The 42,458-nt window shown below is 72.1% G+C and carries 43 protein-coding genes; 28 read left to right on the top strand and 15 right to left on the bottom strand.

What is annotated here, in order from left to right; translation table 11 throughout:
• From ACFVWU_RS30605 to ACFVWU_RS30595, 3 genes are all read left to right on the top strand, one after another.
• On the top strand, positions 1–829 hold an 829-nt coding region (locus ACFVWU_RS30605; RefSeq protein WP_387626988.1), incomplete at its 5' end, for a hypothetical protein.
• Between the two features lie 63 nt (positions 830–892).
• A complete protein-coding gene (locus tag ACFVWU_RS30600) occupies positions 893–1,384 on the top strand; it encodes a MarR family winged helix-turn-helix transcriptional regulator (protein WP_387626987.1) in 492 nt (163 codons plus the stop codon).
• 101 nt (positions 1,385–1,485) lie between these two features.
• Positions 1,486–2,925: an MFS transporter gene (locus ACFVWU_RS30595; protein ID WP_387626985.1), complete on the top strand. Its 1,440-nt coding sequence runs from the start codon at positions 1,486–1,488 to the stop codon at positions 2,923–2,925.
• A 78-nt stretch (positions 2,926–3,003) separates the two neighbouring features.
• On the opposite strand, the gene ACFVWU_RS30590 is transcribed toward ACFVWU_RS30595, so the two are convergent.
• A complete protein-coding gene (locus tag ACFVWU_RS30590) occupies positions 3,004–3,486 on the bottom strand; it encodes a hypothetical protein (RefSeq protein ID WP_374223074.1) in 483 nt (160 codons plus the stop codon).
• A gap of 484 nt (positions 3,487–3,970) precedes the next feature.
• Between ACFVWU_RS30590 and hemL the strand changes: the two genes are divergently transcribed.
• From hemL to ACFVWU_RS30555, 7 genes are all read left to right on the top strand, one after another.
• A complete protein-coding gene (gene hemL / locus ACFVWU_RS30585; RefSeq protein ID WP_387626983.1) occupies positions 3,971–5,299 on the top strand; it encodes a glutamate-1-semialdehyde 2,1-aminomutase in 1,329 nt (442 codons plus the stop codon).
• Positions 5,300–5,390: 91 nt separating this feature from the next.
• A complete protein-coding gene (locus tag ACFVWU_RS30580; RefSeq protein WP_387626994.1) occupies positions 5,391–6,038 on the top strand; it encodes a histidine phosphatase family protein in 648 nt (215 codons plus the stop codon).
• Between the two features lie 184 nt (positions 6,039–6,222).
• Positions 6,223–6,828: a TlpA family protein disulfide reductase gene (locus tag ACFVWU_RS30575; RefSeq protein ID WP_387626982.1), complete on the top strand. Its 606-nt coding sequence runs from the start codon at positions 6,223–6,225 to the stop codon at positions 6,826–6,828.
• A gap of 35 nt (positions 6,829–6,863) precedes the next feature.
• Positions 6,864–7,598, top strand: a complete 735-nt coding sequence (locus ACFVWU_RS30570; RefSeq protein WP_387626993.1) for a cytochrome c biogenesis CcdA family protein — start codon at positions 6,864–6,866, stop codon at positions 7,596–7,598.
• Entirely contained in the window at positions 7,595–9,382 is a 1,788-nt protein-coding gene (locus ACFVWU_RS30565) for a cytochrome c biogenesis protein ResB (protein ID WP_387626991.1), read from the top strand. The genes ACFVWU_RS30570 and ACFVWU_RS30565 overlap by 4 nt, the downstream gene beginning before the upstream one ends.
• Before the next feature lie 3 nt (positions 9,383–9,385).
• Complete coding sequence (gene ccsB / locus ACFVWU_RS30560; RefSeq protein ID WP_387626980.1) at positions 9,386–10,516, top strand: c-type cytochrome biogenesis protein CcsB; 1,131 nt, start codon at positions 9,386–9,388, stop codon at positions 10,514–10,516.
• A 121-nt stretch (positions 10,517–10,637) separates the two neighbouring features.
• Complete coding sequence (locus ACFVWU_RS30555; RefSeq protein WP_387626978.1) at positions 10,638–11,045, top strand: hypothetical protein; 408 nt, start codon at positions 10,638–10,640, stop codon at positions 11,043–11,045.
• A 63-nt stretch (positions 11,046–11,108) separates the two neighbouring features.
• Here ACFVWU_RS30555 and ACFVWU_RS30550 read toward each other — a convergent pair whose 3' ends face one another.
• A complete protein-coding gene (locus tag ACFVWU_RS30550; RefSeq protein ID WP_387626977.1) occupies positions 11,109–12,173 on the bottom strand; it encodes a ScbA/BarX family gamma-butyrolactone biosynthesis protein in 1,065 nt (354 codons plus the stop codon).
• Between the two features lie 351 nt (positions 12,174–12,524).
• Between ACFVWU_RS30550 and ACFVWU_RS30545 the strand changes: the two genes are divergently transcribed.
• The gene (locus ACFVWU_RS30545; protein WP_387626975.1) at positions 12,525–13,136 is read left to right on the top strand and encodes a ScbR family autoregulator-binding transcription factor; all 612 of its coding nucleotides are present in this window, start codon (positions 12,525–12,527) and stop codon (positions 13,134–13,136) included.
• A gap of 88 nt (positions 13,137–13,224) precedes the next feature.
• Here ACFVWU_RS30545 and ACFVWU_RS30540 read toward each other — a convergent pair whose 3' ends face one another.
• The 4 genes from ACFVWU_RS30540 to ACFVWU_RS30525 form a co-directional block, all read right to left on the bottom strand.
• A complete protein-coding gene (locus ACFVWU_RS30540) occupies positions 13,225–13,836 on the bottom strand; it encodes a ScbR family autoregulator-binding transcription factor (RefSeq protein ID WP_387626974.1) in 612 nt (203 codons plus the stop codon).
• A 220-nt stretch (positions 13,837–14,056) separates the two neighbouring features.
• Positions 14,057–14,266 carry an acyl-CoA carboxylase subunit epsilon gene (locus ACFVWU_RS30535; RefSeq protein WP_387626972.1) on the bottom strand — a complete coding sequence of 70 codons (210 nt, stop codon included), beginning with the start codon at positions 14,264–14,266 and terminating at the stop codon, positions 14,057–14,059.
• Between the two features lie 90 nt (positions 14,267–14,356).
• Entirely contained in the window at positions 14,357–15,958 is a 1,602-nt protein-coding gene (locus tag ACFVWU_RS30530) for an acyl-CoA carboxylase subunit beta (protein WP_387626970.1), read from the bottom strand.
• Positions 15,959–16,409: 451 nt separating this feature from the next.
• Complete coding sequence (locus ACFVWU_RS30525) at positions 16,410–16,868, bottom strand: PLD nuclease N-terminal domain-containing protein (RefSeq protein ID WP_387626968.1); 459 nt, start codon at positions 16,866–16,868, stop codon at positions 16,410–16,412.
• A 95-nt stretch (positions 16,869–16,963) separates the two neighbouring features.
• On the opposite strand from ACFVWU_RS30525, the gene ACFVWU_RS30520 reads away from it, so the two are divergent.
• Genes ACFVWU_RS30520 through ACFVWU_RS30505 form a run of 4 tightly spaced genes read left to right on the top strand, consistent with a single transcriptional unit; the run spans position 16,964 to position 19,972 of the window.
• The gene (locus tag ACFVWU_RS30520; protein ID WP_387626967.1) at positions 16,964–18,421 is read left to right on the top strand and encodes a menaquinone biosynthesis decarboxylase; all 1,458 of its coding nucleotides are present in this window, start codon (positions 16,964–16,966) and stop codon (positions 18,419–18,421) included.
• Positions 18,418–19,314: a menaquinone biosynthesis prenyltransferase MqnP gene (mqnP, locus tag ACFVWU_RS30515; protein WP_387626965.1), complete on the top strand. Its 897-nt coding sequence runs from the start codon at positions 18,418–18,420 to the stop codon at positions 19,312–19,314. The genes ACFVWU_RS30520 and mqnP overlap by 4 nt, the downstream gene beginning before the upstream one ends.
• A gap of 29 nt (positions 19,315–19,343) precedes the next feature.
• On the top strand, positions 19,344–19,493 hold the full coding sequence (locus ACFVWU_RS30510) for a DUF397 domain-containing protein (protein WP_387626964.1): 150 nt from the start codon (positions 19,344–19,346) through the stop codon (positions 19,491–19,493).
• Entirely contained in the window at positions 19,490–19,972 is a 483-nt protein-coding gene (locus tag ACFVWU_RS30505) for an HIT family protein (protein WP_387626962.1), read from the top strand. The genes ACFVWU_RS30510 and ACFVWU_RS30505 overlap by 4 nt, the downstream gene beginning before the upstream one ends.
• Before the next feature lie 96 nt (positions 19,973–20,068).
• On the opposite strand, the gene ACFVWU_RS30500 is transcribed toward ACFVWU_RS30505, so the two are convergent.
• From ACFVWU_RS30500 to ACFVWU_RS30485, 4 genes are all read right to left on the bottom strand, one after another.
• On the bottom strand, positions 20,069–20,839 hold the full coding sequence (locus tag ACFVWU_RS30500; protein ID WP_387626960.1) for a MerR family transcriptional regulator: 771 nt from the start codon (positions 20,837–20,839) through the stop codon (positions 20,069–20,071).
• A gap of 4 nt (positions 20,840–20,843) precedes the next feature.
• Entirely contained in the window at positions 20,844–21,680 is an 837-nt protein-coding gene (locus ACFVWU_RS30495) for an alpha/beta fold hydrolase (protein ID WP_387626958.1), read from the bottom strand.
• A 328-nt stretch (positions 21,681–22,008) separates the two neighbouring features.
• Positions 22,009–22,764 carry an alpha/beta fold hydrolase gene (locus tag ACFVWU_RS30490; protein WP_387626957.1) on the bottom strand — a complete coding sequence of 252 codons (756 nt, stop codon included), beginning with the start codon at positions 22,762–22,764 and terminating at the stop codon, positions 22,009–22,011.
• Between the two features lie 96 nt (positions 22,765–22,860).
• Positions 22,861–24,087, bottom strand: a complete 1,227-nt coding sequence (locus ACFVWU_RS30485) for an FAD-dependent oxidoreductase (protein WP_387626955.1) — start codon at positions 24,085–24,087, stop codon at positions 22,861–22,863.
• Positions 24,088–24,199: 112 nt separating this feature from the next.
• Between ACFVWU_RS30485 and ACFVWU_RS30480 the strand changes: the two genes are divergently transcribed.
• On the top strand, positions 24,200–24,994 hold the full coding sequence (locus ACFVWU_RS30480; protein ID WP_387626953.1) for a TetR/AcrR family transcriptional regulator: 795 nt from the start codon (positions 24,200–24,202) through the stop codon (positions 24,992–24,994).
• 8 nt (positions 24,995–25,002) lie between these two features.
• The gene (locus tag ACFVWU_RS30475) at positions 25,003–25,371 is read left to right on the top strand and encodes a VOC family protein (RefSeq protein WP_387626952.1); all 369 of its coding nucleotides are present in this window, start codon (positions 25,003–25,005) and stop codon (positions 25,369–25,371) included.
• A 25-nt stretch (positions 25,372–25,396) separates the two neighbouring features.
• Here ACFVWU_RS30475 and ACFVWU_RS30470 read toward each other — a convergent pair whose 3' ends face one another.
• Positions 25,397–26,113: an MOSC domain-containing protein gene (locus tag ACFVWU_RS30470; protein WP_387626951.1), complete on the bottom strand. Its 717-nt coding sequence runs from the start codon at positions 26,111–26,113 to the stop codon at positions 25,397–25,399.
• A 70-nt stretch (positions 26,114–26,183) separates the two neighbouring features.
• Positions 26,184–26,924, bottom strand: a complete 741-nt coding sequence (locus ACFVWU_RS30465; protein WP_380608374.1) for a cyclase family protein — start codon at positions 26,922–26,924, stop codon at positions 26,184–26,186.
• Positions 26,925–27,041: 117 nt separating this feature from the next.
• Here ACFVWU_RS30465 and ACFVWU_RS30460 point away from each other — a divergent pair, with 117 nt between their 5' ends.
• The 6 genes from ACFVWU_RS30460 (at position 27,042) to ACFVWU_RS30435 (ending at position 32,872) form a co-directional block, all read left to right on the top strand.
• Positions 27,042–27,716 carry a UbiX family flavin prenyltransferase gene (locus ACFVWU_RS30460; protein ID WP_387626949.1) on the top strand — a complete coding sequence of 225 codons (675 nt, stop codon included), beginning with the start codon at positions 27,042–27,044 and terminating at the stop codon, positions 27,714–27,716.
• Between the two features lie 119 nt (positions 27,717–27,835).
• A complete protein-coding gene (locus ACFVWU_RS30455) occupies positions 27,836–28,294 on the top strand; it encodes an Lrp/AsnC family transcriptional regulator (RefSeq protein ID WP_030055719.1) in 459 nt (152 codons plus the stop codon).
• 3 nt (positions 28,295–28,297) lie between these two features.
• The gene (locus tag ACFVWU_RS30450) at positions 28,298–29,260 is read left to right on the top strand and encodes a threonine/serine dehydratase (protein WP_387626947.1); all 963 of its coding nucleotides are present in this window, start codon (positions 28,298–28,300) and stop codon (positions 29,258–29,260) included.
• A 52-nt stretch (positions 29,261–29,312) separates the two neighbouring features.
• Complete coding sequence (gene mqnE / locus ACFVWU_RS30445) at positions 29,313–30,476, top strand: aminofutalosine synthase MqnE (protein ID WP_387626946.1); 1,164 nt, start codon at positions 29,313–29,315, stop codon at positions 30,474–30,476.
• Positions 30,477–30,590: 114 nt separating this feature from the next.
• A complete protein-coding gene (locus ACFVWU_RS30440; protein WP_387626945.1) occupies positions 30,591–31,805 on the top strand; it encodes a L,D-transpeptidase family protein in 1,215 nt (404 codons plus the stop codon).
• Positions 31,806–31,927: 122 nt separating this feature from the next.
• Complete coding sequence (locus tag ACFVWU_RS30435; protein WP_380608368.1) at positions 31,928–32,872, top strand: beta-ketoacyl-ACP synthase III; 945 nt, start codon at positions 31,928–31,930, stop codon at positions 32,870–32,872.
• A gap of 343 nt (positions 32,873–33,215) precedes the next feature.
• Here the strand turns inward: ACFVWU_RS30435 and ACFVWU_RS30430 are convergent, their stop codons facing one another.
• Entirely contained in the window at positions 33,216–33,863 is a 648-nt protein-coding gene (locus ACFVWU_RS30430) for a TetR family transcriptional regulator (protein ID WP_387626943.1), read from the bottom strand.
• A gap of 414 nt (positions 33,864–34,277) precedes the next feature.
• Here ACFVWU_RS30430 and ACFVWU_RS30425 point away from each other — a divergent pair, with 414 nt between their 5' ends.
• On the top strand, positions 34,278–36,704 hold the full coding sequence (locus tag ACFVWU_RS30425) for a PQQ-binding-like beta-propeller repeat protein (protein WP_387626941.1): 2,427 nt from the start codon (positions 34,278–34,280) through the stop codon (positions 36,702–36,704).
• A gap of 80 nt (positions 36,705–36,784) precedes the next feature.
• Here ACFVWU_RS30425 and galE read toward each other — a convergent pair whose 3' ends face one another.
• A complete protein-coding gene (gene galE / locus ACFVWU_RS30420) occupies positions 36,785–37,771 on the bottom strand; it encodes a UDP-glucose 4-epimerase GalE (protein WP_387626940.1) in 987 nt (328 codons plus the stop codon).
• Between the two features lie 223 nt (positions 37,772–37,994).
• Between galE and ACFVWU_RS30415 the strand changes: the two genes are divergently transcribed.
• Positions 37,995–39,092 carry a S1C family serine protease gene (locus ACFVWU_RS30415; protein WP_387626989.1) on the top strand — a complete coding sequence of 366 codons (1,098 nt, stop codon included), beginning with the start codon at positions 37,995–37,997 and terminating at the stop codon, positions 39,090–39,092.
• 138 nt (positions 39,093–39,230) lie between these two features.
• Here the strand turns inward: ACFVWU_RS30415 and ACFVWU_RS30410 are convergent, their stop codons facing one another.
• On the bottom strand, positions 39,231–40,454 hold the full coding sequence (locus ACFVWU_RS30410; protein ID WP_387626938.1) for a sensor histidine kinase: 1,224 nt from the start codon (positions 40,452–40,454) through the stop codon (positions 39,231–39,233).
• A gap of 321 nt (positions 40,455–40,775) precedes the next feature.
• Between ACFVWU_RS30410 and ACFVWU_RS30405 the strand changes: the two genes are divergently transcribed.
• From ACFVWU_RS30405 to ACFVWU_RS30395, 3 genes are all read left to right on the top strand, one after another.
• Positions 40,776–41,192, top strand: a complete 417-nt coding sequence (locus tag ACFVWU_RS30405; RefSeq protein WP_387626936.1) for an NADH-quinone oxidoreductase subunit A — start codon at positions 40,776–40,778, stop codon at positions 41,190–41,192.
• Complete coding sequence (locus ACFVWU_RS30400; protein ID WP_387626935.1) at positions 41,183–41,827, top strand: NADH-quinone oxidoreductase subunit B; 645 nt, start codon at positions 41,183–41,185, stop codon at positions 41,825–41,827. The genes ACFVWU_RS30405 and ACFVWU_RS30400 overlap by 10 nt, the downstream gene beginning before the upstream one ends.
• The coding region (locus ACFVWU_RS30395) for an NADH-quinone oxidoreductase subunit C (protein WP_387626933.1) at positions 41,824–42,458 on the top strand (635 nt) is incomplete at its 3' end. The genes ACFVWU_RS30400 and ACFVWU_RS30395, both read left to right, overlap by 4 nt.

Here is a 42,458-nt window from a genome sequence, read left to right as displayed (position 1 = left end):
GGTCTCGGTGGTCGCCTCGCTGGTCGCCGCGGCCGGGATCTTCGCGATCGCCGAGCGGCTCGGCGGTTTCCGGGCGGGTGTGATCGCCGCGGTGATCTGGGGCCTGTTCCCGGGCTCGGGCGTGGAGTGGGCGATCTACTCGGACTCGTTGTTCGTGGCGCTGTCCGCCTGGGCCTGCTACTGCGTGATGACCCGCCGTTGGCTGGCCGCCGGCCTGCTCGCACTGGTGGCGGGCCTGAACCGGCCGACCGCCGCGGCGCTGATCGCGGCCGTGTCGATCGCCGCGCTGGTCGCGCTGATCCGCCGTACCGACGGGGTGGCCCGCCCGCTGACCGCGATGCTGATCACCCCGTGGGGCCTGATCGGCTACGTGGCCTGGGTCGGCTGGCGGATGGGCGACTGGGGCGGCTACTTCAAGCTCCAGCGCGGCGCCTGGAACCGCTACTTCGACTTCGGCGCCTCCACCCTCCGCACGATCATGGACGTGATCACCGGTCACTGGGACTTCTGGCAGTCCAACCCCGTCCCGGACCTGATCGCGATCGCCCTGCTGATCGCCCTGCCCGGTCTGCTGGTGCTGCTCTGGCGGGTCCGCCCGCCGCTGGTCCTGTGGGTGTACACCGCGATGACCGTCTTCACCGCGCTGAGCAGCAACCAGATCTTCGGCAACATCTCCCGCTACCTGCTGCCCGCCTTCCCGCTGTTCATCGGCCTGGCGGTGGCGCTGCGCCGGGTGCGGACCCCCTCGCTGATCGGCCTGTTCGCGATGCCGGCCATCGCGGCGGGCTGGTACGCGGGGTATGCGCTGTTCGAGTTGGGTATCCCGTAAACCCGGTGTTGGTTGGCAACGGGATCATCCGGCAGTGGACGGGCCGTTGCTAACCTCGGACGTATGACGACGACCCCGCCCGTGCGCCAGATTCGCGACATCTCCGGCTTGATGGACCACGCGAGCCACGTGCTGGCGACCCGGATGGCGGCCGCCTTCACCGAGCTCGGCATCACGCCCCGCGCGTACTGCGTGCTGTTCCACGCGCAGGAGGCCGAGCGCACCCAGATCCAGCTGGCCGAGCTGGCGGACCTGGACAAGACCACCATGGTGGTCACCGTCGACGAGCTGGAGAAGGCGGGCCTGGCCGAGCGCCGCCCGTCCGCCACCGACCGCCGGGCCCGGATCATCTCGGTCACCGAGGAGGGTGCCCGCGCCGTGGTGAAGGGCACCGCGATCGCCGACCGGGTGCACCGCGAACTCCTGGAGTCGCTGCCGCAGCCCGAGCAGGACGCCTTCGTCTCCGCCCTCACCCGACTGGTGGACGGGCACCTCGCGGAGCCGGTCGAGAGCGACCGCACCGTCCGCCGCGCCCGCCGCCCCCGGGGGCAGTGATCCGGTACCGCGCTCCCGGGATCTGCTCCCAAGATAGATAGTCTCGAACAAAACAATCTGATAGCGTCCTTCCCGGTACTCGACGAACCGGGAGACCCGCCATGACCACCCACGCCCCGGCCGCGCCCGACGCGGCGGCCGCGACCCCCGTCCGCTCCCGCGCACTGGCCCTCGCGGTGCTCTGCGCGGGGATGCTGATGATCGTCCTGGACGGCTCGATCGTCACCGTGGCGCTGCCCGCCATCCAGAACGACCTGCACTTCTCGCCCGCCGACCTCACCTGGACGGTCAACGCCTACCTGATCGCCTTCGGCGGACTGCTCCTGCTGGCCGGCCGGCTCGGCGACCTGATCGGCCGCAAGCGGGTCTTCGTCGCCGGACTCGCCCTCTTCACCGCGGCCTCGCTGCTCTGCGCCCTCGCCACCGGGCAGGGGATGCTGATCGCCGCCCGCTTCCTGCAGGGCGTCGGCGGCGCGATGGCCTCCTCGGTCAGCCTCGGGATGATCGTCACGCTCTTCCCCGAGCCGGGCGAACGCGGCCGCGCGATCGGCGCCTTCAGCTTCGTCGGCGCGGCCGGCGCCTCGATCGGCCAGGTCCTCGGGGATGTGCTCACCCAGGCCCTCAGCTGGCACTGGATCTTCCTGATCAACCTGCCGCTCGGCCTCGCCGCCGCCCTGCTCGCCGTCCGGGTGCTGGAGTCCGAGCGCGGCCCGGGCCTGCGGGCCGGCGCCGACGCGCTGGGCGCCGCGCTGATCACCGCCGCCCTGATGCTCGGCATCTACACCATCGTCGGCACCGGCGCGCACGGCTGGGCCTCCGCCCGCACCCTGGGGCTCGGCGCGCTCTCGCTCGCCCTGCTGGCCGCCTTCCTGTTCCGCCAGGCCCGGGCCGCCCAGCCCCTGCTCCCGCTGCGGATGTTCCGCTCCCGCAGCGTCTCCGGGGCCAACGCCGTGCAGATCCTGACCATCTCCGGGATGTTCGCCTTCCAGATCCTGGTCGCCCTCTACATGCAGCAGGTCCTCGGCTACGGCGCGGCCGCCACCGGCCTGGCCATGCTGCCGGCCGCGGTCGCCATCGGCGCGGTGTCGCTGTTGCTCTCGGCCCGGCTGAGTGCCCGGTTCGGTGAGCGAGCGGTGCTGCTGGCGGGCCTGGCCGCGCTGGTGGTCGCGCTCGGCCTGCTGACCCGGCTGCCGTCCGACGCCGACTACGCCGCCCACCTGCTGCCGACCATGCTGCTGATCGGCGGCGGCGGGCTGGTGCTCTCGGCGCTCGCCGTGCTCGGCATGTCGGGCGCCGGCCCGGAGGACGCGGGGACCGCCTCCGGCCTGTTCAACACCAGCCAGCAGGTCGGCGGCGCGCTCGGGGTGGCGGTGCTGACCACCCTCGCCGACGGCCGCACCGGCGCCCTGCTCGCCGCCGGGCACTCCGCGCCGGACGCGCTCACCGGCGGCTTCCGGCTCGCCTTCGCGGTGGCCGCCGGGCTGCTCGCGGTGGCGCTGGTGCTCGCGGCGGTGGTGCTCCGACCGACCGCCAGGAACTGACGGCAGGCAAGTGCGATTCCTGACGGATCGTCAGTCGACGGAGCCCCGGCCCCGCGTTCAGCGGGTCGGGGCTCGGCGCTACGGCCAGACCAGGCAGTACAGCTGGTGCCCGGCCTCGTGCAGCCGGTTGGCGAAGTCCTGCCACTCGTGCAGCATGCTGTAGATCACGAAGGCGTCGCGCGGCCCGCGCCGGTCCGGGACGGTGGACCAGATGAAGGCGGCCGCGCCGAGCTCGGTGACGTCGGCCTTGCGGAGCGGTTCGACCACGTTGTGCGGGAGCTGGACGACGGCGTAGTCGGGGTGGAGCACGACGAGTTCCAGCGGCGGGACCTGGTGCAGCGGGACGCCCTGGATGCCGGTGAGGACCATGGCGCTCATGGTCTCCGGCTTGATCTTGGTGGAGAGGTGGCCGGTGGGGGAGCCGCTGGTCTCCATCAGGTCGCCGAGCCGCCCCAGCGCGCCGAGCTCGCCGGCGTCCAGGCCGAGGCCGCCCGGACCGAGGGCGGTGGGGACTCTGGCGGCGGTGGCGCGGTCCGGTGCGCCGAAGTACTTGTACGTCACCCCCACGCGTCCCTCACCCCGCCTCTCGCCGCCGCGGCGACCACGACCCGTACCCGCTCCCGTACCCCCGCGTGCGGCTTCGGCGGGCCTGCGGGAGCCCCCCGCGGCCTCGTCGTAGCCGTCCTGCGCCTCGGACACTCGGACCATCCTCACCGGAATTCGCCGGAATCGACAGACCCCCGCACGCCCGGCGTCCCTCCGGACGTGCTCCTTACCCGTCATGCGCCGCCGTACCCACTCGCGGGCCCTACCCACTCGCGGCCGACAGCAGTCCTCTCCACACCCCTGCACACAACCGGAGCGCTCGCGCACTCTGTGCACACAGTCTGACTGGTCCGTGCTTCGGGGCAGCCAGCGGCCCCGTCCGTACGGACAATCCGTCACGGACAACCCGTCACGGACAACCGTACAGACAACGGTGCCCGGATCATCGTTCCAGATGATCGGGCCGGACATGCAGAGCTCAAGGACACGATTTGAGACCATGTCTCCCGTGAGCTACCCCTACGAAGCCCCCCAGTCCCAGTCGCTCTTCGATCGCGCCTCCGTGGTCACGCCCGGCGGCGTCAACTCCCCGGTGCGCGCCTTCCGCGCGGTCGGCGGCACGCCTCGCTTCATGGTGTCCGGCACCGGCCCCTACCTCACCGACGCCGACGGCCGTGAGTACGTCGACCTGGTGTGCTCGTGGGGTCCGATGATCCTCGGCCACGCGAACCCCGCCGTGATCGACGCCGTCCAGCGGGCGGTCGCCAACGGCACCTCCTTCGGCACGCCCGGCCAGGGCGAGGTGGAGCTGGCCGAGGAGATCGTCTCCCGGGTCGCCCCGGTCGAGCAGGTCCGGCTGGTCTCCTCCGGCACCGAGGCCACCATGTCCGCGATCCGGCTCGCCCGCGGCTTCACCGGCCGGGCGAAGGTGGTCAAGTTCGCCGGCTGCTACCACGGTCACGTGGACGCGCTGCTGGCCGCCGCCGGTTCCGGTGTGGCCACCTTCGGCCTGCCGGACACCCCGGGTGTCACCGGTGCCCAGGCCGGCGACACCATCGTGCTGCCGTACAACGACCTGGCCGCCGTCGAGCAGGCCTTCGCCGCCCACCCGGGCGAGATCGCCTGTGTGATCACCGAGGCCTCGCCCGGCAACATGGGCGTCGTCCCGCCGCTGCCCGGCTTCAACGCGGGCCTGGCCCGGCTCTGCCGGGACAACGGCGCGCTGTTCATCTCCGACGAGGTGATGACCGGCTTCCGTGTCTCCAAGGCCGGCTGGTACGGCCTGGAGGCGGCGAACGAGGGCTGGGCACCGGACCTGCTGACCTTCGGCAAGGTCATGGGCGGCGGCTTCCCGGCCGCGGCCTTCGGCGGTCGCGCCGACGTGATGGCGCACCTGGCCCCGGCCGGCCCGGTCTACCAGGCGGGCACCCTGTCCGGGAACCCGGTCGCCACCGCGGCGGGCCTGGCCCAGCTGCGCGGCTGCACGGACGAGGTGTACGCGACGGTGGACAAGGTCGCCGCCGAGGTCTCCGGCCTGGTCTCCGAGGCGCTCACCAAGGAGGGCGTGGCGCACCGCCTGCAGACCGCCGGGAACATGTTCTCGGTGTTCTTCACCGAGGCCCCGGTCACCAACTACGACGAGGCCCGGACCCAGGAGGCGTACCGTTTCACCGCCTTCTTCCACGCGATGCTGGCCGAGGGCGTCTACCTGCCGCCGTCCGCCTTCGAGTCCTGGTTCGTCTCGGCGACCCACGACGCGCGGGCGATCGAGCGGATCGCCGCCGCCCTGCCGGCCGCCGCGCGCGCCGCTGCCGCCGCCACGGTCTAGCCGCCACGGTCTGGCCGCCACGGCCTAGTCCACCCCGAGCCCCAGGAGCAGTTGAGAAGTGAGCGCCAAAGAGATCACCGTCGTCCACCTGATGCGCCACGGCGAGGTGCACAACCCGGAGGGCGTCCTGTACGGGCGGCTGCCCGGCTACCACCTGTCCGAGCTGGGCCGGGAGATGGCCGAGCGGGTCGCCGAGGACCTGGCCGGCCGGGACATCACCCACGTGGTGGCCTCCCCGCTGGAGCGCGCCCAGGAGACCGCCGCGCCGATCGCCAAGTCGCACGGTCTGGACGTCGCGGTGGACGGGCGGCTGATCGAGGCGGAGAACGTCTTCGAGGGCAAGACCTTCGGCGTCGGCGACGGCTCGCTGCGCAACCCCGGCTACTGGAAGTACCTCACCAACCCGTTCAAGCCCTCCTGGGGCGAGCCGTACCTCGACCAGGTGGTGCGGATGATGGGCGCGCTCGGCGCGGCCCGGGACGCCGCCCGCGGGCACGAGGCGGTCTGCGTCAGCCACCAGCTGCCGGTCTGGATCGTCCGCTCCTTCGTGGAGCGCCGCCGGCTCTGGCACGACCCGCGCCGTCGGCAGTGCTCGCTGGCCTCGCTGACCAGCTTCACCTTCGAGGGCGACCGGATCGTCTCGGTCGGCTACCGCGAGCCGGCCCGCGACCTGCTGCCGGCGCACCTGGTCGGCAAGGGCGGCAAGGGCAAGCCGGTGGGCAAGAGCTTCGGAGCCTGAGCCCGCGGCACCGCGCGGACGAGCCTGCGCCAGTGCGCGTAAGCCCTGGGTAAGTATGGCTTCGGGCCACCCGGCAACCGCCGGGTGGCCCGGTTCCGTTGCAGGTCAGAGGGGGTGCGGCGCGCAAGGCAGGACCCCGGCGAACCTGCCCGGAACTCCATGCGAAACTTTTCACATGTCTGCCATGGCGCGCCCCCGTCCCCGTGTCGCCGCAGCCGCTGCCACCGTGGCCGCCGCTGTGCTCGTCCTCACCGGCTGTTCCTCCTCGGGCTCGTCGAGCAGCGGCGAAGGCCAGGTGGGCTTCGTCACCGTCAAGGGCACCAACCTGTCGAAGGCGGACGCCGGCAAGCGCGGGGACGCGCCGGACATCGCCGGGGAGACCCTGGAGGGCAACCAGGCCAAGCTCTCCGACTACCGCGGCAAGGTCGTGGTGCTGAACGTCTGGGGTTCCTGGTGCGGGCCGTGCCGGGCCGAGGCGAAGAGCCTGCAGACCGTCTCGGAGAAGTACAAGGACCAGGGCGTCCAGTTCCTCGGCATCAACACCCGGGACACCGACACGCGCAACGCCGTCCGCTTCGAGCAGGAGCAGGGCGTCACCTTCCCGAGCATCTTCGACCCGGCCGGGACCCAGCTGCTCAAGTTCCCCAAGGGCAGCCTCAACCCGCAGTCCATCCCGACCACCCTGATCGTCGACCGCGACGGCAAGCTGGCCGCCCGCGCCGTCGGCGGTACGACCGAGGACGCGTTGGAGTCGATCCTCCAGCCGGTGGTCGCGGAGCAGAAGCAGTGAGTGGGGCACTGCGGCTCGCCGACACCACCACGACCATGCAGAGCGGGGCGCTGCTGGTCGCGGCGCCGATCGCGCTCGCGGCCGGGCTGCTGTCGTTCTTCTCGCCCTGCGTGCTGCCGCTGGTGCCCGGCTACCTGTCGTACGTGACCGGCTTCTCCGCCGCCGACCTCGCGGACGCCCGCGGCTCGAAGCGCGGCCGGATGCTGCTCGGCGTGGTGCTGTTCATCCTCGGCTTCACCGCGGTCTTCGTCTCCACCGGCGCGCTGTTCGGCTTCTTCGGCCAGGAGCTGCAGGACTACAAGCGGCCGATCAGCATCGTGCTGGGCTCGCTCACCGTCGTGATGGGCCTGGCCTTCATGGGCCTGATCCCCGGCCTGAACATGCTGGAGGTGCGCTCGCACCGCCGCCCCGCCGTCGGCCTGCTCGGCGCCCCGATGCTGGGCGTGGTCTTCGGCGTCGGCTGGACTCCCTGCATGGGCCCGACCCTGACCGCGGTGCAGAACCTGGCCCTCAACCAGGCCGACGCCCAGCGCGGCGCGCTGCTGACGACCTTCTACTGCCTGGGCCTCGGCGTACCGTTCATCCTGGCCGCGATCGCCTTCCGCCGGGCGCTGGGCGCCTTCGGGTGGGTCAAGCGGCACTACCCGCTCGTCATGCGGATCGGCGGCGGCATGCTCGTCGCGGTCGGCGTGCTGCTCGTCACCGGGATCTGGGACTCGATGATGAGCGAACTGCAGTCCTGGACCTCCGACTTCCGGATCGGAATCTGACCGTGAGCAAGACCACGACCGAGACCGAGCTGCCCCCGGCGCCGGACGACACCGCCGCCGAGCGGCTCAGCACCGCGCCGGTCGAGTCCGAAGGACCCACCGGCATAGGGGTGTTCGGCTGGGCGCGCTGGATGTGGCGCCAGCTGACCTCGATGCGGGTCGCCCTGATCCTGCTGTTCCTGCTGTCGCTGGCCGCCATCCCGGGCTCGCTGATCCCGCAGAACGGCCAGAACCAGTTCAAGGTGCAGACCTGGAAGGCGCAGCACACCACGGTCGCGCCGATCTACGAGAAGCTCCAGCTGTTCGACGTCTACAGCTCGGTCTGGTTCTCCGCGATCTACATCCTGCTGTTCGTCTCGCTGGCCGGCTGCATCATCCCGCGCACCTGGCAGTTCGTCGGCGTGCTGCGGTCCCAGCCGCCGGCCGCGCCGCGCAACCTGACCCGGATGCCGGTCCACGCGGCCTGGCGCACCGAGGCGGACGCCGAGAAGGTGAACGCCGCCGCCCACCGGCTGCTGCGCAAGCGCGGCTTCCGGGCCAACCTGTCCGGCGGCGCGGTGGCGGCCGAGAAGGGCTACCTGCGCGAGGTCGGCAACCTGCTGTTCCACCTGTCGCTGTTCGCGCTGCTCGGCGGCTTCGCCTGGGCCAGCCTGGCCTCCGGCACCGGCGGCAAGCTGATGGTCGAGGGCCAGGGCTACTCCAACACCATCACCCAGCTCGACGACTTCACCGGCACGCGGTTCTACAACAACCAGGACCTCGACCCCTTCTACCTGAAGCTCGACGACTTCACCTCGAAGTTCCAGAACCAGGGCGACCAGATCGGCGCCGCCCGGCAGTTCACCGCGAACGTGGAGTACTACCAGGGCAGCGACGAGTCGAAGCTCAAGAAGGGCACGATCGAGGTCAACCACCCGCTGGAGATCGGCGGCAGCAAGGTCTACCTGATCGGCCACGGCTACGCCCCGGTCATCACCGTCCGCAACGGCAAGGGTGACGTCGTCTACCACGACGTCGTGCCGTTCCTGCCGCAGGACGCCAACCTGACCTCGACCGGCGTCGTGAAGGTCTCCGACTACGGCGTCGGCCCGGACGGCAACAAGACCCAGCTGGGCTTCTCCGGCTTCTTCCTGCCGACGGCGCCGGTGAGTTTCGCGGGGACCGGCCCGGTCTCGCTGTTCCCCGGCGACGCCGAGCCCGAGCTGGTGCTGAACGCCTTCTCCGGCGACCTCGGCACCGACTCCGGCCTGCCGCAGAACATCTACCAGCTGAACACCCGCAAGCTCACCCAGATGAAGGTGGACGACCAGCCGGCCAAGGCCCGGCTCAAGCCCGGCCAGGGCTGGACCCTGCCGGACGGCTACGGCAGCGTCACCTTCGAGGGCTACAAGCAGTGGGCGAGCTTCAACGTCTCGCACCGGCCCGGCAACGCGATCGCGCTGACCGGCGCCGTCCTGGCGATCCTCGGCCTGATCGGCTCGCTGTTCATCCAGCGCCGCCGGATCTGGGTGCGGGCGGTGGCCCTGCCGGGCGGCGGCACCCAGGTGGAACTGGCCGGTCTGGGCCGCAGCGAGTCGGCGAAGATCGCCGAGGAGCTGGCCGAACTGGCGGTCGACCTCCAGGACGACGCCCCGGCCTCCGAGGGCGACGCCCCGGCGGCCGAGGGGGAGACCCCGGCGGCCGAGGACGAGAACGGATCCGCACCCGGGGAAGACGACCGGGCCCCAGAAGATCACGCAGCAGAAGACCCCACAGCCCCTGCCGACCAGAACTCCAAGGAGTAGACGGTGCATCTCGCCTCGGGGGTCGACCCACAGCTGGCCGACCTCTCCAACAAGCTGATCTATTCGGCGATGGCGGTCTACACGATCGCCATGTTCGCCCACATGTTCGAGTGGACGTTCGGTAGCAAGGGCGCGGTCGCCGTCCGCTCCAAGGAGCAGTCGGGCAACCTGGCCGAGACCGTCGCCGCCGCGGAACCCAAGGCCGCCAAGCAGGTCACCGTCACCGTGGCCGGGGCGAAGGGCGGCACCACCACGCTCACCCGCACCGTCCTGGCGGGCGAGGGCGCGACCGTCGTCACCGGCGGTCGCGGCGACGACGAGGTGGACGGTCCGGGCGCGGCCGGCACCAGCGAGAAGGCCGACCTGGCCGGCCGCATCGCGGTCTCGCTGACCGTCCTGGCGCTGCTGCTGCACGGCGGCGGCATCGTCGCCCGCGGCCTGTCGGTGTCCCGCTGGCCGTGGGGCAACATGTACGAGTTCTCCTGCGCCTTCGCCTTCGCGATGACGGCGGCGTACCTGGTCCTGCTGGCCGCGAGGAAGAACGTCCGCTGGCTCGGCCTGCCGGTCACCGTCGCGGTACTGCTGACGCTCGGCATCGCGACGCAGGTGCTGTACACCGACTCCGAGCAGCTCGTCCCGGCGCTGCACTCGTACTGGCTGGCGATCCACGTCTCGACCGCGATCATCTGCGGTGGCGCCTTCTACGCGGCCTTCATCGCCACGCTGCTGTACCTTGGCAAGGACTCCTTCGACAGGCGCATGGCGGCCGGCCTGACCACCGGCCCGCTGGGCACCTCGGCCTCGATCTGGCGCCGGCTGCCCGCCGCCTCCACCTTCGACAAGCTGTCCTACCGGATCAACGCCCTGGTCTTCCCGCTCTGGACGTTCACCATCATCGCGGGCGCGATCTGGGCCGAGGCGGCCTGGGGCAAGTACTGGGAGTGGGACCCGAAGGAGACCTGGTCGTTCATCACCTGGGTCGCCTACGCCTGCTACCTGCACGCCCGTGCGACGGCCGGCTGGAAGGGCCGCAAGGCCGCGTACCTGGCCCTGGCGGCCTTCGCCTGCTGGCTCTTCAACTACTACGGCGTGAACATCTTCGTCACCGGCAAGCACTCCTACGCGGGGATCTGACCGGGGGCACCCACCCACCGGCCCGGCTTTCCGCAGGAGGTAGCCGGGCCGAGGTGCAACAGGGGTAGTTCGTGCCGGCCGTCCGTGCCGGTACGGGGAGGAACGAGGAGGAAATCGCGCAATGGAGTGCGACGAGGTCATGCTGACCGTCCGAATCACCGCCGCCGAGCAACTGCTGCTCCGCCGGCTCGCCCAGGGACACCGAAGCGACGTTTCCGAAGTGGTGGCCGACGCTCTGCTGGACATCATCCCCACGCTCAGCGCGCCGGGGGACGCCTACCGACTGCTGAGCGCCCTCGCCACGCCCGCGCCGTGCGCCCTGACGGTCTGGCTGCCGACGGCCCTGGCCGACCTGCTGGTGCCCGGCGCGGCCCGGATCGCCCAGATCACCGACGTCCGGATCGAGTCGGCCAGCGCGGCACTGGGCGCGGCGCTGCGGCTCTGGCTGGCCCAGGACCCGATCCGGCTGGCGGCCAACCTCAGCGTGATGCACGCCGGGCGGCGACCGGCCGCGCTGGTGGCGGCGTAACGGGAGAGGGTCCGCCCCTCGGGCTTCGGCGGACCCGGCAAGGACCCGAGGGGCAGGCCCTGGTCAACTCGCCAGCGGCAGCCGGGTGCTGCCGAGGCCCGGGGCGGCGGGGCGGCCGTCGAAGGCGTCCCGCCGGACCGGCACCCGCGGGCCGTCGACCGGTTCGGTGAGCAGTCGGCACTCGGCGGCCGTCCGCCCGTCCTGGACCAGCCGGACCAGTACGGGCGTGCGCCGGCCGTCCGGCGACTGCTCGCGCACCGCCCGGACGAAGCAGGGCCGGTCCAGCTCGATGTAGTGGTCGAAGGAGGTCACCAGCTCGACCGGCAGCACCGGCTCGGGGTGGTGCAGCCGCTGGGCGGCCTGCCGGGCGGCCTCCAGCACCAGCATCCCGGGGACGTGGTCCAGCTCGTGGTCGAACAGCACCGGGTGCCCGGCGTCGGCCCGCAGCAGCCAGGTGTCCGGTCGCAGGGTCGGGCTGAGCACCACGTCCGCCGGCTGCGCCCGGCCGACGAGTTCGGGCGCGGCGGGCTCCGGCGGTCGCGGCGGGATGACGGCCTGCCGCCCGGGCCCGCGCAGCCGCTCGTACGAGGCGGGGGTGATCACCCGCAGCTGACCGGAGCCGTGGCCGATCCGCAGGCCGTCCCGGGTGATCTCGGCGTGCACCCGCAGCGAGGCCAGCCGGCCGTGCCGCATCCGGACGTCCTCGCAGCCGACGGTCAGCATCAGCGAGGCCGGGGCGGCGGTGACGGCGAGGCCCGGCAGGCCCGCCTCGTCGAGCGCGTAGCCCAGGTCCTCCATGACGAAGTGGTGTCCGCGCGGCACCCCGAAGCCGGCGTGGCCGATCAGCAGTCCGGCCTGCCGGACGGTCTCGGCCACCAGCACCGGGTCGTGGTAGCGGTCCCCGGGCAGCCGGTAGAAGCCGTGCAGCCGGGGCCACTGGGCGCCGAGGAGGAAGTCGTACGGGCCGGTGGCCTGCCAGCCGGTGAGGAAGACCTCGGACACCGAGGCGCGGTGCACCAGGTGCCGGGAGACGGTCCGGTCGTGGAAGTCGTAACCCGGGTTGGGGAGGGCGGTGGTGCCGGGGTGGGCGTACGGGCCGTCGGCGTCCGGCTCTACGATCAATGGCATGACTGGCCCCGCTCCAGGGTGTCGGTCGAGCGGCCGCTACGGACGCCCCACAGCAAAACATACATACCACCCGGTTTGTGTTCTGTGGTCGGGGTCACCCCGGCCGCAACGCCCGGCCTGACCACGCTACCTGGCCTCTGGGCTGCGGGAATGCCCGAAACGGGGAGGGCAGACCTTGGGCGGGGTGTGGTCCCCGCTGGACGGCGGGGTCGACAGGGGCGCTAGATTAGATACCAACCATGCGGTTTCGGCCGAGGTCGTCCGCATGCGAGGCGCCGCCCCCCGTCGAGGGCGCGCCGACAGCAGCCGGACGGGGCGGGGGAACGCGTCCGGCCGAGTCCGGAGGGGCCAGTGGTCAAGCAGGAACGCGCGGGGCGGACCAGGCAGGCCGTCCTGCTCGCCGCGGCGGACGCCTTCGCCCGAGTCGGCTTCGAGGCCGCCAGCCTCGTCGACATCAGCCGCCGGGCCGGGGTGAGCAAGGGCGCCCTCTACTTCCACTTCGTCTCCAAGCAGGCCCTGGCCGACGGCGTACGGGCCGCCGCCGGGCGGGAGATCGGCTCGGCCGCGCTGCGCGCCCTGCGCGCGGAGGGCCCGGCCGTCCAGGGGCTGATCGACCTCTCGCACGAGCTGGCCCGGCTGCTGCGCGAGGACGTCGTGGTCCGGGCGGGCGTCCGGCTCGACCGTCCGGCCGGCACCCCGGACGCCCAGCCCGCCGACGCCACCTGGCGCAGCCTCACCGCGGTCGTCCACCGACTGCTGGACCGCGCCGCCGAGGCCGGCGAACTGCGCCCGGGGGTGGACCGGCGGGCCTGCGCCGAACTGCTCAGCTCCGTGGTGGCGGGCCAGGTGCTGCTGGCCGCCGAGGAGCTCGGCCGGCCCGCCCCGGAGGCCGTCCGCCGGCTCTGGACGGCCGCGCTGCCCGCCCTGGTGACGGCGGAGCGCTGCCCGGGCTACCGGGTCTGATCCGCCGGACTCGGGCGCGCTCCGCCCTGCCGGGCCGGGCCGGGCGACGCTCAGGCGCGCTCGGCCACTCCGCCGGTCCCGGCCGTGCTCAGGCGCGCTCGGCCACGCTCAGCCGGGCGAGCGCGTGCGGCTGCACCAGCCCCGGCAGCAGCAGCGTCCACAGGTCGGCCATCCGCTGGATCAGGTCCCGCCGGTCGGCCAGCACCTGGGAGCTCAGCTGGATCCCGGTGACCGCCCCGGTGATCACCCCGGAGGCCGCCGTCAGATCGACCCCCGGGTGGAGGTCCCCGGCGTCCCGCGCGCGCTCCAGCAGCTCGCGGACCAGGTCCATCCAGCCCTGGTAGGCGGCGATCTGCGGCTGGGTGAAGCTGCCGTGCTCGATCGTCAGCCGGATGCTCCCGCGCACCAGCGGGTCCTCCTGGAGGGCGTGCGCGAAGGCGTACCCGAGGTCGATCAGGGTCTGCACCGGGCTGTCCGAGGAGGGCTCCCAGGAGGCGATCCAGGCGCCCTGGCCCTCGATCACGGCGAGCGCCAGCTCCTCCTTGGAGTGGAAGTGGAAGTACAGCGCGCCCTTGGTGACACCGGCCCGGTCCAGGATCTCGGACATCGTGGCGGCGGCGTAGCCCCGTTCGTCGAACACCTCGGCGGCCGCGAGGAGTACCGCCTGGCGGGTCGCCAGCGCGCGGGCCTGCCTGGCCATCGCAGCCTCCCTGGATAGTTCTCTACCTCGGCAGCGGCCGATCCTATGGGGGCCGACGGGGCGACGGGCGCATACCGTCCAGTAGGTATCCTACCGAGCAGCTTCGCACCCGACCGGACGGGCGGGTACCGCTTGCGCGCGGCCTCGCGCACGGCTCGGGTACGCCCCGACGGCCGGCCACCCGGGTGGGGTGACCGGCCGTCGGAAGGGCTCCGGACCGTCAGGCGGCCTGCTGCCAGCTGACCGGCGAGTAGTAGGCGGGGCGGCGCTCCAGCCGCTGCCAGCTGGCGATCGGCTCGATCGGCGCGATGGCGGCGACCTGCTGCGCGGCGGCCGCGCGGGCCATCAGCACTGCGGTGAGGGCGGCGAGTTCCTCGTCGGAGAGGCTGCCGCGGACGATGTGGACGAGGGGTTCGACGGAAGCGGTCATGTTCTGGTTTCTCCCCCGGTGAAAGTGGTGTGGTGTCGCTCGGAAGGCCTGCTGCGTGCTGCGTCGTACGGGTGGTACGTCGTGCAGGTGCTACATCGGCGGGTTGCCGTGCTTGCGGCTGGGCAGGTCGGCGTGCTTGGTGCGGAGCATCGCGAGGGCGGCGGCGATCACCTGGCGGGTCTCGGCCGGGTCGATGACGTCGTCCACGAGGCCGCGCTCGGCCGCGTAGTACGGGTGCATCAGCTCGTTCTTGTATTCCTTGATCTTCTGGGCGCGCATGGCGTCCGGGTCCTCGGCGCCGTTGATCTCGCGGCGGAAGATGACGTTGGCGGCGCCCTCGGCACCCATCACCGCGATCTCGTTGGTCGGCCAGGCGTAGGACAGGTCCGCACCGATGGAGCGGGAGTCCATGACGATGTAGGCGCCGCCGTAGGCCTTGCGCAGGATCAGCGAGATGCGCGGCACGGTGGCGTTGCAGTACGCGTACAGCAGCTTGGCGCCGTGCCGGATGATGCCGCCGTGCTCCTGGTCGACACCGGGCAGGAAGCCCGGCACGTCCAGCAGGGTGAGCAGCGGGATGTTGAAGGCGTCGCACATCTGGACGAAGCGCGCGGCCTTCTCACTGGCGTTGATGTCCAGCACGCCGGCCAGCGACTGCGGCTGGTTGGCGATGATGCCGGTCACGTGGCCGTCGACCCGGGCCAGCACGCACAGCACGTTGGTCGCCCAGCGCTCGTGGATCTCCAGGTACTCGCCGTGGTCGACGATCTCCTCGATCACCTTGCGCATGTCGTACGGCCGGTTGCCGTCGGCGGGCACCAGGTCCAGCAGGCTGTCGTTGCGCCGCTCGACCGGGTCTTCGGTCGCGACGGACGGCGGCATCTCGCGGTTGTTCTGCGGCAGCAGCGACAGGAGGTAGCGGACCTCCTCGATGCAGGACTGCTCGTCGTCGTAGACGAAGTGCGACACGCCCGAGACCCCGGCGTGCACGTCCGCGCCGCCCAGGCCGTTCTGGCTGATCTTCTCGCCGGTCACCGCCTGGACCACGTCCGGGCCGGTGATGAACATCTGCGAGGTCTCGCGGACCATGAAGACGAAGTCGGTCAGCGCCGGGGAGTACGCGGCGCCACCGGCGCACGGGCCCAGCATCACCGAGATCTGCGGGATGACGCCCGAGGCCTTGGTGTTGCGCTGGAAGATGCCGCCGTAGCCGGCCAGGGCGGTGACGCCCTCCTGGATGCGCGCGCCGGCGCCGTCGTTCAGCGACACCAGCGGGGCACCGGCCGCGATGGCCATGTCCATGATCTTGTGGATCTTCTGCGCGTGGGCCTCGCCCAGCGCGCCGCCGAAGATCCGGAAGTCGTGTGCGTAGGTGAACACGGTGCGCCCGTGCACGGTGCCCCAGCCGACGATCACACCGTCGGTGTGCGGCTTCTTGGCCTCCAGGCCGAAGCCCTGGGCGCGGTGCCGGCGCAGCGGCTCGACCTCGTGGAAGGAGCCCTCGTCCAGCAGGAGCTCGATGCGCTCGCGGGCGGTCAGCTTGCCCTTCGCGTGCTGGGCCTCGGTGGCCTTCTCGCTGGGGCCGCGCCGGACCTTCTCGCGGAGCTCGTGCAGCTCGGCGACCCGCCCGCGGGCGTCGGCCGGGACCTCGGGGATCTCGTCGCCGACCGGCGCCTCATGCACAACCGTCATCTCGAACCACTCCAAGGGTGAGGGAACTGTCCGACAGCCGACGTCTGCTATGCCCCCAGCTGCGAATCACTTTCTTCACTTATGACTGTACGAGGGGCCGTGCGCTGGTTTCGGCGTCGATTCCGTACAAGGTCGAGTTCGTTTAGCTGTCAGGGCTGCACAGAAGCGGTTGGGCCGACGTCTCAACGCTCGGTGTCTGTTCGAATACTGAGGGTTGTCGGGCGGATGATGGTCCGATGATCTGAGCATGTAGAAAAGTGCAGGTCAGAGCCGTCTCTCAACAATGTAGGGGCGGCATCTCGTGCGCCGGTCAAGCGTCGCTCAAGTCCGGCGTCCCGATGGGGCCGACTCGTGCTAGCGGGCCCGCAGTCGTAGGGAAGCGCCAAAAACGTCGAAGCCCACCCGAGAGGCCCCGGGTGGGCTGTCCGAGCGAATGGTCCAACCGCTCCGATCAGCTCTTTCGGCCGTCCTCCGGCTCGTCCTTGCCGCGCAGCTCCTCCTCGCGGCGGCGCAGATCGGCCTCCCACCGCTTGAGCATGTCCTCGTGCTCCTTGTCGCTCCCCTTCAAGGAGTCGCCCTTCGGGGAGTCGATCCTTGTGGAGTCGCCCGGGTCGCCCTTCAGGGAGGCGAGGAACTCCGGGTCGTCGTCCGGCGCCAGCGGACGCCCGCGGCGCGCGGCACCGCCCGGCTGCCCCGGGTGGCCGCCGGGCGCGTCGGCCCGCAGGAACCCGCGCTGCTTGCCGGCCACCAGCCAGGCGATCGGGCCCAGCGGCGGGAAGAGCAGCACGATGATCAGCCAGATCGGCTTCGGCAGGTGCTTCACCTCGCCCTCGGGCGTGACCAGGCAGTCGATGAACGCCCACACCCACAGCGCGAGCGGAAGGACGATGGTCAGAAGAATCCTCAGCACGGCTGCGATCTCCCCCCGGCGACGGCGGTAGTGGCGGGCGCCTTCCCGGGGCCCTTGACGCAAGCCAGGCTATCGGGTGGCGGATACTGACAGGCATGGCATACGACGATCTCCGCTCGTTCCTCCGGGCCCTCGACCGCGAGGGCGACCTCAAGCGCATCAAGGCGGAGGTGGACCCCCACCTGGAGATCGGCGAGATCGTCGATCGCGTGCAGAAGGCCAAGGGTCCGGCGTTGTTGTTCGAGAACGTCAAGGGCTCGTCGATGCCGCTGGCGATGAACGTCTTCGGCACCGAACGCCGACTGGCCAAGGCGCTCGGCCTCAAGGGCCCGGACGACATCTCCGAGAAGATCGCCGGCCTGCTCAAGCCCGAGCTGCCGCAGGGCTTCACCGGCTTCCGGGACGCCTTCGGCAAGCTCGCCTCGATGGCGCACGTCCCGCCCCGGCACGTGAAGTCCGGTGACGCCCCGGTCCAAGAGGTCGTGCTCACCGGCGACGACGTCAACCTGGACGAGCTGCCCGCCCTCTTCACCTGGCCGCTGGACGGTGGCTCCTTCTTCAACCTGGGCCTCACCCACACCAAGGACCCGGACTCCGGCATCCGCAACCTCGGCCTCTACCGGCTCCAGCGGCACGACCGCCGGACCATCGGGATGCACTGGCAGATCCACAAGGACAGCCGCAACCACGCCGCCGTGGCGGCCAAGCGCGGTGAGCGCCTCCCGGTCGCGATCGCCTTCGGCTGCCCGCCCGCCGTCACCTACGCGGCCACCGCCCCGCTGCCCGGGGACATCGACGAGTACCTCTTCGCCGGCTTCGTCGCGGGCGAGCGGGTGCGGATGGTCGACTGCAAGACCGTCCCGCTCCAGGTCCCGGCCGACGCCGAAGTGGTGCTGGAGGGCTGGCTGGAGCCCGGGGAGATGCTCCCCGAGGGCCCGTTCGGCGACCACACCGGCTTCTACACCCCGCAGGAGCCCTTCCCGGCGCTCACGATCGACTGCGTGACGATGCGCCGCCGTCCGATCCTGCAGTCGATCGTGGTCGGCCGGCCGCCGACGGAGGACGGCCCGCTCGGCAAGTTCACCGAGCGCTTCTTCCTGCCACTGCTGAAGATCATCATCCCGGACATCGTCGACTACGACCTGCCCGAGGCCGGCGGCTTCCACAACTGCGTGATCGTCTCGATCGACAAGAAGTACCCCAAGCACGCCCAGAAGACGATGCACGCCATCTGGGGCGCCCACATGATGTCGCTGACCAAGCTGATCATCGTGGTGGACGCCGACTGCGACGTGCACGACTACCAGGAAGTCGCCTGGCGGGCCTTCGGCAACGTCGACTACAGCCGGGACCTCACCGTCGTCGAGGGCCCGGTCGACCACCTCGACCACGCCTCCTACCAGCAGTTCTGGGGCGGCAAGGCGGGCATCGACGCAACCCGCAAGCTGCCCGAGGAGGGCTACACCCGGGACGGCGGCTGGCCGGAGATGGTCTCCTCGGACCCGGCGACGGCCGCGCTGGTTTCGCGCCGCTGGAAGGAGTACGGGCTGTGAGCACGGCCGCAGTCGAGACCCCGGGGCGCACGAAGGCGTTCCTCCGCCTGGTGATGATCGAGCACTCGGTCTTCGCCCTGCCCTTCGCCTACATCGCCGCGCTGACGGCCATGTTCCTCGCCGACAAGCGGGTGCACTGGGGCGAGCTGTTCGTCGTCACGGTGTGCATGGTCGGCCTGCGCACCTTCGCCATGGCGGCCAACCGGATCATCGACCGGGAGCTCGACGCCCGGAACCCGCGTACGGCGGGGCGCGAACTCGTCACCGGGGCCGTCTCGTTGAAGACGGCGTACGTCGGCTCGGCCGTGGCGCTGGTGGTGTTCCTCGGCGCGGCGGCGATGCTCAACCCGCTGTGCCTGGCGTTGGCGCCGGTCGCCGTGGTGCCGATGGTGGTCTACCCGTACGGCAAGCGGTTCACCAACTTCCCGCAGGCGATCCTGGGTGTCGCCCAGGCGATGGGCCCGGTGGGCGCCTGGCTCGCGGTGACGGGCAGCTGGTCCTGGGAGGCCGTGGTCCTGGGCGTGGCGGTCGGCATCTGGATCGGCGGCTTCGACCTCATCTACGCCTGCCAGGACGTCGAGTCCGACCGGGAGAACGGCGTCGGCTCGCCGCCGGCCCGCTTCGGCGTGCCGGCTGCGATCTGGGGCGCGCGGGTGTGCCACGTCCTGACAACGCTTCTGCTGGGCTGGTTCGCGGTGCTCACCGACGCCGGTGTGGCGTTCTGGATCGGCCTCGTGGTCGTTGCGGGCGCGTTCGTGTACGAGCACACCATCGTGAAGCCGAAGGACCTGTCGAAGCTCAACCGCGCGTTCTTCCAGACGAACAGCTTCGTCGGCATCTCGCTGTTCTTCTTCGCGCTGGTGGACCTGCTCCTTCGTGGGCTCGGAGTCTGAGGCGGTCCCGTCGAAGGGAAGTGGCACCCATGGCGAAGGCTTTCGGCCCGACGGACGCGCCGCGCCGGTTCCACGGCGAGGAACCGCAGAAGGACCCCGAGGGCCCGCGCCTCCGCTTCACCCCGGCCGTCGGGCAGTCCTTCGTCACCGCCGTCCGCGACGGCGGGTCCGGTTCGTGACGGCCGACTGGCGAGCCGACCGCATCGGCACGGCACTGCGCGGAGAGAACCCCACCGTGCTACGGCGGTTGGACGCCGGGTTCGCCGTCATCGGAGACGTCCAGTTCCTGCCCGGCTACTCGGTCCTGCTGACCGACACGCCGGGCGTGGAACGGCTCACCGACCTGCCCCGCCCGCGCCGCCTCGCGTACCTCTCCGACCTCGACCGCCTCGGCGAGGCCGTCGAACGGGCCTGCCGTGCCGCCGACCCGGCCTTCCGCCGGGTGAACATCGAGATCCTCGGCAACAAGGACCCGTTCCTGCACACCCACGTCTGGCCCCGCTACGACTGGGAACCCGAGCACTTGGTGGAGAAGCCCGTCTGGCTCTACCCGCCCACCCGATGGGGGGATCCGCAGCACGCCCTCGGCCCCGCCCACGACGCCCTCCGCGCCGCCATCACCGCCGAACTCGACGAGGACGCCTGGCTGAGCAGGTGACCGCGATCCTGCGTGACCGCAAGGGCTGATTCTCATGGCTCGGGCCGGCCTTGATCATGCGGGCGGCGGAGTCGGCCGGCAGGCGAGACGGCCGGCCTAAGGGATGGTGACGCCCGCCGCCCGGACCTTCTGCTCTATGAGCGTGGTCAGGCGGGTCCAGCCGGGCCGCTGGTCCTCGCCGTGGTGGGTGAGCAGTTCCTTGCGGGCGTCGCCGTCCTCGCGGTTCTGGAGGCCGGAGAGGGTGGGCATCAGGGAGGGGTCGGCGATGAAGTGCTCGGCGACCTCGGTGGCGAGCTCCTCGATCCGGGGGTCGTCCGGGTCCCAATCCCCGGCGGCCCAGGTCATCGTGACGATGGCGACGTGCTTGGGGTCGTCGAGGCCGTGCTCGATCTGGGCGAGGTACTCCTCGAAGCCCTCGGGCATCAGGGCCCGTACCAGGATCAGGGCCTCGCGGGCGGTCGTCATGTCGTCGGCGGAGAATCCGAGCCCGGGCATCCGGTCCAGCAGTGCGAGGGCGCGCTTCGGCAACAGGACCCGGTCCCCGTGGGCGAGTTGGCGCAGGGTCTCGCGTCGGGCGATCAGCTCGTCGATCTTGCCGCTGAGGGTCTCCTCGACCTCGACGAGGGAGGTCGCGAACTCGTCCGGGTCGGCGTCCAGGATCGGGCCGATCTCGGCCAGCGGGACGCCCGCCCCGGCCAGGGTCCGCACCTGCACCAGCCGCAGCAGTTCGGCCGTTCCGTAGCGGCGGTAGCCGGACAGGTCGCGCTCGGGCTCCTCGACCAGGCCGTTCTTGTGGTAGTGCCGGATGGTCTTCACCGTGACGCCGGCGAAGGCCGCGGCCTGGCTGATGGTCACTCCGTCTGTCATGCCGTCAGTTGACCGCACCCTCTGTCAGGGCGGCAACCTCGCGGACGGCGGTGGCGATGGCGCGGAAGTCCTTGCGGACGACGGTGGTGTGCTTGCTCGGGACGGTGGCGCTGACCTGGACGTTGGGGTTGCGGGCGAGGACCGGGTCGAGCGTCGCGCGCATCGCGGCCAGGCCCTCGGCGGTGCCGCCGAGGCTGGCGCCGGTGGCGACGACGTAGCGCATCGGGAAGGAGACGAGGTCGAAGACCGGGTCGCCGGCGGCGACGATCTCGTTCAGCTCGATGTTGATCTCGGCGTGTTCGGCGGCGGACATCCGGGCGGCCATGCCCAGGGGACGCACCAGCGGCATCAGCGGGCCGAAGCGCTTGAACAGGGTGCGGATCTGCTCCTTGCCGGCCTCCCGGCCGCCCTCGACGGTGGCCAGGTAGTCCCACGGGTAGCCGCCGTCGACCATCACCGCGCCGGCGACGCGGTCGGGGTAGCGGGTGGAGTGGTGCAGCGCGAGCGCCGCGCCGTAGGACCAGCCGACGATGATCGGCTTCTGTGCTCCGGTCGCACCGAGGACGGCGTCGATGTCGCGCAGGCAGGCCTCGAAGGAGTAGTCCGAGGAGCGCTTCGACTTGCCGCGGGCGCGCTCGTCGAAAGTGATGTGCCGGTAGCCGTCGCCGAGTTGGGCGATCACGTGCCGCCAGTCCTTCTGGGTGCAGTAGGAACCGTTGAGGTAGATGATCGGACGGCCGGCGCCCCGGGTGTCGGTGACGGCCAGCGCCGTGTCCTCGACGCGGATCATGCCGGTCCAGGCGGTGTTGGGCTTGGCGTTCGCGTTGGTGTTCGTCGTCATGGGTATGAGCGTGAGGCTTGACCTCGGGTCAAGGTCAACCCCGGTTCGCCGTTTCCTGAGCGCGGTCAGTGGGTGAGCCGAGGGGCCTCCGGGTGGTAGGCCCGTTGGCGTTCGACGCGCACCGATGCGAAGTCCCCGTTGCCGTTGAGGACTTCGCCGGTGCCGACCCGGGCGACTGCCGCTCAGCTCCGCGCCGTTGGTGATCTGACTTCGTTCCCGATCTCGACGAGACCGTCGGCTGCCGCCTTGATCCAGGTGCCGCCCTCGCCGAGCGGACAGCCGCGACCGATCACGATTCGACCGCCGCCCGAACGGGTGAGCGCCCGCGTCAGTTGTGCAGGAAGCCCTCCAGCGCGGACGCCAGGGCCACCGGCGTCTCGTACATCGGGTAGTGCCCGCTGCCGCCGAGCTCCTCCAGTTCGGCGTTGGGGTAGTGGCTGAGCCAGGTGCCCCGCATGACGTCGGCGGTCAGGGCGAGGTCGTGCTCGCCGACGATCACCTTGACCGGGACGGGGTTCCCGCTGATCCGCTCCGACAGGTCGGTCGTCGTCCAGTCCCGGACGTAGCCGTCGAAGGCCTCGGTGGTCGACAGCCACAGGGACTGGTCGACCATCCGGTCGAGCCAGACCCGCCCGGCCCGCTGGCCGGTGACCAGGTCGAGGATCGCGTAGCGCTTCTCCCGGTCCTCGGCGGCGCCGTAGAACAGCGACTCGCCGGCCTCGTCCAGCGGGTACGGCCCAGCCGGCACCGGCGCGAGGCCGACCAGCTTGCGCACCCGCAGCGGCGCCTCGGCGAGCAGCTGCTGGGCTGCCTTGCCGCCCATCGAGTGGCCGATCAAGGAGAAGCGCTCCCAGTCGAGTTGGTCGGCGAGGGCGAGCGCGTCGGAGGCGATCTCGGCGAGCGTGTACGCGCCGGGGACGTCCTTGCGCTCGCCGTAGCCGCGGTAGTCCAGGAAGGCGTAGCTGAACGTCCTGCCGTCGAGGTAGTCGAGGAAGGGGCCCCAGCCCGCGCTGGTGCCGAACCAGTCGTGCAGGACCAGGACGTGGTGGTCGCCGGTGCCGGTCAGGCGGTGAGGAATCGTCATGCCATCGGTCGTTCCCCGGAAGCCGCCCGTCCGAACGGCCGGTTCGTGGTCGGTTGGCCGTTCCTCAGGTGGCCCGTTCCTCCGGTGGTCCGCCCCTCAGGCGGCCGGCCGTCGGGCGAAGTCCGGCGCGTGCTCCGGCCGCGGTCCGAGCGCGATCAGCCGTGAGACGCCCAGCCGCACGGCCGGGACGTAGCGGGCGAGCAGGGCGAACCGGACGGGCGGGCCGACCCGGCGCCCGCTGAGCACCGGGGTGAACATCAGGCCGTGCAGCATCCGCTGCATCCGCTGCATGATCACGGTCGGGCGTTGGCGCCGCCGCTGCACCCGGGCCAGCGCCGCGACGGTCGGTCGGCCGCGCCGCAGCGGCTCGGCGAGCAGGGTGGCGGCGGCGACGGCGTCCTGGATGGCGAGGTTGATACCCACCCCGCCGGCCGGGGACATCGCGTGGGCGGCGTCGCCGATCAGCAGCAGTCCGTCGGTGTACCAGCGGTCCAGCCGGTTGAGCTTGACGTCGAGCAGGTGGACGTCGCCCAGGCTCGCCAACTGGTCGACCCGGTCGGCGTACTGGGGCATCAGCCGGGCGATCCGGTCGCGGAAGCGCTCGATGCCCTCGGCGCGGCGCTGCGCGTCCGCCCCCTTGGGCAGGAAGTAGGCGATCTGGAAGTAGTCGTCGCGGGTCAGGCTGAGCGCCATCTCGCCGTGTCCGAAGCCGGGGACGAGGTTGGGCGGCGCGGCCTGCTCGTGGGCGTGCCGGGGCAGCCGGAACCACCAGACGTCGAAGGGCACCGGGCATTCCTCGGGCACCAGCCCGGCCTCCCGGCGCAGGGTGGAGTGCCGGCCGTCGGCGGCGACGGTGAGCTCGGCCCGGATCTCGCCCTCCTCGCCGTCCCGGGTGCGGTAGCGCACGCCGGCCACCCGGCCGCCCTCCCGGATCAGCCCGGTCGCCTCGGTGTTCATCCGGAGGGTGAAGGTGGGTTCCCGCTCGGCCTGCGCCACCAGGAAGTTGAGCAGGTCCCACTGCGGGATCATCGCGATGTAGTTGTACGGCGCGGGCAGCTTGTCGAAGGCGCTCAGCGCGACCGGCCCGACGCCGGGCACCGGTACCACCAGGTTGCCGAGCCGGCTCTGCGGCAGTGCGGCGAACTCCCGGCCCAGGCCGAGCTCGTCCATCAGCCGCACGGTGGAGGCGTGGACGGTGTCGCCGCGGAAGTCGCGCAGGAAGTCGCCGTGCTTCTCCAGCACGGTCACTTCGACGCCGGCCCGGGCCAGCATCAGGCCCAGCACCATTCCGGCGGGCCCGCCCCCGGAGATGACGACGCTCATGGCTCTCTCCCCTCGATCCGTGAATCCCTGGTCCCCTTGCGATCCCTGCTTGGAACTCGCATATACAGACTCTCTGGAACCGTCTCAGGTGTCAAGTAGTACGATGCTCCACATGAAGGATCTGGTGTCGGCCGCGCTCACGGCGGCGAAGGAGCGGGGCCAGGACGTCGCGGACGTCCCGCTGACGGCGATCGCGGCGGCGGCCGGCGTCTCGCGCAGCACCCTGCTGCGCCGGCTCGGCGGCTCCCGGGCGCCCCTGGACGAGGCGGTCCGGCAGACCGGCGTCGACCCGGGCGGACGGCCGCCGGTACGGGAGCGTGCGATCGCGGCGGCTGCCCACCTGGTGGCCGAACGCGGCCTCGGCGGGGTCACCCTGGACGCGGTCGCGGACCGGGCCGAGTGCTCGCTGCCCAGCCTGCACACCGTCTTCGAGGGACGGGACGGTCTGCTCGCCGCCGTCTTCCTGCAGTACGGCCCGCTGCCGGACCTCCAGGCGCTGGCGGCCGACCCGCCCGAGCGTCTGGAGGACACCGTCCGGGCGCTCCACCGCACCTTCCTCGCCTCCCTGTCCAACGAGCCGCGGATCATCCCGGCGGTCTTCGCCGACCTGTTCGGCCGTCCGGACGGGCCCGCCGCCCGGATGATGGCCGCCAACATGCCGCAGATCATCGACGGCCTCGGCCGCCTGCTGCTGCCGCACGTCGAGGCCGGGCGGATCCGGCCGCTGCCGCTCCCGGTGCTGGTGCAACTGCTGATCGGCCCGCTGCTCAGCCACGTCCTGGTGCGGCCGGTGCTCGAACCCGTCCTCGGCGACGGGCTGCCCTCGCTGGACGAGTCCTTCGAGCTCTTCGCCGACGCCTACCTCCGGGCGGTCGCCCCGTCCGGACCGGACGAGCAAGCACCCTGAGGAGAACCGTGATCGGCACACTGCAGTGCCTGGTGCTCGACTGCCAGGACCCGGCCGTACTCGCCCGCTTCTACGCCGCCCTGCTCGGCGGTGAGGTCGACCGCCCGGACCCGCGCTGGTCGCTCGGCGCCGGCTGGTCCACCCTGCACCTCGACGACGGCACAGTGCTCTGTTTCCAGGCGGTCGCCGACCACCGCCCGCCCCGCTGGCCCGACCCCGGGCACCCGCAGCAGGCGCACCTGGACATCGACGTCCCGGACCTGGACGCCGCCGAACCCCAGGTGCTCGCCCTCGGCGCCGTCCGCCTGCGCGACGTCGGCCGGTGGCGGATCTACGCGGACCCGGCCGGCCACCCCTTCTGCCTGATCCGCGGCTGAACGGCTCGAGGAAGCGGCCCCCCGCTCAGCCCAGCACCAGCCGGTCGCCCAGCCGCAGCCGCCCCGGGGCGGCCACCTCGGCGAGCGCGTCGAGGCGGCCGTCGTGGGCGTGCACGATCGCCTTGAGGATCTCGGGGGCGTGCGGCAGTCCGGGCTGCGGGGCCGCGGTCATCGCGCAGCGCTCGCTGGAGGTGACGAAGGCGAGCCGGGCGCTGTCCGGGGCATCGCCGCGGGCCTGGCGGCCGAACCAGTCGTCCTCGACGAACGGCGGGGTGCCGGGCGGGGTGCGCAGCACGATGTTGGGGCGGAACCGGCGCTCGTCCACCGCGGCGAAGGGGACGGCCTCGCGGACCCAGTCCAGGGTGGCGGTGGTGAGCACGCTGACCGGTAGTCGGTCGACGTGCGGCACGGCGTCCTCGCGGGCGAGTGCGACGTCCTCGCGCTGGAGGTAGGCGCGCAGGAACGCGGTGGGGTGGTCGACCGGGCGGCCGAGCGGGTCGAACAGCTCGGGGCCGTCGATCCGGTGGCCGAGGCGGGCGGAGAGCCGCAGCAGGCCGTCCATCCGGCGGAAGCGGCGGGTGGTCTTGCCCGAGCCGAGCTTGCCGGAGGAGTCGCGGACGGCGTAGAGGCGGTCGCCGGCCAGGCCGCGCACGTCCACCTCGACGGAGTCGAGCCGCTCGCCGCCGGTGGATTTCACGGGGTAGCGCCAGAGTCGCTCGATCACTCCGATGATCTCAGCCATGGCCTGACAGCGTACCGGCGCCACCGGGGATGGTCTAGACCAAGTCCCGGGCCGGGGTGGGCCGGTGGGCTCAGCCCAGCCGGGCCACCGCCCGGACCGGGGCGCCGTCCGCCGCCACCAGCCGCAGCGGGAACAGCGAGACCTCCACCGGCCGACCGGCCTCCTGCGCCTCCAGCAGTGCCCGCAGGTCGGTCAGGTTCTCGGCGATCACCCCGCCGCCGCTCGCCCCCAGCAGCACCCGGTGCGCGGCCAGCGTCGGCTCCTCGGCGGGCTGGTCGTGCTCGTCGGTGAGGTCGGCGAGCAGCGCGGCCACCGCCGGATCGCCCGGGCCCGGGTCGGGGGTGGGGTCGACGCTCAGCGCGTCCACCCCGACCGTGCGCACCCCGGCGGCGACGATCGCCTCGGCCGCCTCGGCGGTCAGGCCGGGGTGGGCGAGGTAGGCGTCGGTGCCCCAGTGCCGGGCCCAGCCGGTGGCCAGCAGCAGGACGGAACCCTCCCCGCAGCGCTCCAGCGCGGGCGCCAGCAGCTCGGGGGTGACGGCCGCCCGGGGCTCCAGCCCCCGCAGGTCGGCCACCACGGCGGGCCCGGTGAACCGCTCCAGCGGCAGCCCGTCCAGCGTCGGCCAGGTGACGTCCACGTGGTACGGCGCGTCCACATGGGTCCCGGACTGCGAGCCGAGGTGCAGGGCCAGCACGTTCACCCCGGCCGTCGCGGTGGTGAGCGCGGGCTCCAACAGCACGGTCGGATCGCCGGGGTAGACCGGCATCGCGGTGGTCACCTGATGGGTGAGGTCGACGAGGGTCGCTGCCATGCCCCCCATCCTCCCAGGGGGCGCGCGCTCCCGGACCCGTTCCGCCCGGCCGGGCCGAACGGGTCCGGGAGCGCGCCCCGGCCGAAGCCCCGGGTGAAGCCGGGATAGAAATGCCCCATGGGAATCGCGAAGCGTCAGCCGTGGGTGGTCGGGGTCTCGGGAGCGTCGGGGACGCCGTACGCGGCCTCGGTGATCCGGGCGCTGCTGGCCGCCGGCGAGGCGGTGGACCTGATCGTCAGCCGGGCCGCCCGGCTCACCATCCTGGACGAGACCGGCATCTCCTTCCGGGACGCCCACTGGCGCACCGACCTCGCCGCCTGGCTGGGGACCGACCAGGGCCTGGAGGACGTCCGCTACTGGTCCGCCGGGGACTTCGCGGCCGGCCCGTCCAGCGGCTCGTACCCCGCCAAGGGCATGCTGGTGGTGCCCGCGACCACCGGCGCGGTGGCCGGGATCGCGCTCGGCCTGAGCAAGGACCTGCTGCAGCGGGTCGCCAGTGTCACCCTGAAGGAGCGTCGACCACTCGTCGTCTGCGTGCGCGAGACACCACTCAACGGGGTGACGTTGAAGCACCTGGTGGAGCTCGACGCGCAGGGCGCGGTGGTCCTGCCCGCATCGCCCGGTTTCTACGCCGGCGGCTCCACCGTGCGCGAACTCGTGGATTTCGTGGCCGGCCGGGTGCTGGACGCCGTGGGCGTGCCGCATTCCCTGTACCTGCGCTGGGAAGGGGAGTTGGGGGCGGCGGCCCGCCAGAGCGGGAGCGGCGGGAGCGCTTCGGCTGAGGGGGAGTAAGGAGAGCGAGGGCGGGAGAGTATCTTCTCTGCGATATCCGGGTCGGTCGGCGCACGGCGCCTTTGAATCCGGATAATGATCTGTGGGTCTGGTGAGGTTCGGAAGGACGCGGACGGTATATGGACACGGTGGACAGACAGCTCATCCAGGCGCTCCGGGAGAACGGCCGCGCGTCCTACGCCGAGCTGGGCCGGCTGGTCGGACTCTCCGGCCCGAGCGTCACGGACCGCATCAACCGCCTGGAGCAGGCCGGGGTCATCACCGGCTACCGCGCGACGGTCAACCCGGCCTCGCTCGGCTTCGGCGTCACCGCGCTGATCGGCCTTCAGCTCACCGACGCGGCCGACCACGAGGACGTCGCGTTCCGGCTGAAGGACCTCAACGAGGTCGAGGACTGCTGGTTCATCGCGGGTGACGACTCCTACATGCTCAAGGTCCGGGTGGCCGACGTGGCCGGCCTGGAGTCGGTGGTGAAGCGGATCTCGGGCACGAAAGGCGTGGCCAGGACCCGCACCACCGTCGTACTCTCCACGAAGTGGGAGAACCGGGTGAGTGAGCTTCCTCCTGTAGGAGAGTGACGTATGGCACTGGTCGGTCTGGAGGAGCTGCGCGCCGCTCGGCAGCGGATCGCGGGGGTCGCCGTGCGCACCCCGCTGGTTCCCGCCCCCTGGGCGGCCGAGGGGGAGCGGCGGCTCTGGCTCAAGCCCGAGAACCTCCAGCCGACCGGGGCCTTCAAGACCCGCGGCGCCTACAACCGGTTGGCCGCGCTCACCGCGGAGGAACGCTCCCGCGGCGTGGTCGCCCAGTCCAGCGGCAACCACGCGCAGGCGGTGGCGTACGCGGCGCAGCTGCTCGGCATCAAGGCCGTGATCGTGATGCCGGACACCTCGCCCGCGGTGAAGGTGGAGGCCACCCGCTCGTACGGCGCCGAGGTGATCCTGGTGTCGCCGGGGGAGCGGGACACCCTGCCCGGCGAGCTGGCCGAAAGGCACGGCTACGTCTGGGTGCCCCCGTACGACGATCCGTTCATCATCGCGGGCCAGGGCACGGTCGGGCTGGAGATCGCCGAGGACGCCCCGGCCGAGCTGGACACCGTCCTGGTGCCGGTCAGCGGCGGCGGCCTGATCGGCGGGACGGCGGCCGCGCTCAAGCTCACCCGCCCGGGCATCCGGGTGATCGGCGTGGAACCGGAGCTGGCCGCCGACGCGCAGGCCAGCCTGCGCTCCGGGCGCCGGGTGGAGTGGCCGGTCGCCGACACCTACCGGACCATCGCGGACGGGCTGCGCACCCCCTCGGTCGGCGTGTTGCCGTACGAGCACATCACCACCTACGTGGACGACATCGTCACCGTCACCGAGGACGAGATCCGCGCCACCGTCGCCCTGCTGGCCCGCCGCGGCCGGCTGGTCGCCGAGCCGTCCGGTGCCGTCGCCCCGGCCGCGTACTTCCACCGCGCCGCCGAGACCGGGGGCCAGACGGTCGCGGCCGTGGTCAGCGGCGGGAACATCGACCCGGTCCTGCTCGCGGAGCTGCTCTCCGCATAGGCGTACGCTCAGTCCGGCAAGGAATCGAATGTCGGAGGAGGCGGGGCACCGCATGGACGCAGGGCTCAAGCGCGAGCTGGAGGCGAAGGTCTACGCGGGTGAGCGGCTGACCCGCGAGGACGGGATCGCGCTCTACGAGAGCGACGACCTGGCCTGGCTGGGCGGGCTGGCCCACCACGTGCGGACGCGGAAGAACGGCGACGTCGTCCACTTCAACGTCAACCGCCACCTCAACATGACCAACGTGTGCAACGCGTCCTGCGCGTACTGCTCGTTCCAGCGCAAGCCGGGCGAGAAGGACGCGTACACGATGCGCATCGAGGAGGCCGTCCGCCTGGCCAAGGCGATGGAGAGCGAGTCCCTCACCGAGCTGCACATCGTCAACGGCCTGCACCCGACCCTGCCGTGGCGCTACTACCCGCGCTCGCTGCGGGAGCTGAAGGCGGCCCTGCCGAACGTCTCGCTGAAGGCCTTCACCGCGACCGAGATCCACTGGTTCGAGAAGATCAGCGGCCTGTCCGCCGACGAGATCCTGGACGAGCTGATCGACGCCGGCCTGGAGTCGCTGACCGGCGGCGGCGCCGAGATCTTCGACTGGGAGGTCCGCCAGCACATCGTCGACCACGACACCCACTGGGAGGACTGGTCGCGGATCCACCGCCTCGCGCACAGCAAGGGCCTCAAGACGCCGTCCACCATGCTGTACGGCCACATCGAGGAGCCCCGCCACCGGGTGGACCACGTGCTGCGGCTGCGCGAGCTGCAGGACGAGACCGGCGGCTTCCAGGTCTTCATCCCGCTGCGCTACCAGCACGACTTCCACGACTCCAAGGACGGCGTCGTGCGCAACAGGCTGATGGCCCGCACCGAGATGGCCACCGGCGCCGAGGCGCTGAAGACCTTCGCCGTCTCCCGGCTGCTGTTCGACAACGTCCCGCACGTCAAGGTCTTCTGGGTGATGCACGGCGTCACCACCGCGCAGCTGGCGCTCAGCCACGGCGCGGACGACATGGACGGCTCGGTGGTCGAGTACAAGATCACCCACGACGCGGACAACTTCGGCACGCCGAACAAGCTCGGCCGCGAGGACCTGCTCGGTCTGATCCGCGACGCCGGCTTCCGCCCGGTCGAGCGCAACACCCGCTACGAGGTCATCCGCGAGTACGAGGGCCCGGACCCGATGCGCCGCGAGGCCCCGCAGGCGATGCGTCTCTGACCTGCGAACTCCCTGCCGTCCGGGCCGTACTCGGGCCCGGACGGCGGCGTCTTCACCGCTCCCGCACGCGACCCGGGTTTACCAACGGGTACGGCGTTTGGCAGGATCGACGGCATGTCCGGTTCTCATCGCGCCACCGAGTACCCGCCGTACGAGCCGATGCAGGAGCCGGCGTACGGGGTGCCGCAGCAGTCGCACGAGGCGCCGTACGACGCGTACGAGCCGTACCGGCAGGTGCGGCAGGACTACTACTACGGCGAGTACCAGGAGGCCCCGCAGGCCGCCGACGGGTACTTCGAGGCGTACGAGCAGCCGTTCCAGCCGTACCCGGCGGAGCCGGTGTACGAGCAGCCGGTGTACGACCAGCCGGTGTACGAGCAGCCGGTCCACGAGGATCCCGCCCCGGTCGAGCCCCTCGCGCCCCTCGCTCCGGTCGTCCCCGCCGCGGCCGCCGTGCCGGGTGGCCGGGCCGCCGCCCGGGGCCGACGGCGCAAGGCGAAGCAGAAACGTCACGGCAAGGCCGTGATGGCCGGCACCGCCCTGCTGGTCGCGGCCGCCGCCGGCTGGTACACCGTCGGCCAGGACGACGCCAAGCCCGGCATCACCGCCGCCGACGGCCCCGGCCCCGAGGGCGTCAGCAAGCCCGACCAGCCCGCCCCCGCCGCCGTCCAGGCCGCCGCCGACCGGCAGTCCGCGCCCCCGGCCGCCGGTCGCAGTGAGACCCGCCCGGACGGCTCGCTGGCCGCGATACCCGGCCTCGGCGCCGCCTTCACCGCGAAGGTCCCCGCCGAGACCACCCAGGTCGTGGTCGCCTCCGGCGCCGACAAGAACACCGACAAGAACACCGTCGTCCTCTGGACCCGCACCCCCGAGGGCCGCTGGCTGGCCGGCGAGACGTGGAACGGCCACAACGGCAAGAACGGCTGGACCGCCGACCACAACGAGGGCGACCTGCGCAGCCCGATCGGCGTCTTCTCGCTCACCGACGCGGGCGGCCGCAACGCCGACCCGGGCAGCAAGCTCCCGTACGACAAGGACCCGAGCTTCGTGGTCTCCGGCACCGGCTTCTTCGGCGACCAACTGGCCGGCTCCTTCGACTACGTGGTCGCGATCAACTACAACCGGGTCCCCGGCAACTCCCCGCTCGACATGCGCCGCCCGATGGGCGCCAAGAAGGGCGGAGGCATCTGGCTCCACGTGGACCACGACGGGCCCACCCACGGCTGCGTGTCGATCCCCGAGGACAAGATGGCCCAGCTGATCCGCACCCTGGACCCGAGCGCCCACCCGGTCATCGTGATGGGCGACGCCGCCACTCTGGCGGCCTGACCTCGGCATACGCCCAAGCCAGGCGCCCCAACAGGCCTTGTGGATCTCCTACAGATCACAGGTTCGGATCCTGTAGCCGGTCATGCCCCGCTGACCAGCGAGTAACCCGGTTCCATGGCAGCATGAGCGGATCGCGCATTGTGGCACTCGGCCACTACCAGCCCCCCAAGGTCCTCAGCAACGACGACCTGGCGGCGCTCGTCGACACCGATGACGAGTGGATCCGCACCCGGGTGGGCATCCGCACCCGGCACATCGCCGAGGGCGAGACCCTGGTCGACCTCGCCACCGAGGCCGCGCAGAAGGCGCTGGCCAACAGCGGCCGGACACCCGAGGACATCGACCTGGTCGTGGTCGCCACCTGCACCGCCATCGAGCGCAGCCCCAACACCGCCGCCGCCGTGGCCGCCCGGCTGGGCGTGCGCTCGCCCGCCGCCTACGACATCAACACGGTCTGCTCGGGCTTCTCCTACGCGCTGGCCACCGCCGACCACGCGATCCGGGCCGGCGCGGCCCGCCGCGCGCTGGTGATCGGCGCCGAGCGGATGTCCGACACCCTCGACTGGACCGACCGCTCCACCTGCGTGATCTTCGGCGACGGCGCGGGCGCCGCGGTCGTCGAGGCCCAGGAGGAGGGCGCCGAGCCCGGCATCGGGCCGGTGGTCTGGGGCTCCGAGCCGGAGAAGGGCGACGCCGTGGTGATCACGGGCTGGGACCCGGTGATCAGCCAGCAGGGCCAGTCGGTGTTCCGCTGGGCCACCACCCAGCTCGCCCCGCTCGCCCGCGAGGCCTGTGAGCGGGCCGGGATCGACCCCTCGGAGCTCAAGGGATTCGTCCCGCACCAGGCCAACCTGCGGATCATCGACGCGATCGCCAAGAAGCTGGGCCTCGGCGACGCCGTGGTGGCCCGGGACGTGGTCGACTCCGGCAACACCTCGGCCGCCTCGATCCCGCTCGCCTTCTCCAAGCTGGTCGAACGCGGCGAGCTCTCCCCGGGCGACCCGGTGCTGCTCTTCGGCTTCGGCGGCGGCCTCGCCTACGCCGGCCAGGTCGTCCGCTGCCCGTAATTCGCACACCGCCCCGCTACCCGCGTACCGCCCCGCCCCGAGCCGAAGGGGCGCGCCGGTGCCGAAAGGGAGAAGCGACCAGCGAGGTACGAGCGCCGGAGCGCCGACCGTCGGCACCGGGTCCGAGCGACCCGGAGGCGAGCGGGTGAGTCACAGCCGAGCGGGCGGACAACAGCATGCCGGTGGGCGGGCACCCTGTGTGAGGGGTGCTCGCCCACCGGCATGTCTGGCGCGCCTGCGGTACGTCGGCGGACCTCCCCCGAGGACACGGCCGCCGTCCGTCGTACCCCGGACAGGAGGCCGGGGCTGCGCGCGGAGCGGATGATGGATCGAACGGATGGTCTTACTTGGGCGCCTTCTTCCCGGTGACGCCCAGGTACACCAGGGGAGCGAGGTTGGGCTTGAGGTCCTTGACCTTGACGCCCCAGGAGGTGAAGGCCTTCTGGTGCTCGGCCGCCGATGCGAGCAGCGAGACCAGAGCGCCGGAGACGGCGTTCGGGTCGAGCGACTTGTCGGCCTGACCCTTCGCCTGGAGTTCCTTGACGGCCTCCGCGAGCGGCTTGGCGACCGAGTTGAGGACGGTCATGCGGATCTTGAAGAACCGCTTGTCCCCTTCCGCGGCACCGAGCGTGACCACTCGCAGAATGGCGTCGTTCTTGCGCCAGAAGGCAAGGAATCCGTCGACCAGTTCTTCCGAAGTGGTCGGTCCGGACTTCCCTGCCCAGGACTTTCCGGCCACCAGCTCTTTGAGGGTGTCGGCGTCCTTGGCCATTTCCTCGGCGATTTCGAGGACTGCGCCCTCGACATCTGGGAAGTACTGATAGAAGGTCGCGGGGGAGGTACCCGCCATACGGGCGACGTCGATGACCTTGACGTCCCGATAGGGCGACGTGCTGAGCATCTCGCGGAGGCAGTCGAGCAGCTTCTGCCGCGTCTCCTGTCCGCGTCGCCCGGCGACGCGACCGTCGACGGTGCGAACTTGTCCTGTCATGCCGTCAGCTTACCGTGGCACGATCTTGGCGCGATTCGGTGATGCGACTATTACTCCGCACGGGGGCTGGTATAGCGGCATGAACCACTTCGGACGGATATTCACCGGGCTCCGAAGGGGCTGTTGAAGCCCCCCCGTGTGCTTTCGACCCCATAGCGTGACGGCGAGTCCGCTGAGGGGTGGTCGGGTGACAGAGCGTGACCGCCCCTGGGGGGTGGAAAACCGACGGTCCGGGTCGGCTGACGCAAGCCGCAGCCGGAGCGGGCGTCATAATCCGGCCGTTCCGTCATCGCTGACCGGACCACTGTCCGGCGGGCCCCTCCGGGCGGGGGAGGTTGGAGATGCGCCGGGCGGCATTGGAGAATCGGGACCGGCACCACGCGGCGGGTGCGGAAACGGGGAGGTGGCAGCGGAGTGGACCAGCTGACGGCGCACGATCCGAGGCGGATCGGGCCCTTCGAGGTGCTGGGGCGACTCGGCGCGGGTGGGATGGGGCTGGTCTACCTGGCGCGCTCCGCGGCCGGGCGCCGGGTGGCCATCAAGACCGTCCGGGGGGAACTGGCCGAGGACGAGCTGTTCCGGGTCCGCTTCGCGCGGGAGATCGCGGCCGCCAAGACGGTCGGCGGCTTCTACACCGCGGCCGTGGTGGACGCCGACGCGGACGCCCGGGTGCCCTGGCTGGCCACCGCGTACATCCCGGCGCCCTCGCTGGAGGACCTGGTCGAGGAGTGTGGCCCGCTGCCGGTGGAGGCCACCCGCTGGCTGGTTGCGGGCATCGCCGAGGCGCTGCAGTCCATCCACGGGGCCGGGCTGATCCACCGCGACCTCAAGCCCTCCAACGTCCTGGTGGTCGAGGACGGCCCCAAGGTGATCGACTTCGGCATCGCGTCCGGGGTCTCCAGCACCCGGCTCACCATGACCAACGTCGCGGTCGGCACCCCGGCCTACATGTCGCCCGAGCAGGCCCGGGACAGCCGGACCGTCCGGGGCGCCAGCGACGTCTTCTCGCTCGGCTCGCTGATGGTCTTCTGCGCCACCGGGCACCCGCCGTACCGCGGCTCCAACCCGGTCGAGACGGTGTTCCAGCTGCTGCGCGAGGAGCCGGACCTGTCCGGCATGCCGCCCGAGCTGATGGACCTGGTCCGGGCCTGCATGCAGCAGGCGGCCGAGCACCGGCCGACCCCGGCGCAGATCCAGGCCGAGCTGGCCCCGCACCTGTTCTCCCGGGACGACGCCTCCGGCGAGGCCGGCGACTGGCTGCCCGCCAACGCGCTGGAGCTGATCGAGCGCAAGCGCGGGCGCCGCCCGAGCGCGCCGCCGCCCCGCCCGTACGCCGGCCCGGTCGAGCCGCAGCCGTCGCACCCGCAGCCGTCGCACCCGCCGGCCCCGCAGCCGCAGATCCCGCCGCAGCACCCCGGCCTGGACGACCCGCGCACCCATCCGGGCGCCCGGCACGCGCCGCCGCCGGCCGGGCCGGTGCACAGCGCGCCGCACCCCGGGCCGGGCTCGGACGCCGAGATCCCGACCGCGAAGATCCCCTCCAAGAACAAGCACCGCGCGCCCACCGGCGGGGTCAGTGTCGAGGTGCAGCTGTCCGGCGCCTCGGTGCGGATAGGCCCGGGGCCGCGGGCCGAGCACGAGCAGCCCGGACCGACCACCGCCCCGGCCGAGACCGACTGGGTCCGCCGGACGGCGCCGACCCCGACCCCGCCGGCACCCCCGGCGCCGGCCCCGACCCCCGCCCCGGCCGCCCGCTGGCGCCCCTGGCGGTTCCGGATGTCCAACGACGTCTGGGGCACCCCGGTGGTCGCCGACGGCACGCTCTTCGTCTCCAGCTTCGAGGTGCACGCGCTGGACATCGCCTCCGGCGAGCGCCGCTACAAGACCCGGGACGTCGCCTGGGCGCTCGCGGTGGACGCCGGCCGGGTGCACGCCGCGGACGGCCCGCACCTGTACACCGTGGACGTCGCGGACGGCACCGAGCGCTGGCGCACCTCGCTGGACGGCTGGGTCTACTCGCTCTCCGCCGCCGACGGCGTGCTCTGCTGCGGTGTCCGCGGCGGCGGTGTCCAGCTGCGCGCGGCCGCCACCGGCGCCGAGCTGTGGCGCGCGGACGACGCCCAGCAGGACTACGAGAACCCGCAGTCCGGCCCGGTCCTGGTGGCCGGCGCCGCCTACTACTACGGCGCCGGGCGGCTGCGCTGCGTGGACCCGCGCGGCGCGGGCCTGCGCTGGTCCTTCCCGGTCGGCGAGGACGTGCCCTCGCACCCGGTCGAGCGCGGCGGCGTGCTGTACGTGACGGCCGGCACCCGGGTGTACGCGCTGGACGCGGCCAGCGGGGTCGAGCGCTGGCGCTTCGAGGCGCCGGTGGTGCTGTTCACCCCGCCCGCCCTGGACGCCGACGCGGTCTACGTGGCCGACTACCTGGGCACGGTCTACGCGCTGGACGCGGCCACCGGCCTGGACCGCTGGCGCGGGGTCACCGGCAGCCGCCAGGGCGCGGAGCCGGTGGTGGTCGGGGACGGCATGGTGCTGGTGGGCAGCGGCGAGGTGCTGTACGCCTTCGAGGCGGCGACCGGCCGGGAGCGCTGGCGCTACACCGCGCGCGGCGAGATCGTCGGCTCCCCGGCGGTGGCCGACGGCCTGGTGCACCTGGGCAGCCGGGACCACTCGCTGCACACGCTGGACCTGGCGACCGGTCAGCTGCGCTGGGAGCTCGGCACCAAGGGCGAGCTCACCGGCTCCCCGGTGGCGGTCGGCGGGCGGGTCTTCGTCGGCTCCAAGGACCGCTGCGTGTACGCGCTGGACGCCTACTACGGCACGGCGGTGCCCGCCCGCTGAGCGGGGCGGACACCGCCGGTCCGGTGGTGGCCGAGGGCCAGGGCCCGGGCGCTCGGGCCCGGGCGATCAGGCCTCAGACCTCAGGCCTTGCGGGCCTCGGGGTGGCGGCTGCACCAGCCCTCCCACGCGGAGGAGACCATCTCCGTCACGTCGTGGCTCGCGCTCCAGCCCAGCTCGCGCTGGATCAGGTCGGCGGAGGCCACCACCCGGGCCGGGTCGCCGGGGCGGCGCGGGGCCATCTCGGGGGTGGTGTCGTACCCGGTGACCTTGCCGATCGCCTCGATCATCTCCTTGACGCTGACGCCCTCGCCGCGGCCGATGTTGAGCACCAGCGAGGTCGCGCCGGCCGGGTCGGCGGCCAGCCGCTTGGCGGCCGCCACGTGGGCCGAGGCGATGTCGGAGACGTGGATGAAGTCGCGGACGCAGGTGCCGTCCGGGGTCTGGTAGTCGTCACCGAAGACCAGCGGCGCCTTGCCGGCGGTGAGCCGCTCGAAGACCATCGGGATCAGGTTGAACACACCCGCGTCGGAGAGCTCGGGCGAGGCGGCGCCGGCCACGTTGAAGTAGCGCAGGGCCACGGTGGACATCCCGTGGGCCTTGCCCGCGGCGGCGACCAGCCACTCGCCGGCCAGCTTGGTCTCGCCGTACGGGCTCATCGGGGCGCACGGGGTGGACTCGGTGACCAGGTCGACGTCCGGCATGCCGTAGACGGCGGCGGAGGAGGAGAACAGGAAGCGCTTGACGCCGCCCTCGGCCGCGGCCTCCAGGACCGTCTGCAGGCCGATCATGTTCTCGCGGTAGTAGAGGAACGGCTGCTCGACCGACTCGCCGACCTGCTTCTTGGCGGCGAAGTGCAGGATGCCCTCGACGCCGTGCTCGCGGATCGCGGCGTCCAGGGCGGCGCGGTCCAGGGTGGAGCCCTGGATCAGCGGGACGCCGGCCGGCACCCGGGAGGCGTCGCCGGTGCTGAGGTCGTCCAGGACGGCGACGCGCTCGCCGGCGTCGAGCAGCTGACGGACGACGTGCCCGCCGATGTATCCGGCACCGCCGGTGATCAACCAAGTCATGCGGCAATCCTAGGCGTTCGCATGCGGGGCACCCCGGGCGGGCGAGTCCAGCCAGCAATTCGGACAAATCGGTGAAATGCTGACAAGGATTTCCGTGCTCTCACACCCGCGCCCTTCGGCGTGGTGACGAATCGGAGGCAGCCAGGTGAGCCGCAAGAAGGAACACGACCGTCCGCTGCCGGCCGGCCCCGGGCCGACCGGGCCCAAGGCGGCCCACCGTCGCCTGTTCGCCCCGGGCGCGGTCGCGGCGCTGACGGCGCTGGCGCTGGCCGGCTGCAGCAGCTCGTCCTCCTCTTCGTCCTCCGCCTCCTCCCTGACGTCGACCGCCTCCCCGTCCGGCGCCACCAAGCAGGCCGCCTCCACCCCCACCAACCAGCCGGGCGGCGGCAACCAGCTCCAGGACGCCTACCAGAAGGTGATCGCCGACGTACTGCCCTCGGTGGTCCAGATCACCACCGGGGAGAGCCTCGGCTCCGGGATCGTCTACGACGACAAGGGCGACATCGTCACCAACGCCCACGTGGTCGGCTCCGCGACCACCTTCACCGTCACCCTCGCCAACACCACCAAGGCGCTGGACGCCACCCTGGTCGCCAGCTACCCCGACTCCGACCTCGCGGTGATCAAGATCAGCAGGCCGCCGAGCGGCCTCAAACCGGCCGTCTTCGGCGATTCGAGCAAGGTCGAGCTCGGCCAGATCACCCTCGCCATGGGCAGCCCGCTCGGGCTCTCCAGCAGCGTCACCCAGGGCATCGTCTCGGCCACCGGGCGGACCGTCACCGAACCCCGGGGCACCGGCTCGCCGGGTGCCACCATCGGCAACATGGTGCAGACCTCGGCCGCGATCAACCCGGGCAACAGCGGCGGCGCGCTGGTCAACCTGGACAGCCAGGTGATCGGCATCAACACCCTCGCCGCGGTCGAGCCGGAGACCAACGGCGTGTCCGCCCCCGGCATCGGCTTCGCCATCCCGGCGTCCACCATCACCAGCATCACCGACCAGCTGATCAAGCAGGGCAAGGTCACCAACTCCGGCCGGGCCGCCCTCGGCATCACCGCCCGGACCAGCTTCAACCAGCAGTTCCAGCCGGCCGGCGCGGTCATCGTCGCGGTCAGCGCGGGTGGCGCGGCCGCCGCGGCGGGGCTGCAGCCCGGCGACGTCATCACCAAGATCGACGACGCCCCGGTCGACTCGCTGAACGCGCTCACCACCGCGCTCGCCTCGCTCACCCCGGGCAGCAAGGTCACCGTCACCTTCACCCGGGACGGCAAGAGCCAGACCGCCGACGTCACGCTGGGCACGCTGTCGACCGGTTCGTAGGCGCGACCCGAGCTCCGGTGCGCCGTCGGCCCGCACACCGCGCAAGGGTTCCGCGGGCCGGGCGGCGCACCGGACCGGTGCCGGGACCCCGTCCATTGCCTCGACCGGGTCCCGGCGCCTTTCGCCGCCTCCGGGCGCTCAGCGGCGGGCGGTGCGGGTGTGCCAGGGCAGCTCGACGGTGACCGTGGTCGGGCCGCCCGCCGGGCTGTCCACCAGGAACACCCCGTCCACCGCCCGGATCCGCTCGGCCAGCCCGGCCAGGCCGCTGCCCGGGTACGGGGCCGCCCCGCCCTTGCCGTCGTCCTGGACCAGCAGCATCAGCTGGTCGTCCGAGCGCCAGACCTCGACCGAGGCGGTGCGGGCGCCCGCGTGCTTGGAGACATTGGTCAGCAGCTCGCTGACGGTGAAGTAGGCGATGCCCTCGACCGCCGAGTCCGGGCGCACGGGCTCGCCGTCCGACCCGGCCAGGTCCACGTTCACCTTCACCCCGCCCGGGACGGTGCAACGGGCCGCGACCGCGGACAGTGCTGCGTCCAGGCCGCGGTCGGTGAGCACCGCCGGGTGGATGCCGCGGGCCAGGTCGCGCAGCTCCTGCAGGGCCAGCTTCACCTCGCCGTGCGCGCTGTCGACCATCCGGGTGGCGGCCGCCATGTCCTCCTCGGACTCCACCTCGCGCAGCCGCTCCTTGGCCATGCCGAGGTCCATCGCCAGCGCGACCAGCCGGGCCTGGGCGCCGTCGTGCAGGTCGCGCTCGATCCGGCGCAGGTCGGCGGCGGCGGTGTCGACCACTGTGCCGCGGTCGTCCTCCAGCTCGCGCACCCGCTCGGCCAGGGCGCCCGGGAAGAGCAGCGACTCGATCAGGATCCGGTCGATCGCCGCCAGCGCGCGCACCACCCAGGGCAGCACCGGCCACAGCACCACGACCGAGACCAGGGACAGCGTGAAGCTGAGGATGCCCCAGGGCAGCATCAGCACGTTGTAGAGCGCCGACCGCCAGTTCAGCAGGTCGGTGAGGTGGGCGATGGTGTAGCCGACCAGCCCCGGGCGGCGCGGCCGGACCGGCTCCGGGTCGTCGATCGCGGAGCCGTACGCCGAGCGCGCCCGGCGCCGGCCCAGCCCGCCCAGGGAGCGGGAGACGGCCAGCCCGCCGGCCAGCAGCGGCAGACCGATCACCGTGATCGACAGGCCCAGGCCGACCGAGAGCGTGGTGACCGCCAGGACGAAGCCGGCGATGCCGAGCGGCAGGTTGAGCATCAGCTGACCGACCTGCCGCCACATCCGTGCGCCGTACAGCGGCGGGCGCTCCATCCGAGCGTCCTGCTCCTTGACGGCGTCCACGGCTCGGCGGTGCAGCGGCTTCATCGGATCATCCGTTCCTGTCGGTCGAGCTGGTGGACTGGTGGACCAAGCTTCCCGAACCGGGGACGGGAGGTGCCATGGGGGTGATGCGTCTTCCCGGCCGGGGGTTATCCCCACCCCCTGCCCCGCACCCCCGCCCCGGCCCCCTTCCCGGCACCCGGGCACGTGCCCGGCTGTCCACGAGCCGTCTTGCCGATCGGGCAGGGTTCGGGTGGAGCGGAGCCGTCCCCTTAGACTCACGCATTGGCCATCGTTAAGAGAGTGCGAGGAAACGTCGTAGAACTGTCTTGAGGGACGGATTCACGGCCGAGGTGGAGGCGAAGCATGAAGGGGCAGCAGGCGGCTGCCGCCGTGGCCGACCCGGCGGTCGGCAGCGGCTACTTCGACGCGTACGCCGCGATGGGCCTGCTGGCCGTCGTCGGGGTGCTCTTCCTCGCTGTGGCGTTCACCGCCAACCGCCTGCTGCGGCCGGTGGTCCACTCGCCCGAGAAGCTCCTCACCTACGAGTGCGGCGTGGACCCGGTGGGCGAGGACTGGGCGCACACCCAGATCCGCTACTACGTGTACGCGTTCCTGTACGTGATTTTCGCGGTCGACGCGATCTACCTGTTCCCGTGGGCGACGGTCTTCGCCAGCGCCGGGTACGGGGCCGGAACGCTGATCGAGATGTTCCTCTTCATCGGCTTCCTCGCGGTCGGGCTGCTCTACGCCTGGAAGAAGGGCGTTCTGGAATGGACGTGACGCACACCCACTCGCACGGCGCGCAGGGCGGTCCCGTCCCGCTCGGCCTGCCGGACCCGTCCCGCCCCGGCGCCGTCGAGCGCCGCGGCATCGGCCCGCTCGCGCGGCTCGCGCCCGACCCGGTCAAGGTCGTGCTCAACTGGGGCCGTCGCTACAGCCTCTGGTGCTTCAACTTCGGCCTGGCCTGCTGCGCGATCGAGTTCATCGCCGCGTCCATGGCCAAGCACGACTTCATCCGGATGGGTGTCATCCCCTTCGCGCCCGGGCCCCGTCAGGCGGACCTGATGATCGTCTCCGGCACGGTCACCGACAAGATGGCGCCCGCCGTCAAGCGCCTCTACGAGCAGATGCCCGAGCCGAAGTACGTCATCTCCTTCGGCGCCTGCTCCAACTCCGGAGGCCCGTACTGGGACTCCTACTCGGTGACGAAGGGCGTGGACCAGATCATCCCGGTCGACGTCTACGTGCCCGGCTGCCCGCCCCGGCCCGAGGCGCTGCTCCAGGGCATCCTCAAGCTGCAGGAGAAGATCGCCGCCGAGTCCCTGCCCGGCCGCTACACCGCGCCCGTGGCGGCGCTGCGCCGTCCGCTGGTGGCGGGGCCTTCCGCCGGTTCGTCCGAGGGAGGGGTCTCGTGACCACGCCTGAGCAGTGTGCGGCGTCGGTCGGGGAGTGGGCGACCGGCGCCGAGGCGTACGGACTGATCACCGTCGACGTCCCGGCCGAGCGCTGGATCGAGGCGCTCACCAACGCCCGGGACGTGCTGGGCCTGGCGTTCTTCGACTGGCTGAGTGCGGTCGACGAGCTCGCCGAGGGCTTCTCCGTGGTCGCGCACCTGGCCGCCGTCGAGGCGCCGGGCGTGCGTCACCTCGCGCTGCGCACCCGGGTGCCGCGCGGCGAGGCCGCGCTGCCGAGCGCCGTCGCGGTGTACGCGGGTGCCGCCTGGCACGAGCGCGAGACCCACGAGATGTTCGGCATCGACTTCCCCGGGCACCCCTACCTGGCCACCCTGCTGCTGCCGGAGGGCTTCGAGGGGCACCCGCTGCGCAAGGAGTTCGTGCTCGCGGCGCGGGTCGCCAAGGCCTGGCCGGGCGCCAAGGAGCCGGGCGAGTCGGACCACGGCGACGGGCCGGCCCGTCGCAAGATGCAGCCGGTCGGTGTGCCGGACCCGAACGAGTGGGGGCCGCTCAAGGGCACCCTGCCGCCGGTGGCCGAGCGGCCCGCGCGTGGTGCGCGGGCGGCGGGCGCGCCGGGGCGGACGCCCCGGGC

The organism is Kitasatospora sp. NPDC058190 (assembly GCF_042883685.1).
Taxonomy (GTDB): domain Bacteria; phylum Actinomycetota; class Actinomycetes; order Streptomycetales; family Streptomycetaceae; genus Kitasatospora.
This window is presented reverse-complemented; position numbering and strand designations above follow the sequence as displayed.

Coding starts and splice junctions, on each gene's coding strand:
- galE (WP_387626940.1), bottom strand. CDS start 37,771: ATGACTTGGTTGATCACCGGCGGTGCCGGATACATCGGCGGGCACGTC.
- ACFVWU_RS30540 (WP_387626974.1), bottom strand. CDS start 13,836: ATGGCCAGGCAGGCCCGCGCGCTGGCGACCCGCCAGGCGGTACTCCTC.
- ACFVWU_RS30470 (WP_387626951.1), bottom strand. CDS start 26,113: ATGGCTGAGATCATCGGAGTGATCGAGCGACTCTGGCGCTACCCCGTG.
- ACFVWU_RS30495 (WP_387626958.1), bottom strand. CDS start 21,680: ATGACGACGAACACCAACGCGAACGCCAAGCCCAACACCGCCTGGACC.
- ACFVWU_RS30460 (WP_387626949.1), top strand. CDS start 27,042: ATGGGAATCGCGAAGCGTCAGCCGTGGGTGGTCGGGGTCTCGGGAGCG.
- ACFVWU_RS30455 (WP_030055719.1), top strand. CDS start 27,836: ATGGACACGGTGGACAGACAGCTCATCCAGGCGCTCCGGGAGAACGGC.
- ACFVWU_RS30435 (WP_380608368.1), top strand. CDS start 31,928: ATGAGCGGATCGCGCATTGTGGCACTCGGCCACTACCAGCCCCCCAAG.
- ACFVWU_RS30410 (WP_387626938.1), bottom strand. CDS start 40,454: ATGAAGCCGCTGCACCGCCGAGCCGTGGACGCCGTCAAGGAGCAGGAC.
- ACFVWU_RS30430 (WP_387626943.1), bottom strand. CDS start 33,863: ATGACAGGACAAGTTCGCACCGTCGACGGTCGCGTCGCCGGGCGACGC.
- ACFVWU_RS30580 (WP_387626994.1), top strand. CDS start 5,391: ATGCGCCACGGCGAGGTGCACAACCCGGAGGGCGTCCTGTACGGGCGG.
- ACFVWU_RS30440 (WP_387626945.1), top strand. CDS start 30,591: ATGTCCGGTTCTCATCGCGCCACCGAGTACCCGCCGTACGAGCCGATG.
- ACFVWU_RS30465 (WP_380608374.1), bottom strand. CDS start 26,924: ATGGCAGCGACCCTCGTCGACCTCACCCATCAGGTGACCACCGCGATG.
- ACFVWU_RS30450 (WP_387626947.1), top strand. CDS start 28,298: ATGGCACTGGTCGGTCTGGAGGAGCTGCGCGCCGCTCGGCAGCGGATC.
- ACFVWU_RS30405 (WP_387626936.1), top strand. CDS start 40,776: ATGAAGGGGCAGCAGGCGGCTGCCGCCGTGGCCGACCCGGCGGTCGGC.
- ACFVWU_RS30530 (WP_387626970.1), bottom strand. CDS start 15,958: ATGACGGTTGTGCATGAGGCGCCGGTCGGCGACGAGATCCCCGAGGTC.
- ACFVWU_RS30480 (WP_387626953.1), top strand. CDS start 24,200: ATGAAGGATCTGGTGTCGGCCGCGCTCACGGCGGCGAAGGAGCGGGGC.
- ACFVWU_RS30535 (WP_387626972.1), bottom strand. CDS start 14,266: ATGACCGCTTCCGTCGAACCCCTCGTCCACATCGTCCGCGGCAGCCTC.
- ACFVWU_RS30575 (WP_387626982.1), top strand. CDS start 6,223: ATGGCGCGCCCCCGTCCCCGTGTCGCCGCAGCCGCTGCCACCGTGGCC.
- ACFVWU_RS30600 (WP_387626987.1), top strand. CDS start 893: ATGACGACGACCCCGCCCGTGCGCCAGATTCGCGACATCTCCGGCTTG.
- ACFVWU_RS30550 (WP_387626977.1), bottom strand. CDS start 12,173: ATGCCATTGATCGTAGAGCCGGACGCCGACGGCCCGTACGCCCACCCC.
- ACFVWU_RS30400 (WP_387626935.1), top strand. CDS start 41,183: ATGGACGTGACGCACACCCACTCGCACGGCGCGCAGGGCGGTCCCGTC.
- ACFVWU_RS30500 (WP_387626960.1), bottom strand. CDS start 20,839: ATGACAGACGGAGTGACCATCAGCCAGGCCGCGGCCTTCGCCGGCGTC.
- ACFVWU_RS30595 (WP_387626985.1), top strand. CDS start 1,486: ATGACCACCCACGCCCCGGCCGCGCCCGACGCGGCGGCCGCGACCCCC.
- ACFVWU_RS30485 (WP_387626955.1), bottom strand. CDS start 24,087: ATGAGCGTCGTCATCTCCGGGGGCGGGCCCGCCGGAATGGTGCTGGGC.
- ACFVWU_RS30520 (WP_387626967.1), top strand. CDS start 16,964: ATGGCATACGACGATCTCCGCTCGTTCCTCCGGGCCCTCGACCGCGAG.
- mqnE (WP_387626946.1), top strand. CDS start 29,313: ATGGACGCAGGGCTCAAGCGCGAGCTGGAGGCGAAGGTCTACGCGGGT.
- ACFVWU_RS30490 (WP_387626957.1), bottom strand. CDS start 22,764: ATGACGATTCCTCACCGCCTGACCGGCACCGGCGACCACCACGTCCTG.
- ACFVWU_RS30555 (WP_387626978.1), top strand. CDS start 10,638: ATGGAGTGCGACGAGGTCATGCTGACCGTCCGAATCACCGCCGCCGAG.
- ACFVWU_RS30570 (WP_387626993.1), top strand. CDS start 6,864: ATGCAGAGCGGGGCGCTGCTGGTCGCGGCGCCGATCGCGCTCGCGGCC.
- ACFVWU_RS30510 (WP_387626964.1), top strand. CDS start 19,344: ATGGCGAAGGCTTTCGGCCCGACGGACGCGCCGCGCCGGTTCCACGGC.
- hemL (WP_387626983.1), top strand. CDS start 3,971: ATGTCTCCCGTGAGCTACCCCTACGAAGCCCCCCAGTCCCAGTCGCTC.